Genomic DNA, 53,650 nt, shown 5'->3' with positions numbered 1-53,650 from the left:
GCTCGCGGTATCACCATCAACACCGCACACGTTGAGTACAACTCGAAGATCCGTCACTACGCTCACGTTGACTGCCCAGGTCACGCTGACTACGTGAAGAACATGATCACCGGTGCTGCTCAAATGGACGGCGCTATTCTGGTTTGCTCGGCCGCTGATGGTCCGATGCCACAAACCCGTGAGCACATCCTGCTGTCCCGTCAGGTAGGCGTTCCGTACATCGTGGTTTTCCTGAACAAGGCTGACCTGGTAGATGATGCTGAGCTGCTGGAACTGGTTGAGATGGAAGTTCGCGACCTGCTGTCCACCTACGACTTCCCGGGCGATGACACTCCAATCATCATCGGTTCGGCTCGTATGGCGCTGGAAGGCAAAGACGACAACGAAATGGGCACTACCGCTGTTAAGAAGCTGGTAGAGACTCTGGATGCCTACATTCCAGAGCCGGTTCGTATGATCGACAAGCCGTTCCTGATGCCAATCGAAGACGTGTTCTCGATCTCGGGTCGCGGTACTGTTGTGACTGGTCGTATCGAGCGCGGTATCGTTCGCGTTCAGGATCCGCTGGAAATCGTTGGTCTGCGTGACACCACCGTTACTACTTGCACCGGTGTTGAAATGTTCCGCAAGCTGCTCGACGAAGGTCGTGCTGGCGAGAACTGCGGCGTTCTGCTGCGTGGCACCAAGCGTGACGACGTTGAGCGTGGTCAGGTTCTGGTTAAGCCGGGTTCGGTTAAGCCGCACACCAAGTTCACTGCAGAAGTTTATGTTCTGAGCAAGGAAGAAGGCGGTCGTCACACTCCGTTCTTCAAGGGCTACCGTCCACAGTTCTACTTCCGTACGACTGACGTGACTGGTAACTGCGAGCTGCCAGAAGGCGTTGAAATGGTAATGCCAGGTGACAACATTCAGATGACTGTTACCCTGATCAAAACCATCGCGATGGAAGACGGTCTGCGTTTCGCTATCCGTGAAGGCGGTCGTACCGTCGGTGCTGGCGTCGTAGCTAAAATCATCGAATAAGCGGTTGTAATGTATTTTTCGGGCCGGCATAATGGTCGGCCTGATTTTGTTTTAGGTCAGTAGCTCAATTGGCAGAGCGACGGTCTCCAAAACCGTAGGTTGGGGGTTCGATTCCCTCCTGACCTGCCAGATTCACTCGGTGTATCTGGCTTTCTTTTCACAGGATCTTCATAGATGACTCCTAAGGCTGAAGCTCAAGGCTCTCGCTTCGATCTGCTCAAGTGGCTTGTAGTAGTTGCTTTGGTGGTTGTAGGCGTTGTTGGCAATCAGTATTACGCTGCTTCGCCGATCCTGTACCGTGTACTCGCTTTGCTCGTCATTGCTGCTGTAGCTGCCTTTGTGGGCCTGCAGACCGCAAAGGGCAAGTCGTTCTTTGTACTGGTTAAGGAAGCGCGCACCGAGATTCGTAAAGTCGTATGGCCAACTCGCCAAGAAACCACGCAGACCACTTTGATTGTTGTGGCTGTGGTACTGGTTATGGCGTTGCTGTTGTGGGGGCTTGATTCCCTGCTCGGCTGGCTTGTTTCCTTGATTGTCGGCTAAGGGTGTCCCGTGGCTAAGCGTTGGTACGTTGTGCATGCTTACTCGGGTTACGAGAAGCATGTCATGCGCTCGCTGATTGAGCGCGTAAAGCTGGCTGGCATGGAAGATGGCTTCGGCGAAATTCTGGTTCCCACTGAAGAAGTGGTTGAAATGCGTAATGGCCAGAAGCGCAAAAGCGAACGCAAGTTCTTCCCAGGTTATGTGCTGGTGCAGATGGATATGAACGAGGGTACTTGGCACTTGGTCAAGGATACTCCTCGGGTGATGGGCTTCATTGGCGGTACCGCCGACAAGCCTGCGCCAATCACCGATAAAGAGGCAGAAGCCATTCTGCGTCGCGTGGCTGATGGTAGCGATAAGCCTAAGCCGAAGACTTTGTTTGAGCCAGGTGAAGTGGTTCGTGTTACTGACGGCCCATTCGCTGACTTTAACGGCACTGTCGAAGAAGTTAACTACGAAAAGAGCCGTGTCCAGGTGGCAGTGCTTATTTTCGGTCGCTCTACTCCGGTAGAGTTGGAGTTCAGTCAGGTCGAAAAGGTCTAGCTGAACAAGCATCCCAACCCCGCAGCCCTAGGCTGTGGGGTTTTGTCGTCACTGGGATAAACGCGCAAGTAACCGGGGAGCCTTTCGAGGCGTTCGAACCCGTAATTGGAGTGCCTCATGGCCAAGAAGATTACCGCTTACATCAAGCTGCAAGTGAAGGCCGCTCAGGCTAACCCAAGCCCACCTGTTGGTCCTGCTCTGGGTCAGCACGGCGTGAATATCATGGAATTCTGCAAGGCTTTCAACGCCCGTACTCAGGGTCTTGAAGCAGGTCTGCCGACTCCAGTGATCATCACCGTCTACAGCGACCGTAGCTTCACTTTCGAAACCAAATCCACCCCTGCTTCGGTTCTGCTGAAGAAGGCGGCCGGTCTGACCAGCGGTTCCGCTCGTCCGAACACCGTTAAGGTTGGCACTGTTACCCGTGCTCAGCTGGAAGAAATCGCGAAAACCAAAAACGCGGATCTGACTGCAGCTGATATGGATGCAGCCGTGCGTACTATCGCCGGTTCTGCTCGTAGCATGGGCCTTAACGTGGAGGGTGTGTAATGGCTAAGCTGACCAAGCGTCAAAAGGCTATCGCCGGCAAAATCGAAGCAGGCAAGGCCTACAACATTGTAGACGCTGCTGCTCTGCTGGCTGAGCTGTCGACTGTCAAGTTCAGCGAGTCGTTCGACGTTGCTGTAAACCTGGGTGTAGACCCGCGTAAATCCGACCAGGTCGTTCGTAGCGCTACTGTGCTGCCACACGGCACTGGCAAGACCGTTCGCGTTGCTGTGTTCACCCAGGGTCCAGCTGCTGAGGCCGCTCTGGCTGCCGGCGCTGACCGTGTAGGTATGGACGACCTGGCTGCCGAAATGAAAGGCGGCGACCTGAACTATGACGTAGTGATCGCATCCCCGGATGCCATGCGCGTTGTAGGTCAACTGGGTCAGATCCTCGGTCCACGTGGCCTGATGCCTAACCCGAAAGTCGGCACCGTAACTCCAGACGTAGCCACCGCGGTCAAAAACGCCAAGGCTGGTCAGGTTCGTTATCGCACCGACAAAAACGGCATCATCCACACTTCCGTTGGCAAGATCGGCTTCGATGCCGTCAAGCTGAAGGAAAACGTTGAAGCCCTGATCGCTGATCTGAAGCGTATCAAGCCAGCTTCTTCGAAAGGTATCTATGTCAAGCGCGTTACCCTGAGCACCACTATGGGCCCAGGTCTGGTTATCGACCAGAGCTCGCTGGACGCGTAAGACAAAGGTTGGCGCGGTTGATCGCGCCAATTGAAAGATTGGGGTCCCTGCCTGGCGGGGGCTATCCAAGACCGTAGGCGACGCAAGTCTTAAACCATAAGCCTACGCAGATGGTGCTCCCGGTTCCTTACCGAATCAGACACCAAAACGACATTCGGTTTCGACCGAGTGAAACGGTAACAAGCAGGAGTTAAACCCGTGGCAATTAATCTCGAAGACAAGAAGGCCATCGTCGCTGAAGTCAACGAGGCTGCCAAAGTCGCTCTGTCCGCTGTCGTGGTTGATGCCCGTGGCGTAACAGTAGGCGCAATGACCGGACTCCGTAAAGAGGCTCGTGAAGCTGGCGTTTACGTACGTGTTGTACGTAACACCCTGCTCAAGCGCGCTGTTGCTGACACTCAATACAGTGTCCTCAACGACGTGTTCACCGGCCCGACCCTGATTGCATTCTCGAACGAACATCCGGGCGCTGCTGCCCGTATCTTCAAAGAGTTTGCCAAGGGTCAGGACAAGTTCGAGATCAAGGCAGCTGCGTTCGAGGGCAAGTTCCTCGCAGCTAATCAGATCGACGTACTGGCAACTCTGCCGACCCGTGACGAAGCAATTTCTCAGCTGATGAGCGTGATTCAAGGCGCTACCAGCAAATTGGCTCGTACTCTGGCGGCAATTCGCGACCAGAAAGAAGCTGCCGCAGCCTAAGGCTCGTCAACTTCTCGCGTTTTTTGTTTATTTCGATGGTCGCGTAGGCCGTCCCCCAATTCAGGAATTGAGTCATGTCTCTGACTAACGAACAAATCATCGAAGCAATCGGCCAGAAATCCGTAGTGGAAATCGTTGAGCTGATCAAAGCGATGGAAGAAACCTTCGGTGTTACCGCTGCTGCTGCTTCGGCTGGTCCAGCTGCTGCTGCCGCTGTTGTTGAAGAGCAAACCGAGTTCAACGTTGTTCTGCTGGAAGCTGGCGAGAAGAAGGTTAACGTGATCAAGGCAGTTCGTGAACTGACCGGTCTGGGCCTGAAAGAAGCCAAAGAGAAAGTAGACGGCGCTCCTCAGGTTGTAGCTGAAGGCGTTTCGAAAGAAGCTGCTGAAGACGCTAAGAAGAAGCTGGAAGAAGCAGGCGCTAAAGTCGAACTGAAATAAGTATCGACTTTGCTCCTCCAGCCCGAGCGTCAAGCGACAGGCTGATGGCTGGTGGCTCTTGCCACCGGCCTTTTTCCGTTATTGGCAGCCGACTGGGTCGGTGCTGATAAAGGCGCTGTAACCACCCGATGCGGTGGAGCAAACCATGGGGTTTGCACGATTTTCTGGCTGCTCCCGTCGGGAGGGGCCAAACAAGCAGGTGACCAAGCTGGGGAACGCTGATGGCTTACTCATATACTGAGAAAAAACGTATCCGCAAGGACTTTAGCAAGTTGCCGGACGTCATGGATGTGCCTTACCTCCTGGCCATCCAGCTGGATTCGTATCGTGAATTCTTGCAAGCGGGAGCGACTAAAGATCAGTTCCGCGACGTGGGCCTGCATGCGGCCTTCAAATCCGTTTTCCCGATCATCAGCTACTCCGGCAATGCTGCGCTGGAGTACGTCGGTTATCGCCTGGGCGAACCGGCATTTGATGTCAAAGAATGCGTATTGCGCGGTGTAACTTTCGCCGTACCTTTGCGGGTAAAAGTGCGCCTGATCATTTTCGACAAAGAATCGTCGAACAAAGCGATCAAGGACATCAAAGAGCAAGAAGTCTACATGGGCGAAATCCCATTGATGACTGAGAACGGTACCTTCGTAATCAACGGTACCGAGCGTGTTATCGTTTCCCAGCTGCACCGTTCCCCGGGCGTGTTCTTCGACCACGACCGCGGCAAGACGCACAGCTCCGGTAAACTGCTGTACTCCGCGCGCATCATTCCTTACCGCGGTTCGTGGTTGGACTTCGAGTTTGACCCGAAAGACTGCGTATTCGTGCGTATCGACCGTCGTCGCAAGCTACCGGCCTCGGTATTGCTACGTGCGCTCGGCTACACCACCGAAGAAGTGCTGGACGCGTTCTACACCACCAACGTATTCCACGTTAAAGGCGAAGGCCTGAGCCTGGAACTGGTGCCTCAGCGTCTGCGCGGTGAAGTAGCTGTTCTCGATATTCAGGACGATAAAGGCAAGGTGATTGTCGAGCAGGGCCGTCGTATTACTGCCCGCCACATCAATCAGCTGGAAAAAGCCGGGATCAAAGAGCTGGACGTGCCTCTGGACTACGTTCTGGGTCGCACCACCGCCAAGGTCATCGTGCATCCGGCTACCGGCGAAATCCTGGCAGAGTGCAACACCGAGCTGTCGACCGAAGTCCTGGCGAAAATCGCCAAGGCCGGCGTTGTTCGCATCGAAACTCTGTACACCAACGACATCGACTGCGGTCCGTTCATCTCCGACACGCTGAAGATCGACTCCACCAGCAACCAATTGGAAGCGCTGGTCGAGATCTATCGCATGATGCGTCCAGGCGAGCCGCCAACCAAAGACGCTGCCGAAACCCTGTTCAACAACCTGTTCTTCAGCCCTGAGCGCTATGACCTGTCTGCGGTCGGCCGGATGAAGTTCAACCGTCGTATCGGTCGTACCGAGATCGAAGGTTCGGGCGTGCTGTGCAAGGAAGACATCGTTGCGGTACTGAAGACTCTGGTCGACATCCGTAACGGTAAGGGCATCGTCGATGACATCGACCACCTGGGTAACCGTCGTGTTCGCTGCGTAGGCGAAATGGCCGAGAACCAGTTCCGCGTTGGCCTGGTACGTGTTGAGCGTGCGGTCAAAGAGCGTCTGTCGATGGCCGAAAGCGAAGGCCTGATGCCGCAAGACCTGATCAACGCCAAGCCAGTGGCTGCGGCGGTGAAAGAGTTCTTCGGTTCCAGCCAGCTCTCGCAGTTCATGGACCAGAACAACCCGCTGTCCGAGATCACTCACAAGCGTCGTGTCTCTGCACTCGGCCCTGGTGGTCTGACTCGTGAGCGCGCAGGCTTTGAAGTCCGTGACGTACACCCGACTCACTACGGTCGTGTATGCCCGATTGAAACGCCGGAAGGTCCGAACATCGGTCTGATCAACTCCTTGGCTGCTTACGCCCGCACCAACCAGTACGGCTTCCTGGAAAGCCCGTACCGTGTGGTGAAAGAGGGTGTGGTCACCGACGAGATCGTGTTCCTGTCCGCCATTGAAGAAGCCGATCACGTGATCGCGCAGGCTTCGGCAACCATGAACGAGCAGAAAGTTCTGATCGATGAACTGGTAGCCGTACGTCACCTGAACGAATTCACCGTCAAGGCGCCGGAAGACGTCACCCTGATGGACGTTTCGCCGAAGCAGGTAGTTTCGGTTGCAGCGTCGCTGATTCCGTTCCTCGAGCACGACGACGCCAACCGTGCGTTGATGGGTTCGAACATGCAGCGTCAAGCTGTACCAACCCTGCGCGCTGACAAGCCGCTGGTAGGTACCGGTATGGAACGTAACGTGGCTCGCGACTCCGGCGTTTGCGTCGTGGCTCGTCGTGGCGGCGTGATCGACTCCGTTGATGCCAGTCGTATCGTGGTTCGTGTTGCGGATGACGAAGTTGAAACCGGCGAAGCTGGTGTCGACATCTACAACCTGACCAAATACACCCGCTCGAACCAGAACACCTGCATCAACCAGCGTCCGCTGGTGAGCAAGGGTGATCGCGTTCAGCGTAGCGACATCATGGCCGACGGCCCGTCCACCGACATGGGTGAACTGGCGCTGGGTCAAAACATGCGCATCGCGTTCATGGCATGGAACGGCTTCAACTTCGAAGACTCCATCTGCCTGTCCGAGCGTGTGGTTCAGGAAGATCGCTTCACCACGATCCACATTCAGGAACTGACCTGTGTGGCCCGTGACACCAAGCTTGGCCCAGAGGAAATCACTGCAGACATCCCGAACGTGGGTGAAGCTGCACTGAACAAGCTGGACGAAGCCGGTATCGTTTACGTAGGTGCTGAGGTCGGCGCAGGCGACATCCTGGTGGGTAAGGTCACTCCGAAAGGCGAGACCCAACTGACTCCGGAAGAAAAACTGCTGCGTGCGATCTTCGGTGAAAAAGCCAGCGACGTTAAAGACACTTCCCTGCGCGTGCCAACCGGCACCAAAGGTACTGTCATCGACGTACAGGTCTTCACCCGCGACGGCGTTGAGCGTGACGCTCGTGCTCTGTCGATCGAGAAGTCCCAGCTGGACGAGATCCGCAAGGATCTGAACGAAGAGTTCCGTATCGTTGAAGGCGCGACCTTCGAACGTCTGCGCTCCGCTCTGGTAGGCCACAAGGCTGAAGGCGGCGCCGGTCTGAAGAAAGGTCAGGACATCACCGACGAAGTACTCGACGGTCTTGAGCATGGTCAGTGGTTCAAACTGCGCATGGCTGAAGATGCTCTGAATGAGCAGCTCGAGAAGGCTCAGGCCTACATCGTTGATCGCCGCCGTCTGCTGGACGACAAGTTCGAAGACAAGAAGCGCAAACTGCAGCAGGGCGATGACCTGGCTCCAGGCGTGCTGAAAATCGTCAAGGTTTACCTGGCAATCCGTCGTCGTATCCAGCCAGGCGACAAGATGGCCGGTCGTCACGGTAACAAAGGTGTGGTCTCCGTGATCATGCCAGTTGAAGACATGCCGCACGATGCCAATGGCACCCCGGTCGACGTCGTCCTCAACCCGTTGGGCGTACCTTCGCGTATGAACGTTGGTCAGATCCTTGAAACCCACCTGGGCCTCGCGGCCAAAGGTCTGGGCGAGAAGATCAACCGGATGGTCGAAGAGCAGCGTAAAGTCGCTGAACTGCGTACCTTCCTGGACGAGATCTACAACCAGATCGGCGGTCGTAACGAAGATCTGGACAGCTTCTCCGATCAGGAAATCCTGGATCTGGCGAAGAACCTGCGTGGCGGTGTTCCAATGGCCACTCCAGTGTTTGACGGTGCCAAGGAAAGCGAAATCAAGGCCATGCTGAAACTGGCAGACCTGCCGGAAAGCGGCCAGATGCAGCTGACTGACGGCCGTACCGGCAACAAGTTCGAGCGTCCAGTTACCGTTGGCTACATGTACATGCTGAAGCTGAACCACTTGGTAGACGACAAGATGCACGCGCGTTCTACCGGTTCGTACAGCCTGGTTACCCAGCAGCCGCTGGGTGGTAAGGCGCAGTTCGGTGGTCAGCGTTTCGGGGAGATGGAGGTCTGGGCACTGGAAGCATACGGTGCCGCTTACACTCTGCAAGAAATGCTCACAGTGAAGTCGGACGATGTGAACGGCCGTACCAAGATGTACAAAAACATCGTGGATGGCGATCACCGTATGGAGCCGGGCATGCCCGAGTCCTTCAACGTGTTGATCAAGGAAATTCGTTCCCTCGGCATCGATATCGATCTGGAAACCGAATAACACGTGACGCGATCGAGAGCGGGGCAGGACTGCCCGCTCTCTGCTCCGCCAGGAGGAAAGGCCTTGAAAGACCTACTGAATTTGCTGAAAAACCAGGGTCAAGTCGAAGAGTTCGACGCCATCCGTATCGGATTGGCTTCGCCTGAGATGATCCGCTCGTGGTCGTTCGGTGAAGTTAAAAAGCCGGAAACCATCAACTACCGTACGTTCAAACCTGAACGTGACGGTCTGTTCTGCGCCAAGATCTTTGGCCCGGTAAAGGATTACGAGTGCCTGTGCGGTAAGTACAAGCGCTTGAAGCATCGTGGTGTGATCTGCGAGAAGTGCGGCGTTGAAGTTGCACTGGCCAAGGTTCGTCGTGAGCGCATGGCGCACATCGAACTGGCTTCGCCGGTTGCCCACATCTGGTTCCTGAAATCGCTGCCGTCGCGTATCGGCTTGCTGATGGACATGACCCTGCGTGATATCGAACGCGTTCTCTACTTCGAGAGCTATGTCGTTATCGATCCAGGCATGACCACCCTTGAAAAAGGTCAGCTGCTGAACGACGAGCAGTACTTCGAAGCGCTGGAAGAGTTCGGTGACGATTTCGACGCCCGCATGGGTGCAGAAGCTGTCCGTGAACTGCTGCACGCTATCGACCTGGAGCACGAGATTGGCCGTCTGCGTGAAGAGATTCCGCAAACCAACTCCGAAACCAAGATCAAGAAGCTGTCCAAGCGTCTGAAGTTGATGGAAGCCTTCCAGGGTTCCGGCAACCTGCCAGAGTGGATGGTGCTGACCGTTCTGCCGGTTCTGCCGCCAGACCTGCGTCCGCTGGTCCCGCTGGATGGCGGTCGTTTCGCGACTTCCGACCTCAACGATCTGTATCGTCGAGTGATCAACCGTAACAACCGTTTGAAGCGCCTGCTGGATCTGTCCGCTCCGGACATCATCGTGCGCAACGAAAAGCGTATGTTGCAGGAAGCTGTCGATGCACTGCTCGACAACGGTCGTCGTGGCCGCGCTATCACCGGTTCGAACAAGCGTCCTCTGAAATCCCTGGCTGACATGATCAAGGGTAAGCAAGGTCGTTTCCGTCAGAACTTGCTCGGTAAGCGTGTTGACTACTCCGGTCGTTCGGTAATTACCGTAGGTCCGACCCTGCGTCTGCACCAGTGCGGTCTGCCGAAGAAGATGGCTCTCGAGCTGTTCAAACCGTTCATTTTCGGCAAGCTGGAAATGCGTGGTCTCGCGACCACCATCAAAGCGGCCAAGAAAATGGTCGAGCGCGAACTGCCAGAGGTTTGGGACGTTCTCGCTGAAGTGATTCGCGAACACCCGGTTCTTCTCAACCGTGCACCGACCCTTCACCGTCTGGGTATCCAGGCGTTTGAACCGGTACTGATCGAAGGTAAAGCTATTCAGCTGCACCCGCTGGTCTGCGCCGCGTACAACGCCGACTTCGACGGCGACCAAATGGCCGTGCACGTACCGCTGACGCTGGAAGCCCAGCTCGAAGCGCGTGCGTTGATGATGTCGACCAACAACATTCTGTCGCCAGCCAACGGTGAGCCAATCATCGTTCCGTCGCAGGACGTTGTATTGGGTCTGTACTACATGACTCGTGAAGCGATCAACGCCAAAGGCGAAGGTCGTGTATTCGCGGATCTGCAGGAAGTTGACCGTGTGTTCCGTGCCGGCGAAGCCGCACTGCACGCCAAGGTTAAAGTACGTATCAACGAAACCGTCAACGACCGTGACGGCAACAGCGTGAGCGGTACCCGTATCGTCGACACTACCGTCGGCCGTGCGCTGCTGTTCCAGGTTGTGCCAAAAGGTCTATCGTACGACGTCGTCAACTTGCCGATGAAGAAAAAGGCGATCTCCAAGCTGATCAACCAGTGCTACCGCGTGGTTGGTCTGAAAGAGACCGTGATCTTCGCTGACCAGTTGATGTACACCGGTTTCGCTTACTCGACAATCTCCGGCGTTTCCATCGGTGTTAACGACTTCGTTATCCCGGACGAAAAAGCCCGCATCATCGGTGCAGCCACCGACGAAGTGAAAGAGATCGAGAGCCAGTACGCCTCCGGCCTGGTAACCCAGGGCGAGAAGTACAACAAAGTGATCGACCTTTGGTCGAAGGCGAACGACGAAGTTTCCAAGGCGATGATGGCCAACCTCTCGAAAGAGAAAGTCATCGACCGTCACGGCGACGAAGTCGACCAAGAGTCCTTCAACTCGATGTACATGATGGCCGACTCGGGTGCGCGGGGTTCCGCAGCACAGATTCGTCAGCTGGCCGGTATGCGTGGCCTGATGGCCAAGCCGGACGGTTCCATCATTGAAACGCCGATTACCGCGAACTTCCGTGAAGGTCTGAGCGTACTCCAGTACTTCATCTCGACTCACGGTGCTCGTAAAGGTCTGGCGGATACCGCGTTGAAAACTGCGAACTCCGGTTACCTGACTCGTCGTCTGGTAGACGTGGCGCAGGATCTGGTTGTAACCGAGATCGATTGCGGCACCGAACACGGTCTGCTGATGACTCCGCACATTGAAGGCGGTGACGTTGTAGAACCGTTGGGTGAGCGCGTATTGGGTCGTGTTATCGCCCGTGACGTATTCAAGCCAGGCACCGAGGAAGTTATCGTTCCTGCCGGTACTCTGGTAGACGAGAAGTGGGTCGAGTTCATCGAGCTGAACAGCATCGACGAAGTGATCGTGCGTTCGCCGATCAGCTGCGAAACCCGCTATGGCATTTGCGCCAAGTGCTACGGCCGTGATCTGGCTCGCGGTCACCAGGTGAACATCGGTGAAGCGGTCGGCGTTATCGCTGCCCAGTCCATCGGTGAGCCGGGTACCCAGCTGACGATGCGTACGTTCCACATCGGTGGTGCGGCAAGCCGTACTTCCGCAGCCGACAGCGTTCAGGTGAAGAATGGCGGTACTGTCCGTCTGCACAACCTGAAGCACGTTGAGCGTGTGGATGGCCACCTGGTTGCTGTGTCTCGTTCCGGTGAGCTGGCAATCGCTGATGACTTCGGTCGTGAGCGTGAGCGTTACAAGCTGCCGTACGGTGCTGTGATTTCGGTTAAAGAAGGTGACAAGGTCGACGCTGGCGCAATCGTGGCCAAGTGGGATCCGCACACTCACCCGATCGTTACCGAAATGAAAGGTACCGTGACCTACGTGGGCATGGAAGAAGGCATCACGATCAAGCGTCAGACTGACGAATTGACCGGTATGACCAACATTGAAGTACTCGACGCGAAAGATCGTCCAGCTGCCGGCAAGGAAATTCGTCCTGCAGTGAAGATGGTCGACGACAACGGCAAGGATCTGTTGCTGCCAGGCACTGACGTTATCGCTCAGTACTTCCTGCCAGCCAACGCCCTGGTCGGTGTTGCGGACGGTGCGAAGATCGCGATCGGTGATGTTATCGCTCGTATCCCGCAAGAAACTTCGAAAACCCGCGACATCACCGGTGGTCTGCCGCGTGTTGCCGACTTGTTCGAAGCCCGTCGTCCGAAAGAAGCGTCGATTCTGGCTGAAGTCAGCGGCACCATCGCGTTCGGTAAAGAGACCAAGGGCAAGCGCCGTCTGGTCATTACCCCGAACGACGGTAGCGATCCGTACGAAGAGCTGATTCCGAAGTGGCGTCACCTGAACGTGTTCGAAGGCGAACAGGTAAACCGCGGCGAAGTTATCTCCGACGGCCCAAGCGATCCGCACGACATCCTGCGTCTGCTGGGTGTAAGCGCGCTGGCCAAGTACATCGTGAACGAGATCCAGGACGTTTACCGTCTGCAAGGCGTGAAGATCAACGACAAGCACATCGAGACCATTCTGCGTCAGATGCTGCGTAAAGTTGAGATCTCAGAGTCCGGCGATTCCAGCTTCATCAAGGGCGACCAGATGGAACTGACTCACGTTCTGGTAGAGAACGAGCGTCTGAGTGCAGAAGACAAGTTTGTCTCCAAGTTCACTCGCGTTCTGCTGGGTATCACCAAGGCGTCGTTGTCCACCGAATCGTTCATCTCGGCGGCTTCCTTCCAGGAAACCACCCGCGTACTGACCGAAGCGGCAGTCACCGGCAAGCGCGATTACCTGCGTGGCCTGAAAGAAAACGTGGTTGTGGGTCGTCTGATCCCGGCCGGTACCGGTCTGGCTTATCACAGCGAGCGCAAGCGTCGCCGTGATGCTGACAAACCGTTGCGCGTAAGCGCCAGTGAAGTGGAAGCTGCACTGACCGAAGCGCTGAACTCGAGCGGTAACTGAGTTCTGCGGTAAATGAGCTGAGGCCCTGATCGTTCCGTTCGTCGAATCGAGACAACTTGTCTAGGTTCGACGGGCGGGGAGGTCGGGGCCTTGCCTTGACTGGGGACAAGATCCTCTTTAGACTCTTGATCCCCTAAATTTGGCGGGAATCCGTTCCTGCCATTTTGCTTTTCTTGCAAGACAATAGCGTCGCAAGACAACAGTGGAGCTAGTAGATGGCAACTATCAACCAGCTGGTACGTCAGCCGCGTAAGCGTATCGTCGAGAAATCCGACGTACCTGCGCTGCAGAACTGCCCGCAACGTCGTGGCGTGTGCACCCGTGTGTACACCACTACGCCGAAAAAACCTAACTCGGCACTGCGTAAAGTATGCCGTGTGCGTCTGACCAACGGTTTCGAGGTTTCCTCGTACATCGGTGGTGAAGGCCACAACCTGCAAGAGCACAGCGTGGTACTGATCCGCGGCGGTCGTGTAAAAGACTTGCCAGGTGTTCGTTACCACACCGTTCGCGGCTCCTTGGATACTTCCGGCGTTAAAGGCCGTAACCAGGGTCGTTCGAAGTACGGTACCAAGCGTCCGAAGTAATCGGTCGTTTTGCAGATTTTCATTTTATTGAGTCGATAAGAGTAAGGTCGGGCACGCATCCACTGGATCTGTCCCGAGCTAACCTGAAGACCGCTTGAGGGCTTATCATGCCAAGACGTCGCGTAGCAGCAAAGCGTGAGATTCTGGACGATCCGAAATACGGAAGCCAGATCCTCGCCAAATTCATGAACCACGTTATGGAAAGCGGCAAGAAAGCCGTTGCCGAGCGTATCGTTTATGGTGCCCTGGAAACCGTTGCGACCCGTAAGGCTGGCACCGATCCCCTGGAACTCTTCGAAAAAGCACTCGACGCCATCGCTCCGCTGGTCGAAGTGAAGTCGCGCCGCGTTGGTGGTGCTACTTACCAGGTTCCGGTCGAGGTTCGTCCTTCCCGTCGTAACGCTCTGGCAATGCGCTGGTTGGTAGACTTCGCCCGTAAGCGTGGCGAGAAGTCTATGGCTCTGCGTTTGGCTGGCGAACTGCTGGATGCTGCTGAAGGTAAAGGTGCTGCTGTTAAGAAGCGTGAAGACGTGCACCGTATGGCTGAAGCCAACAAAGCTTTCTCGCACTACCGCTTCTAATTTTAGCTTCACTAATTTTGCGAGGGCTTTATGGCTCGTACTACTCCGATTAGTCGCTACCGTAACATCGGTATCGTCGCTCACGTGGATGCTGGTAAAACCACCACCACCGAGCGCGTCCTTTTTTACACCGGCAAAAGTCACAAAATGGGCGAGGTGCATGATGGCGCCGCGACCACAGACTGGATGGTGCAGGAGCAGGAGCGTGGTATTACCATTACTTCTGCTGCAATCACCGCCTTCTGGAAAGGTTCCGAGAAGCAGTACCCGCATGAGCACCGCTTCAACGTAATCGATACCCCGGGCCACGTAGACTTCACCATTGAAGTTGAGCGCTCCCTGCGCGTACTCGACGGCGCTGTCGTTGTGTTCTGTGGTACTTCGGGTGTTGAGCCGCAGTCGGAAACCGTATGGCGTCAAGCCAACAAATACGGCGTTCCACGTCTTGTTTACGTAAACAAGATGGACCGTGCTGGTGCCAACTTCCTGCGCGTGATCGGTCAGATCAAACAGCGTCTGGGTCACACTCCGGTGCCGATCCAGTTGGCTATCGGTTCCGAAGACAACTTCCAGGGTCAGATCGATCTGATCAACATGCAAGCTGTCTACTGGAACGACTCTGACAAAGGTATGGTCCCTGTTCGCAAGGACATTCCTGCCGAGCTCCAAGAGCTGGCTGAAGAGTGGCGCAACAACATGGTTGAGGCTGCTGCCGAAGCCAACGAAGAGCTGATGAACAAGTACCTGGAAGGCGAAGAGCTGTCGATCGAAGAGATCAAAGCTGCTTTGCGTCAGCGTACTATCGCCGGCGAAATCGTTCTGGCTGTTTGCGGTTCTTCGTTCAAGAACAAGGGCGTTCCCCTGGTTCTCGATGCCGTTATCGACTTCCTGCCTGCTCCTACCGACATTCCTGCTATCAAGGGTTCCAACCCTGATAACGAGGAAGAGGAAATGGAGCGTCATGCAAGTGATGACGAGCCGTTTGCTGCTCTGGCGTTCAAAATCGCTACCGACCCATTCGTGGGTACTTTGACCTTCGTCCGCGTTTACTCGGGCGTGTTGAACTCCGGCGACGGCGTGATCAACTCGGTTAAAGGCAAGAAAGAGCGCGTGGGTCGTATGGTGCAAATGCACGCAAACGCCCGTGAAGAGATCAAGGAAGTGCGCGCTGGCGACATCGCGGCCCTGATCGGCATGAAGGACGTCACCACTGGTGAAACCCTCTGCAACGCTGACAAGCCAATCATCCTGGTTCGTATGGACTTCCCGGAGCCGGTTATTTCGGTTGCCGTAGAGCCTAAGACCAAGGATGACCAGGAAAAAATGGGTATCGCTCTGGGCAAACTGGCTCAGGAAGACCCGTCTTTCCGCGTTAAGACTGATGAAGAGACTGGTCAAACGATCATCTCTGGCATGGGCGAGCTGCACCTGGACATCCTGGTTGACCGGATGCGTCGTGAGTTCAACGTCGAAGCCAACATCGGTAAGCCTCAGGTTTCCTATCGTGAGCGCATCACGAAGAACTGCGAAATCGAAGGCAAGTTCGTTCGTCAGTCCGGCGGTCGTGGCCAGTTCGGTCACTGCTGGATCCGTTTTGCTCCTGCTGACGAAGGTCAGGAAGGTCTGCAATTCGTGAACGAAGTTGTAGGTGGTGTGGTTCCTAAGGAATACATCCCGGCTATCCAGAAGGGTATCGAAGAGCAGATGAAGAACGGCGTTGTTGCCGGCTATCCGCTGATCGGCCTGAAGGCTACCGTGTTCGATGGTTCTTACCACGACGTCGACTCCAACGAGATGGCGTTTAAAGTGGCTGCCTCCATGGCGACCAAGCAACTGGCCCAGAAGGGCGGTGGTGAGTTGCTCGAGCCGATCATGGCGGTAGAGGTTGTTACGCCTGAAGACTATATGGGTGATGTGATGGGCGACCTTAACCGTCGTCGCGGCATGATCCAGGGTATGGAAGACACAGTGTCCGGCAAGGTTATCCGTGCCGAGGTTCCACTGGGTGAGATGTTCGGTTATGCGACCGACGTTCGTTCCATGTCCCAGGGTCGCGCAAGCTACTCTATGGAATTCAAAAAATACGATACGGCTCCGTCGCACATCGTCGAATCCGTAACCAAAAAACAAGGCTGATTCAGCCCCTTTAGGCTAGGAGTTAATTGTCGTGGCTAAAGAAAAATTTGATCGTTCCCTACCGCACGTCAACGTTGGCACCATCGGTCACGTTGACCACGGTAAAACCACTCTGACTGCTGCTCTGACTCGCGTCTGCTCCGAAGTTTTCGGTTCCGCAATCGTTGACTTCGACAAGATCGACAGCGCACCAGAAGAAAAGGCTCGCGGTATCACCATCAACACCGCACACGTTGAGTACAACTCGAAGATCCGTCACTACGCTCACGTTGACTGCCCAGGTCACGCTGACTACGTGAAGAACATGATCACCGGTGCTGCTCAAATGGACGGCGCTATTCTGGTTTGCTCGGCCGCTGATGGTCCGATGCCACAAACCCGTGAGCACATCCTGCTGTCCCGTCAGGTAGGCGTTCCGTACATCGTGGTTTTCCTGAACAAGGCTGACCTGGTAGACGACGCTGAGCTGCTGGAACTGGTTGAGATGGAAGTTCGCGACCTGCTGTCCACCTACGACTTCCCGGGCGATGACACTCCAATCATCATCGGTTCGGCTCGTATGGCGCTGGAAGGCAAAGACGACAACGAAATGGGCACTACCGCTGTTAAGAAGCTGGTAGAGACTCTGGATGCCTACATTCCAGAGCCAGTTCGTATGATCGACAAGCCGTTCCTGATGCCAATCGAAGACGTGTTCTCGATCTCGGGTCGCGGTACTGTTGTGACTGGTCGTATCGAGCGCGGTATCGTTCGCGTTCAGGATCCGCTGGAAATCGTTGGTCTGCGTGACACCACCGTTACTACTTGCACCGGTGTTGAAATGTTCCGCAAGCTGCTCGACGAAGGTCGTGCTGGCGAGAACTGCGGCGTTCTGCTGCGTGGCACCAAGCGTGACGACGTTGAGCGTGGCCAGGTTCTGGTTAAGCCGGGTTCTGTTAAGCCGCACACCAAGTTCACTGCAGAAGTTTATGTTCTGAGCAAGGAAGAAGGCGGTCGTCACACTCCGTTCTTCAAAGGCTACCGTCCACAGTTCTACTTCCGTACGACTGACGTGACTGGTAACTGCGAGCTGCCAGAAGGCGTTGAAATGGTAATGCCAGGTGACAACATTCAGATGACTGTTACCCTGATCAAAACCATCGCGATGGAAGACGGTCTGCGTTTCGCTATCCGTGAAGGCGGTCGTACCGTCGGCGCTGGCGTCGTAGCCAAAATCATCGAGTAATTCTCTTTTATAGAGTCTGCTTGATGAATTGAAAAAGCCCCCGCTTAGCGGGGGCTTTTTTATTGGGTTGACACCTATCTGGGGCGTCTATAGAATTGCGCCTCCTTTTAACGGGCGTATTGCGCCCGGTGGGAATAGCAGCCGGAGTCTGAAATCCAATGCAAAATCAGCAAATCCGTATCAGGTTGAAGGCTTTCGACCATCGCCTGATCGACCAATCAACCCAGGAAATCGTGGAAACCGCGAAACGTACTGGTGCTCAAGTGCGTGGTCCAATTCCACTGCCTACCCGTAAAGAGCGGTTCACCGTTCTGGTTTCCCCGCACGTCAACAAAGACGCGCGTGACCAGTACGAAATCCGCACTCATAAGCGCGTTCTGGACATCGTCCAGCCAACGGATAAAACCGTTGATGCTCTTATGAAGCTTGATCTTGCGGCCGGTGTGGAAGTGCAGATCAGCCTCGGCTAAGACTCGGTCTTGGTCGTGTAACGCTCTGAAATGGGCGGCCATAGCGGGTGAAAGCCCCGTACACTCATGAGGTTTACAACATGACTATTGGTGTAGTCGGTCGTAAATGCGGTATGACCCGTATTTTCACCGAAGAAGGTGTCTCCATTCCGGTCACGGTCATTGAGATCGAGCCGAATCGCGTCACCCAGTTCAAAACTGAAGAGACCGATGGCTATCGTGCAGTGCAAGTCACTGTCGGCGAGCGTCGTGCTTCGCGTGTAACAGCAGCTCAAGCTGGCCACTTCGCTAAAGCGAACGTTGCCGCTGGTCGCACTACCATGGAATTCCGTCTTGAAGAAGGCGAGTACCAGGCTGGCGATCTGATCAACGCTGAAATCTTCGCCGCTGGTCAACTGGTTGATGTAACCGGTCAGTCCAAGGGTAAAGGCTTCCAGGGTACGATCAAGCGTTGGAATTTCCGCGGGCAAGATAACACCCACGGTAACTCCGTATCCCACCGCGTCCCAGGCTCTATCGGCCAGTGCCAGACTCCTGGTCGTGTATTCAAGGGCAAAAAAATGTCCGGTCATATGGGCGCTGAGCGCGTGACCGTGCAGTCCCTGGAAGTAGTGCGCGTGGACGCTGAACGCAATCTGTTGTTGGTCAAGGGCGCTGTTCCTGGCGCTACTGGCGGCAACCTGGTTGTACGTCCAGCAGCCAAGGCTCGCGGTTAAGGGGAAGCTGACATGCAATTAAATGTAAATGACGCTCAAGCGATCGAAGTTTCCGAACTGACATTTGGCGGCGAGTTCAACGAGACGCTGGTTCACCAAGCAGTCGTGGCCTACATGGCCGGCGGCCGTCAAGGTAGCAAGCAGCAAAAGACCCGTTCCGACGTTCGTGGTGGTGGCAAGCGCCCATGGCGTCAGAAAGGTACTGGCCGTGCTCGTGCCGGTACTATCCGTAGCCCAATCTGGCGTGGCGGCGGTACCACTTTCGCAGCTCGTCCACAGGATCACTCCCAGAAGCTGAACAAGAAGATGTATCGCGCAGCAATGCGTTCCATCCTTGCTGAGCTGGTGCGTACTGATCGTCTGGTCGTGGTTCAGGATTTCGCTGTTGAAACTCCGAAAACCAAAGATCTGCTGGGCAAACTGAACAACATGAGCCTGACCGACGTTCTGATCGTGTCGGACGCTGTTGATCAGAACCTGTACCTGGCTGCTCGTAACCTGCCACACGTAGATGTACGTGACGTGCAAGGTTCCGATCCAGTTAGTCTGATCGCATACGACAAGGTGTTGATCACCGTGTCGGCCGTGAAGAAATTCGAGGAGCTGCTGGGATGAACCAGGAACGCGTATTTAAAGTTCTGCTTGGCCCGCACGTTTCCGAGAAGGCTACGGTTCTGGCAGACAAGAAAGGCCAGTTCGTTTTCAAGGTTGCTACTGATGCAACCAAGCTGGAAATCAAGAAGGCCGTCGAAAGCCTGTTCAGCGTGAAAGTAGAGCGCGTCACTACCCTGAACGTTCTGGGTAAGAGCAAGCGCACTGCTCGCGGTCTGGGCAAGCGTAATGACTGGAAGAAGGCAGTTATCTCCCTTCAGCCAGGCCAAGATCTCGATTTCAGCAGCAGTGCTGAGTAAGGAAGGGGTGCATCATGGCAATCGTTAAATGCAAACCGACTTCCCCTGGCCGCCGTTTTGTGGTCAAGGTGGTCAACCAGGAGCTGCATAAAGGCGCTCCTCACGCACCGCTGCTCGAGAAAAAATCGAAGACTGGTGGTCGTAACAACAATGGCCGTATTACCACTCGTCACATCGGTGGTGGTCATAAGCAGCATTACCGTATGGTCGATTTCCGTCGCAACGACAAAGATGGCATCGTCGCCACTGTCGAGCGTATCGAATACGATCCAAACCGTACTGCTCACATCGCACTGCTCTGCTACGCAGACGGCGAGCGCCGCTACATCATCGCCCCTAAAGGCGTGAGTGCTGGCGACCAGCTGATCGCAGGCGCTCTGGCTCCAATCAAGCCAGGCAACGCTCTGCAACTGCGCAACATTCCAGTCGGTTCTACCGTACACGGCATCGAATTGAAGCCAGGTAAAGGCGCACAGATCGCTCGTTCCGCTGGTGCTTCGGCTCAGTTGATCGCTCGTGAAGGCGTGTACGTTACCCTGCGTCTGCGTTCCGGTGAAATGCGTAAAGTCCTGGCTGAATGCCGTGCGACCCTGGGCGAAGTCTCGAACTCCGAGCACAGCCTGCGTTCGCTGGGTAAAGCTGGTGCCAAGCGCTGGCGTGGCGTTCGCCCAACCGTTCGTGGTGTTGCCATGAACCCGGTTGACCACCCACATGGTGGTGGTGAAGGTCGTACCTCTGGTGGTCGTCATCCGGTATCGCCATGGGGCTTCCCGACTAAGGGCGCGAAGACTCGTGGTAATAAGCGTACCGACAAAATGATCGTCCGTCGTCGCAAGTAAATAGAGGGATACGACAGTGCCACGTTCTCTGAAAAAAGGTCCTTTTATTGATCTTCACCTACTGAAGAAGATCGAAGTGGCGGCGGAAAAGAACGATCGCAAACCAATTAAGACTTGGTCGCGTCGTTCGATGATCCTGCCACAAATGGTCGGTCTGACCATCGCAGTACACAACGGCCGTCAGCACGTCCCAGTTCTCGTGAACGAAGACATGGTTGGCCATAAACTGGGCGAGTTCGCCGGTACCCGCACTTATCGTGGGCACGTGGCTGACAAGAAAGCCAAGCGTTAAGGGGTAAGGAAATGGAAGTAGCCGCTAAGTTGTCGGGCGCTCGAATCTCCGCCCAGAAAGCCCGCTTGGTCGCCGACCAGATCCGCGGGAAGAAGGTGGGCGAAGCGCTCAACCTGTTGGCTTTCAGCAGTAAGAAAGCCGCCGAGATCATGAAGAAAGTGCTGGAGTCGGCCGTAGCCAACGCCGAGCATAACGAAGGCGCAGACGTTGATGACCTGAAGGTCAGCACCGTTTTCGTCAACGAAGGGCGTTCGCTGAAGCGCATCATGCCACGTGCCAAAGGCCGTGCTGATCGCATCGTCAAGCGGTCTTGCCATATCACTGTCAAGGTTGCTGACAAGTAACGGAGTCGAAGAGATGGGTCAGAAAGTACATCCCATTGGCATTCGCCTGGGAATCGTCAAGGAGCACACCTCCGTCTGGTACGCAGACGGTCGGACTTATGCGGACTACTTGTTCGCAGATCTGAAAGTGCGTGAGTATCTCCAAGACAAACTAAAAAGCGCGTCCGTAAGCCGTATCGATATCCATCGTCCGGCCCAAACTGCACGCATCACCATCCACACCGCTCGTCCAGGTATCGTTATCGGGAAGAAAGGTGAAGATGTTGAGAAACTGCGTCAGGACCTGACCAAGCAAATGGGTGTGCCTGTGCACATCAATATCGAAGAGATCCGCAAGCCGGAGCTCGACGGTATGCTGGTTGCGCAGAGCGTAGCTCAGCAGCTGGAGCGTCGTGTAATGTTCCGTCGCGCTATGAAGCGCGCAGTACAGAACGCCATGCGCATTGGTGCCAAAGGCATCAAAATCCAAGTGAGCGGTCGTCTCGGCGGTGCTGAAATCGCACGTACTGAATGGTATCGCGAAGGTCGTGTGCCACTGCACACCCTGCGTGCCGACATCGACTATGCCAACTACGAAGCTCACACCACCTACGGTGTGATCGGTGTAAAGGTTTGGATCTTCAAAGGCGAAGTAATTGGTGGTCGCCAAGAAGAGCTGAAGCCACAAGCACCAGCGCCTCGTAAAAAAGCTGCTAAGTAAGGGGTACGCCAAATGTTGCAACCAAAGCGTACGAAGTTCCGCAAGCAGATGACCGGCCACAACCGTGGTCTGGCGCTGCGCGGTAGCAAAGTCAGCTTCGGCGAGTTCGCGCTGAAGTCTGTTGCTCGTGGTCGTCTCACCGCTCGTCAGATCGAGTCAGCGCGTCGTGCTCTGACCCGTCACGTAAAACGTGGCGGCAAGATCTGGATCCGTGTATTCCCGGACAAGCCGATCTCCAAAAAACCTCTCGAGGTTCGTATGGGTAAAGGTAAGGGTAACGTGGAGTACTGGGTTGCCCAGATTCAGCCAGGTAAAGTCCTGTATGAAATCGAGGGTGTTTCTGAAGAGCTGGCGCGTGAGGCTTTCGCCCTGGCTGCTGCAAAGCTGCCGCTCGCCACCTCCTTTGTTAAACGGACGGTGATGTGATGAAAGCGAATGAACTTCGTGAAAAATCCGCACAGCAGCTGAACGAGCAACTGCTCGGCTTGCTGCGCGACCAGTTCAATCTGCGTATGCAGAAAGCAACTGGCCAGTTGGGGCAGTCTCATCTGCTCTCGCAAGTTAAGCGTGACATCGCTCGCGTGAAGACTGTGCTCAACCAGCAGGCAGGTAAGTGATCATGGCTGAAGCCGAAAAAACTGTCCGTACGCTGACTGGCCGTGTTGTCAGCGACAAGATGGACAAAACCATCACCGTTCTGATCGAGCGTCGCGTTAAGCACCCGATCTACGGTAAATACGTTAAGCGTTCGACTAAGCTGCACGCGCACGACGAAACCAATCAGTGCCACATCGGCGACAAAGTCACTATTCGTGAAACTCGTCCGATGGCCAAGACCAAGTCTTGGGCGCTGGTTGATGTTCTCGAACGCGCTGTGGAAGTCTAAGGGCTAGGGGTCGGAGAAATTATATGATTCAGACTCAATCCATGCTCGATGTGGCCGATAACAGCGGCGCTCGCCGTGTTATGTGCATCAAGGTGCTGGGTGGCTCCCATCGTCGTTACGCTGGTATCGGTGACATCATCAAAGTTACCGTGAAGGAAGCAATTCCTCGCGGTAAAGTGAAAAAAGGCCAAGTGATGACTGCTGTTGTAGTCCGCACTCGTCACGGCGTACGTCGTGCTGATGGCTCCATTATCCGCTTTGATGGCAACGCTGCTGTTCTTCTGAACAACAAGCAAGAGCCGATCGGCACCCGTATCTTTGGGCCAGTGACCCGTGAACTTCGTACTGAGAAGTTCATGAAGATCGTCTCGCTCGCCCCAGAAGTGCTGTAAGGAGATCCGACATGCAAAAGATTCGTCGTGACGACGAGATCATCGTGATCGCCGGCAAAGACAAAGGTAAGCGCGGTAAGGTGCTGAAGGTTCTTGCTGACAACCGTCTGGTTGTTGGTGGTCTGAACCTGGTCAAGCGTCATACCAAGCCTAACCCGATGTCGGGCGTACAGGGCGGTATCGTCGAGAAAGAAGCGCCATTGCACGCTTCCAACGTCGCCATCTTCAATGGCGAAACCAACAAGGCTGACCGCGTTGGTTTCAAAGTAGAAGACGGTAAGAAAATTCGTGTCTTCAAGTCGACCCAAAAAGCGGTTGATGCTTGAACACTGCTAGGTAGAAGACCATGGCACGACTAAAAGAGATTTACCGGAAGGAAATCGCTCCGAAACTTAAGGAAGAACTTAAGCTTTCGAACGTGATGGAAGTTCCGCGCGTTACCAAAATCACCCTGAACATGGGTCTGGGCGAAGCGATCGGCGACAAAAAAGTCATCGAGCACGCTGTTGCTGACCTGGAAAAGATCACCGGCCAAAAAGTCGTTGTGACCTACGCTCGTAAATCCATCGCTGGCTTTAAAGTCCGTGAAGGATGGCCGATCGGCGTCAAAGTGACTCTGCGCCGTGAGCGTATGTACGAGTTCCTGGATCGTCTGCTGTCGATCTCCCTGCCTCGGGTTCGCGACTTCCGCGGCCTGAATGCCAAGTCCTTCGATGGTCGTGGTAACTACAGCATGGGCGTGAAAGAGCAGATCATTTTCCCGGAAATCGACTACGACAAGATCGATGCTCTCCGCGGTCTGGACATTACCCTGACCACCACTGCCAAGAACGATGACGAAGGCCGCGCTCTGCTGCGTGCTTTCAAATTCCCGTTCCGCAACTGATTGGAGTAGGAAAATGGCCAAGAAGAGCATGAAAAACCGTGAGCTGAAGCGTCAGCTCACTGTTGCCAAGTACGCCACCAAGCGTGCAGCGCTGAAAGCTATCATCGTTGATCTGAACGCAAGTCCAGAAGCGCGTTGGGAAGCTACCGTAGCTCTGCAGAAGCAACCACGTGACGCAAGCGCTTCGCGCATGCGTAACCGTTGCCGCCTGACTGGTCGTCCGCACGGCGTTTACCGCAAGTTCGGCCTTGGCCGTAACAAACTGCGTGAAGCGGCAATGCGTGGTGACGTTCCAGGTCTGGTTAAAGCCAGCTGGTAATCGCTGTCAAAGCCTTGATGCTCAGGTTTGCAAGAACCTGACCATCGGTGGCCTTGAATCTGAATCAAGCCCCTTTTGGGGCTTGATTCATTTCTGGGGTGTGTCTAGAATGACCGGCTCGCCTGAGCCCGTGTTTTTCATGCCCGGAGTTTCTCGGCGACAAGTAGTAGCCGCAAGGCTAATTTTTCTGTATTAGGAGCGTCTAGCCCATGAGTATGCAGGACCCGTTAGCGGACATGCTAACTCGAATCCGTAATGCCCAGATGGCTGAAAAGTCTGTCGTAAGCATGCCGTCTTCCACGCTGAAGGTGGCTGTAGCAAAAGTCCTGAAGGACGAAGGTTACATCGCGGATTTTCAGATCACCACCGACGCTAAGCCGTCGTTGTCCATCTCGCTGAAGTACTTCGAAGGCCGTCCGGTCATCGAGGAAGTGAAGCGCGTTAGTCGTCCAGGCCTGCGTCAGTACAAGTCCGTTGAAGATCTGCCGAAAGTTCGTGGCGGTCTCGGCGTGTCTATCGTCTCCACCAACAAAGGTGTGATGACGGATCGTGCTGCGCGCGCTGCCGGTGTCGGCGGCGAAGTTCTTTGCACTGTGTTCTAAGGGGGGATAAGCATGTCTCGCGTCGCTAAGAACCCCGTTAAGCTGCCAGCCGGTGTCGAAGTCAAATTCGCAGGCCAACAGCTTTCGGTGAAGGGTGCCAAGGGTACTCTTGAACTGAACATCCATTCGTCCGTTGAGATCGTTGAAGAAGCTGGTGAGCTGCGTTTCGCTGCTCGCAATGGCGATCAACAAACTCGCGCAATGGCCGGTACCACGCGTGCGTTGGTAAACAACATGGTCCAGGGCGTAAGCCAAGGCTTCGAGCGCAAGCTCCAGCTGGTCGGTGTTGGTTACAAGGCGCAAGCAAAAGGTCAGGTGCTGAACCTGGCTCTTGGCTTCTCGCACCCAGTGGATTACGAACTGCCGCAAGGCATCACCGCTGAGACTCCTAGCCAGACCGATATCCTGATCAAGGGCATCGATAAACAGCTGGTAGGTCAAGTGGCCGCTGAGATCCGCGACTTCCGTCCACCAGAGCCGTACAAAGGCAAAGGTGTGCGCTACGCGGACGAAGTCGTCCGTCGTAAAGAAGCCAAGAAGAAGTAGGGCATAGCAAATGACCGACAAAAAAGTTACTCGACTGCGTCGCGCTCGCAAAGCACGCCTGAAAATGCACGAACTCGAAGTCGTGCGTCTCTGCGTGTTCCGCTCGTCGCAGCACATCTACGCCCAGGTCATCTCGGCCGACGGCAACAAAGTCCTGGCAAGCGCCTCGACTTTGGATAAAGAACTGCGTGATGGCGCCACTGGCAACATCGACGCGGCCACAAAGGTTGGCCAGCTGGTCGCTACGCGTGCTAAGGCCGCTGGCGTCTCGCAAGTGGCTTTCGACCGCTCTGGCTTCAAGTACCATGGCCGCGTTAAAGCGCTGGCTGATGCTGCTCGTGAAGCTGGGCTGGAGTTCTAAGTTATGTCAAATAACGACCAAAAGCGCGACGAAGGCTACATTGAGAAGCTGGTTCAAGTTAACCGCGTAGCCAAAACCGTTAAAGGCGGCCGTATCTTCACTTTCACCGCGTTGACCGTGGTTGGTGATGGTAAAGGGCGTGTTGGCTTCGGCCGTGGCAAGTCGCGTGAAGTGCCTGCTGCGATCCAGAAGGCAATGGAAGCTGCTCGCCGCAACATGATTCAAGTTGACCTGAACGGCACCACTCTGCAGTACGCAATGAAGTCCGCTCACGGCGCTTCGAAGGTGTACATGCAGCCTGCTTCTGAAGGTACCGGTATCATCGCTGGCGGCGCTATGCGTGCTGTCCTCGAAGTTGCTGGCGTTCAGAACGTTCTGGCCAAGTGCTACGGCTCGACTAACCCTGTAAACGTGGTTCACGCCACTTTCAAGGGTCTGAAAGCCATGCAATCTCCTGAGTCCATTGCTGCCAAGCGTGGCCTGACTGTCAAGGAGATCTTCTGATCATGGCTACCGTTAAAGTTACGCTGATCAAAAGCATGACCGGCCGCATCCCTAACCACAAACTGTGCGTTAAGGGTCTGGGTCTGCGTCGCATCGGTCACACTGTAGAAGTCCAGGATACTCCCGAGAATCGCGGGATGATCAACAAGGCTTACTACATGCTGCGTGTCGAGGGTTAATCGATGAAACTCAATGATCTGAGTCCAGCGCCGGGTTCCCGTCGCGAAAAGCATCGTCCGGGCCGTGGTATCGGTAGCGGTTTGGGTAAGACTGGTGGCCGTGGTCACAAAGGTCAAACCTCCCGTTCCGGTGGCACCATTGCTCCAGGCTTTGAAGGCGGCCAACAGCCGCTGCATCGTCGCCTGCCGAAGTTCGGTTTCGTTTCCCTGAAAGCCATGGATCGCGCAGAAGTGCGTCTGTCCGAGCTGGCTAAAGTGGAAGGCGACATCGTCACCGTGCAGTCCCTGAAAGATGCCAACGTGATCAACGTCAACGTGCAGCGTGTGAAAATCATGCTGTCCGGTGAAGTGACTCGCGCTGTCACTATCGGCAAGGGAATCGGCGCCACCAAAGGTGCGCGTGCGGCTATCGAAGCAGCTGGCGGCAAGTTCGAGGAATAAATGGCTAAGCAAGGTGCTCTCTCTGCGCTCGGCAAAGGCGGTATGTCTGAACTCTGGGCTCGTCTGCGTTTTCTGTTCCTGGCGATTATCGTCTACCGAATAGGCGCACACATCCCGGTTCCAGGTATCAACCCGGACCGACTCGCAGACCTGTTTCGACAGAATGAGGGGACCATTCTTAGCTTGTTCAACATGTTCTCCGGCGGCGCGCTGGAACGGATGAGCATCTTTGCACTGGGGATCATGCCGTACATTTCGGCATCGATCATCATGCAACTGATGACCGCCGTCAGCCCGCAGCTGGAGCAGTTGAAGAAGGAAGGTGAAGCTGGCCGTCGCAAGATCAGCCAGTACACCCGCTACGGCACCGTCGTCCTCGCTCTCGTTCAGGCTATTGGCATGTCCATTGGCCTGGCGGGGCAGGGCGTTGCGTTCACTGGTGACTTTGGCTTCCATTTCGTCGCGGTATCCACATTTGTGGCTGGTGCGATGTTCATGATGTGGCTGGGTGAGCAGATTACTGAGCGTGGTGTAGGCAACGGTATCTCGATGTTGATTTTTTCGGGTATCGTCGCCGGTCTTCCGAGAGCAATCGGGCAGTCTTTCGAGTCTGCGCGTCAGGGCGATATCAATATCTTCGCCTTGGTTGCCATCGGTTTGCTGGCAGTAGCGATTATCGGTTTCGTGGTGTTCATTGAGCGTGGTCAGCGTCGTATTGCTGTTCACTACGCCAAGCGTCAGCAGGGCCGTAAGGTTTTTGCTGCGCAGACAAGCCACTTGCCGCTGAAGGTGAACATGGCCGGTGTTATTCCGGCTATTTTCGCGAGCAGCATTTTGCTGTTCCCGGCTTCGTTGGGTGCCTGGTTTGGTCAGTCTGAAGGTATGGGCTGGTTGCAGGACATCTCGCAGTCGATCGCTCCTGGTCAGCCGTTGAATATTCTGCTGTTTAGTGCAGGGATTATTTTCTTCTGCTTCTTCTATACGGCGTTGATGTTCAATCCGAAAGACGTAGCGGAAAACCTGAAGAAGTCCGGTGCCTTTATTCCGGGCATCCGTCCAGGTGAGCAGTCTGCGCGCTATATTGATGGCGTTCTGACTCGCTTGACCATGTTCGGTGCTCTTTACATGACGGCCGTGTGCCTGTTGCCCCAGTTCCTGGTGGTTGCAGCAAACGTTCCGTTCTACCTTGGCGGGACCTCGTTGCTGATCGTGGTCGTGGTTGTGATGGACTTCATGTCCCAAGTACAATCGCACCTCGTTTCGCACCAGTACGAATCCCTGATGAAGAAAGCCAACCTGAAGGGTTACGGCAGCGGCATGTTGCGCTGAGTACCCATAAGGTTCGAGGAGTTGGTGATGAAAGTTCGTGCATCGGTGAAAAAGCTGTGCCGTAACTGCAAGATTATTCGCCGCGAAGGTGTTGTTCGAGTAATTTGCAGCGCGGAACCGCGTCACAAACAGCGCCAAGGCTGAGTGTGATTGTGCTTCAAGCCCGGCAGCTAGTGCGCTGCCGGGTTGATTATTTGTTATTACAGCGATATTATCTCGCGCCCTATTTCTTGGCTTCCGGGGCGTAGGTAGCTGTCAATTGGAGTCCCACTGAATGGCCCGTATTGCAGGCGTTAACATTCCAGATAACAAGCATACTGTTATCTCGCTGACCTACATCTATGGTGTTGGTCGCACTACTGCACAGAAAATCTGTGCAGATACTGGGGTAAACCCAGCGGCAAAGATCAAAGATCTGAGCGACGAGCAAATTGAACAGCTGCGTGGCGAAGTGGCGAAGTTCACCACTGAAGGTGACCTGCGTCGCGAAATCAACATGAAAATCAAGCGCTTGATGGACCTCGGTTGCTATCGCGGTCTGCGTCATCGTCGCGGTCTTCCAGTACGCGGTCAGCGTACCAAGACCAACGCGCGTACCCGTAAAGGTCCGCGTAAGCCGATCCGCAAGTAATCGCCCCAGCGAATCGACAGGAATTTAATCATGGCAAAACCTGCTGCTCGTCCTCGTAAAAAAGTTAAAAAGACAGTGGTTGATGGCATCGCCCACATCCATGCTTCTTTTAACAACACCATCGTGACCATTACCGACCGTCAAGGTAACGCTCTTTCCTGGGCTACCTCCGGTGGTTCGGGTTTCCGCGGTTCCCGCAAGTCCACCCCGTTCGCTGCTCAAGTAGCTGCTGAACGTGCTGGTCAAGCTGCGCTGGAATACGGCCTGAAAAACCTCGACGTCAACGTCAAGGGTCCAGGTCCAGGTCGTGAATCCGCAGTCCGCGCTTTGAACGGCTGTGGCTACAAGATCGCCAGCATCACCGACGTGACGCCAATCCCGCACAACGGGTGCCGTCCGCCGAAGAAGCGCCGCGTGTAATCCAGGAGATTGTAAAGAATGGCTCGTTACATTGGTCCAAAATGCAAACTCGCTCGTCGCGAAGGCACCGATCTCTTCCTGAAGAGCGGCGTGCGCGCGATCGAATCGAAGTGCAACATTGAAGCAGCACCTGGTATCCACGGCCAACGCCGCGGTCGCCAGTCCGACTACGGCACCCAACTGCGTGAAAAGCAGAAGGTCCGTCGTATCTACGGCGTTCTCGAGCGTCAGTTCAGCGGCTACTACAAAGAAGCTGCTGGCAAGAAAGGTGCAACCGGTGAAAACCTGCTGCAACTGCTCGAATGCCGTCTGGACAACGTTGTATACCGTATGGGCTTTGGTTCGACTCGTGCCGAATCCCGTCAGCTGGTATCGCACAAGTCGATCAGCGTTAACGGTCAGACCGTAAACGTTCCGTCGTATCAGGTTCGTGCTGGTGACGTGGTCGCAGTTCGCGAGAAAGCAAAAAACCAACTTCGCATTGTCCAAGCTCTCGATCTGTGTGCCCAACGTGGCCGCGTAGAATGGGTAGAAGTAGACACTGAGAAGAAGTCGGGCGTTTTCAAGAACGTTCCTGCTCGCAGTGATCTGTCCGCCGACATCAACGAAAGCCTGATTGTCGAGCTCTACTCCAAGTAAGGGCTAGAAAATAGGTGCATCCATGCAGATTTCGGTAAATGAGTTCCTGACACCCCGCCATATTGATGTGCAGGTTGTCAGTCCAACCCGCGCCAAGATCACTCTCGAGCCTCTCGAGCGTGGTTTTGGCCACACCCTGGGCAACGCGCTGCGCCGCATCCTGTTGTCCTCAATGCCCGGCTGCGCAGTAGTCGAGGCCGAGATTGACGGTGTGCTCCACGAGTACAGCGCCATCGAAGGTGTACAGGAAGACGTAATTGAAATCCTGTTGAACCTTAAAGGTCTGGCCATCAAGCTGCACGGTCGTGACGAAGTTACGCTGACCTTGTCGAAGAAGGGTTCGGGGGTGGTTACCGCTGCCGATATTCAGCTGGATCATGATGTCGAGATCGTTAATCCCGATCACGTAATCGCTAACCTGGCGTCTAACGGCGCCCTGAACATGAAGCTCACCGTAGCTCGTGGTCGTGGTTATGAACCAGCCGACTCGCGTCAGAGCGATGAAGACGAAAGCCGCAGCATCGGTCGCTTGCAGCTCGACTCTTCGTTCAGCCCGGTTCGCCGTATCGCATACGTGGTGGAAAACGCCCGTGTCGAGCAGCGTACTAACCTGGACAAGCTGGTTATTGATCTGGAAACCAACGGTACTCTGGATCCTGAAGAGGCTATCCGCCGCGCTGCAACCATTCTGCAACAGCAGTTGGCTGCGTTCGTCGACCTCAAAGGTGACAGTGAGCCAGTGGTTGTCGAGCAGGAAGACGAGATCGATCCGATCCTGCTTCGCCCGGTTGACGATCTGGAACTGACTGTACGTTCGGCTAACTGCCTTAAGGCGGAAAACATCTACTACATCGGCGACCTGATTCAGCGTACCGAAGTAGAGCTGTTGAAGACTCCGAACCTGGGCAAGAAATCCTTGACTGAAATCAAGGACGTTCTGGCCTCCCGCGGTCTGTCCCTCGGCATGCGCCTCGACAACTGGCCGCCTGCAAGTCTTAAGAAGGACGACAAGGCGACTGCCTGATCGTCGTAATCACCGAACGTAGTGTTTGGTAAGGAATGAACCATGCGTCATCGTAAAAGTGGGCGTCACCTGAGCCGCACCAGCTCGCACCGCAAGGCCATGTTCCAGAACATGGCGGTGTCGCTGTTCGAGCACGAGCTGATCAAAACTACTCTGCCAAAAGCCAAAGAACTGCGCCGCGTTGCCGAGCCGCTGATCACTCTGGCCAAGACAGACAGCCTGGCTAACCGCCGTCTGGCTTTCGACCGTACTCGTTCGAAAGCTATCGTTGGTAAGCTCTTCAACGACCTGGGCAAGCGTTACGCTACCCGTGAGGGTGGCTACCTGCGCATCCTCAAGTGCGGTTTCCGCGCTGGCGACAACGCTCCTATGGCGTACGTCGAGTTGGTTGATCGTGCTACTGCTGGCGAAGCTGTATCCGCCGAGTAAGACGTCAGTCTGAAACGAAGAACCGGGCCTAGTGCCCGGTTTTTTGTGTCTGCAAGAAAATGCGCTGTTCGTACAAGCTTCTGACATCTTTCTGTTGGCACTATGTGCAGGGTATTTCCGTTAGTAATTTTCTATCGATGACTACAAGTTAATGAATTTGTAGGTGTCACATCGATGATCAATACTTCCCAGCAAGCCGATTAGCCGGCAGTTTCAAGACTGACAGAGGAAGAAGACCGTATGAGCCAGATCAAAACGCTTACGACCGCCAGTGGCGCACCTGTCGCTGATAACCAGAATTCTCGCTCCGCCGGCCCACGTGGCCCGCTGCTGCTCGACGATTTTCATCTGATCGAAAAGCTTGCCCACTTCAACCGTGAGAACATTCCTGAGCGTCGCGTGCACGCCAAGGGCTCGGGTGCTTACGGTACGTTCACCGTGACTCGTGACATCACCGAGTACACCAGCGCCAAGTTGTTCGAGTCTGTCGGCAAGCAAACCCCAACGTTCCTGCGATTCTCCACTGTAGGTGGCGAGCGCGGTTCGGCCGACACCGAGCGTGATCCGCGTGGTTTCGCCCTGAAGTTCTACACCGAGGAAGGCAACTGGGACATCGTTGGCAACAACACCCCTGTGTTCTTCATTCGTGATCCACTGAAGTTTCCCGACTTTATCCACACCCAGAAACGCCTGCCGCAGAGCAACCTGAAAAGCGCCCAGATGATGTGGGACTTCTGGTCGCATTCGCCCGAAGCGCTGCACCAGGTGACCATTCTGTTCTCGGATCGCGGCATTCCCGATGGCTACCGTCACATGCACGGCTTCGGCAGCCACACCTACAGCCTGATCAATGCCAAAGGTGAGCGCCACTGGGTGAAGTGGCACTACAAGACTAAACAAGGGATCAAGAACCTGGCGCCGGCCGAGGCTGCGCGCCTGGCGGGCACCGATCCGGATTACGCCCAGCGTGATCTGTTCGAGGCGATCGAGCGTGGCGACTTCCCGAAATGGCGTGTGTGCATCCAGATCATGACCGAGGCGCAAGCCGCAGCACATTACGAGAACCCGTTCGACGTGACCAAGACCTGGTCGCAGAAGGAGTTTCCGCTGATCGAAGTCGGCGAGTTGGAATTGAATCGCAACCCGCTGAACTACTTCGCTGAAGTCGAGCAAGCTGCATTCGGTCCGAGCAACATGGTGCCAGGTGTCGGTCTGTCGCCGGATCGCATGCTGCAAGGCCGCGTGTTCGCCTACGCTGATGCGCACCGCTACCGCGTGGGTACCAATCACCAGCAATTGCCGGTAAACGCACCGCGCAGCCCGGTGAACACCTACCAGCGTGACGGCTCGATGGCGTTCGGCAGCAATGGTGGAGCAGCGCCTAACTATGAGCCTAACAGCTACGTGGAATCACCGAAGCAAGCCCCGCGTTATGCCGAGCCTGCGCTGGCCTTGAACGGTCCGGCTGACCGTTACGATCATCGTGAGGACAGCGATTACTACAGCCACGCGGGAGCGTTGTTCCGACTGATGAGTGACGAGCAGAAGGCCTTGCTGGTCAGCAATATCGCCGGTGCCATGAGCGGCGTTTCGCCTGATGTGGTTGACCGTCAGTTGCAGCATTTCTTTAAAGCCGATCCGGCGTATGGAGAAGCAATCGCAAGGCTGCTCGACGTACAGCTTAACGAAGTCTAAACGAGAAGCAGAACCGCCCTCATTAGGGCGGTTTTTGCGTTATTTAGGCTGCTTTTCTCAGAATATCTTCGCTTTTATTGCGCGAAACGGGGTGACCTTCCGGTCAGCTTGGTTCAAACTACAGGCTTTCAAGCAGGGAGATGTAGGGCGATGCAAGGCCACCCAGACGTTATCGATTACCTCAACACGTTGCTGACCGGCGAACTGGCCGCGCGTGACCAATATTTTGTTCACTCGCGGATGTATGAGGACTGGGGTTTCACCAAGCTCTACGAACGAATCAACCACGAGATGGAAGAAGAGGCCGGCCACGCCGATGCGCTTATGCGTCGGATCCTGATGCTCGAAGGCACGCCGCGCATGCGTCCGGACGATCTTGATGTCGGTACCACCGTACCGGAGATGCTCGAAGCCGATCTGCGTCTCGAGTACAAAGTCCGCGCCGCACTGTGCAAAGGCATCGAGCTGTGCGAACAGCACAAGGACTACGTCAGTCGCGAGATCCTGCGCATTCAGCTCAACGACACCGAAGAAGATCACACCTACTGGCTGGAAAAGCAGTTGGGCCTGATCAAGCTGATCGGTCTCGAGAATTACCTGCAATCCCACACCTGATTGCCAGATACAAAAAAGCCCCTGTCACGGTGTAAGTGACAGGGGCTTTTTCATGCCCGGTGATCAGGCTCGGTCGCGAATCAACAGCGGCTTGAGGTAATGACCGGTGTGAGATTGCTTCATCTCGGCCACTTCCTCCGGGGTACCAGTGGCGATGATCTGCCCACCTTTGGAGCCGCCCTCCGGCCCCAGGTCCACCAGCCAGTCGGCGGTCTTGATCACGTCCAGGTTGTGTTCGATCACCACGACGGTGTTGCCGTGGTCGCGCAAGCGATGCAGCACATCGAGCAATTGCTGGATATCCGCGAAGTGCAGGCCGGTGGTCGGCTCATCGAGGATGTACAGGGTCTTGCCGGTGTCACGCTTGGACAGCTCGCGCGACAGCTTGACCCGCTGCGCCTCGCCGCCAGACAGCGTGGTCGCCGACTGCCCGAGCTTGATGTACGACAGGCCCACATCCATCAATGTCTGCAGCTTGCGCGCCAGTGCCGGCACCGCGTCGAAGAACTCCCGGGCTTCCTCGATGGTCATCTCGAGGGTTTCGTGGATGCTCTTGCCCTTGTATTTGATCTCAAGGGTTTCGCGGTTGTAGCGCTTGCTCTTGCATACGTCGCACGGCACGTAGATGTCCGGCAGGAAGTGCATTTCGACTTTGATCAGACCGTCGCCCTGACACGCCTCACAGCGACCACCCTTGACGTTGAACGAGAAACGTCCCGGACCGTAGCCACGGGAGCGCGACTCGGGCACGCCGGCAAACAGTTCGCGGATCGGGGTGAACAGCCCGGTGTAAGTCGCCGGGTTGGAGCGCGGTGTACGGCCGATCGGGCTTTGGTCGATATCGACGACCTTGTCGAGATGCTCCAGGCCCTTGATGCTGTCGTGCGCAGCGGCTTCCAGCGTGGTCGCACCGTTGAGGGCTGTAGCGCTCAACGGGAACAGGGTGTTGTTGATCAGCGTCGATTTGCCTGAGCCGGAAACGCCGGTCACGCAGGTCAGCAGGCCGATCGGAATTTCCAGATCGACGTTGCGCAAGTTGTTGCCGCGCGCGCCCTTGAGCGACAGCGTCAGCTTTTTATTGCGTGGTGTGCGTTTGGCCGGCACTTCGATCTTCACCCGGCCCGACAGGTATTTGCCGGTCAGGGAATCCGGATGCGCCATGACTTCTGCTGGCGTGCCCTCGGCAACGATCTGCCCGCCATGCACGCCGGCGCCCGGGCCGATATCCACTACATAGTCAGCCAGACGAATCGCGTCTTCATCATGCTCGACCACGATCACGGTGTTGCCGATATCGCGCAGGTGTTTGAGGGTGCCGAGCAGCCGGTCGTTATCGCGCTGGTGTAGACCGATGGACGGTTCGTCGAGGATATACAGCACTCCAACCAGGCCGGCACCGATCTGGCTGGCCAGACGAATCCGCTGTGCCTCGCCGCCGGACAAGGTGTCGGCGCTGCGATCCAGCGACAGATAGTCGAGGCCGACGTTGACCAGGAATTGCAGGCGTTCGCGGATTTCCTTGAGGATCTTGTCGGCGATCTCGCCACGTCGCCCGGTCATCTTCAGCTCGCCGAAGTACTCGCAGGCATCGCCGATCGGCAGGTTGGTTACCGCCGGCAGGGTTTTCTCGCCCACCCACACGTGCCGCGCTTCACGGCGCAGACGGGTGCCACGGCAATCCGGGCAGGCCTGGGTGCTGAGGAACTTGGCCAGTTCTTCACGCACGCTGGCCGATTCGGTTTCGCGGTAGCGACGTTCCAGATTCGGCACGATGCCTTCGAACGGGTGCGAGCGTTTGACGATGTCGCCACGGTCGTTCAGGTACTTGAAGTCGACGTTCTGCGAGCCGCTGCCATGCAGGATGTACTTCTGTTGATCGGCCGGCAGTTGGTTGAACGGCTTCTCGAGGCTAAAGCCGTAATGCGCGGCCAGTGAACCGAGCATCTGGAAGTAATAGACGTTGCGCCTGTCCCAGCCGCGAATCGCGCCTTCGGCCAGGGTCAGCTCACCGTTGACCAGGCGTTTGATGTCGAAGAACTGCTTCACGCCCAGGCCATCGCAGGTAGGGCAGGCGCCGGCCGGGTTGTTGAAGGAGAACAGCTTCGGCTCCAGTTCGCTGATGGCGTGGCCGCAGATCGGGCAGGCGAAGCGCGCGGAGAAGATCATTTCTTCGCCCGGCTCATCGTCCATCGGTGCGACCAGGGCAATGCCGTCCGCCAGTTTCAGCGCGGTCTCGAACGATTCGGCCAGACGTTGCTGCAGATCGGCGCGAACCTTGAAGCGGTCGACGATGACATCGATCGAGTGCTTCTTCTGCTTGTCCAGTTTCGGCAGCTCATCGAGCTCGCAGATGCGGCCGTTGACCCGCGCGCGGACGAAGCCTTGGGCGCGCAGTTCTTCGAACACCGACAAATGCTCGCCCTTGCGCTCGCGGATCACCGGCGCCAGCAACATCAGTTTGCTGCCCTCCGGCTGAGCCAGCACCAGGTCGACCATCTGGCTGACGGTCTGCGCTTCCAGCGGAATGTCGTGATCCGGGCAGCGCGGCGTACCGACGCGTGCATAAAGCAGGCGCAGGTAGTCGTAGATCTCGGTGATGGTGCCGACCGTGGAGCGTGGGTTGTGCGAGGTCGACTTCTGTTCGATGGAGATCGCCGGCGACAAACCTTCGATGGTGTCGACGTCGGGTTTTTCCATCATCGACAGGAACTGTCGGGCGTAGGCCGACAGGGACTCGACATAGCGGCGCTGACCTTCGGCGTACAGCGTGTCGAAGGCCAGGGACGACTTGCCGGATCCGGACAGGCCGGTGATGACGATCAGTTTGTCCCGTGGCAGGGTCAGGTCGATGTTCTTCAGGTTGTGGGTACGGGCCCCACGTATCAGGATCTTGTCCAAAGTGGCCTCGCTCGGCGGGCGTCGAAAACGTAGGAGTATACGGGCAAATACTGGATGGATGCACACTATCAAGCGAAGGGTTTTTTACCTTACATGAAGAGAGTTTCATCTATACGCGTCATAGCGTCGCGATATACCCCGTCTTTCGATGGGACTGGTAGAATCGCCGCCGGTTCACACGAGGTTTTTCCATGCACGATCCCCACAGCGAACGCATGAGTGGCAGCGAGACTCGCGCGGCGAGCGGTCTGGCTCTGGTGTTCGCCTTCCGTATGCTTGGCATGTTCATGGTGTTGCCGGTACTGGCGACCTACGGCATGGATCTGGCGGGAGCGACTCCGGCCCTGATCGGCCTGGCCATCGGCGCCTACGGCCTGACCCAGGCGATATTTCAGATTCCGTTCGGGATCATTTCCGACCGCATCGGCCGGCGTCCGGTGATTTATCTCGGCCTGATCGTGTTCGCCCTCGGCAGTGTCCTGGCCTCGCAGGCCGATTCGATCTGGGGCGTGATCGCCGGCCGCATCCTGCAGGGCGCCGGGGCGATTTCCGCCGCGGTCATGGCATTGCTCTCGGACCTGACCCGCGAACAGCATCGCACCAAAGCCATGGCCATGATCGGCATGACCATCGGCCTGTCGTTCGCCGTGGCCATGGTGGTCGGGCCGTTGCTGACCCGCGCCTTCGGCCTCTCGGGATTGTTCCTCGCCACCGGTGCCATGGCGCTGGTCGGCATCGCCATCATCATGTTCATGGTGCCGCGTTCGACCGGGCCGTTGCAGCATCGCGAGTCTGGCGTGGCGCGTCAGGCCTTGATGCCGACGCTCAAACATCCGGATCTGCTGCGCCTGGACCTGGGCATCTTTGTGTTACATGCCATGTTGATGTCGAGCTTCGTTGCCTTGCCGCTGGCGTTGGTGGAAAAAGCCGGGCTGCCCAAGGAGCAGCACTGGTGGGTCTACCTGACCGCGCTGCTGATTTCTTTCTTCGCCATGATCCCGTTCATCATCTACGGCGAGAAGAAACGCAAAATGAAACGAATTTTGCTCGGTGCCGTCCTGACGTTGATGCTGACTGAGCTATTCTTCTGGCAGTTCGGTGACAGCTTGCGGGCGCTGGTGATCGGCACGGTGGTGTTCTTCACCGCGTTCAATCTGCTGGAAGCTTCGTTGCCGTCGCTGATCAGCAAGGTTTCACCGGCAGGCGGGAAGGGCACGGCGATGGGCGTGTATTCCACCAGCCAGTTCCTCGGTTCGGCACTCGGCGGGATACTCGGCGGCTGGCTGTTTCAGCATGGCGGTCTGTCGGTTGTATTCCTCGGATGTGCCGGTCTGGCTGCCATCTGGCTGGCCTTTGCTGTTACCATGCGCGAACCTCCCTACGTGACGAGCCTGCGCTTGCCGTTGTCGCCCGAGGCGATCCGCGAAGCGGGTCTGGTCGAGCGCCTCAAGGCCCTCGTAGGGGTAACAGATGCAGTGATAGTTGCTGATGAAGCGGCTGTTTACATCAAACTGGACAAAGAATTAGTGGATCGCGACACCCTCGAACGCCTGGTGAACAACCCGGCCGAGGCTGCTTGCGAAGCCTAGGAGAACGTTATGGCCCGTGGGGTTAACAAAGTCATATTGGTCGGCACTTGCGGCCAGGATCCCGAAGTTCGCTACCTGCCTAACGGTAACGCCGTGACCAACCTGAGTCTGGCAACCAGCGAACAGTGGACCGACAAGCAAACCGGTCAGAAGGTCGAGAAGACCGAATGGCACCGTGTTTCGATGTTCGGCAAGGTTGCCGAAATCGCCGGCGAATACCTGCGTAAAGGTTCGCAGGTCTACATCGAAGGCAAGCTGCAGACCCGCGAGTGGGAAAAAGACGGTATCAAGCGTTACACCACCGAAATCGTGGTCGACATGCAAGGCACCATGCAACTGCTCGGCGGCCGTCCACAACAGGGCGACCAACAAGGCGGTGGCAACAACTACCAGCAGCAGGCACCACGTCAGCAGGCCCCACGCCCGCAGCAGTCGGCTCCGCAACAGCGTCCGGCCCCGGCTCCACAGCAGGCTGCGCCGCAACCGGCTCCGGATTTCGACAGCTTTGATGACGATATCCCGTTCTAAGCTATCGCTGCATCCGCTCTAAATAAAAAGGCCCGTCGCATCAAGCGACGGGCCTTTTTTGTGACGCGCAAAATTTACGGCCTCCCCAATTACTTGTAGGCGCTACGGCACGCTGCGATCTTTTTATCTTTGAAATCAAGATCAAAATATCGCAGCCTTCTGCAGCTCCTACAGGGGGATTTGTTTCAGTCGAGGATCAGGTGAGGCAGAAACCGGCTGGAGTCCTTGGTGATCAGGCTGTTGTCTTCCCGCACACCAATCCCTGCCGCCTGATCGCCGATCACCCATGAGCCAATCAGCGTGTAGCTGTCGTCGAACTTCGGCAACGGCGCGAATTCCTGCAGGATGAACGGCGCGTCGGTGTAGGGCCCGTCTTCCTTGATGATCAGACCTTCCGCCGTTTGCAGCTCGATGTTGGCGCCTTCGCGGGAGAAGTACGGTTTACGTACCCAGCCCTTGGGCACGGTGCTGGCCGGATTCGGATCAAGGTGCGCCGCGAGCAGGTTCGGGTGTCCCTTGTGCAGCTCCCACAGCAGCGGCAGTGCGCCTTTGTTCGACAGAATCGACTTCCACGCCGGTTCGAAAAACTGCGTATCGCACTCGGCAATCGCTGCGCCGAAGGGTTCGTGGAAGATGAATTCCCAGGCATGCAGTTTGAACAGATGCGGGATCCAGCGGTCCTCGAGGTCGACGAAGCGGCCCTCGGCGGTCAGGCCGATGTCCTCGATGTCGATGTGCCGGGATTCGATGCCGACCTTTTCCGCGATCAGGCGCAGATAGTCAGTGGTGCCGCGGTCTTCGACCGAGTCTTTCATCGAGGCAAAGTAGAACGGCCGCTTGAGCTGCAATTCGGTAAACGCCTGATGCAGCTTGGTATCGATGCTGTTGAACTGGTCGGCATGACGCGGCAGCCTCCCGCGCTCGATGCATTGTTCCAGCCAGCCCCACTGAAACGCGGAGGCCTCATAAAGACTGGTCGGCGTGTCGTAGTTGAGCTCCAGCAGCTTGGCTGGGCCATTGCCGCTGTAGGAAAAATCCATGCGCCCGTACAGATGCGGATGACCTTCCAGCCAGGACGTTCGGATCATGTCGTAGTACGGCGCGGGGATGCTCAGGCGATCCAGCAGCTCTTCGCTGTGCACCACGCGATCGACCAGGTCCATGCACATCTCGTGCAGTTCCGTGGTTGGATCCTCCAGATCGTTTTCGATCTGTGCGAGCGTGAACTGGTAGTAGGCGCTTTCGTCCCAGTACGGCTCGTTGTCGATGGTGTGGAACAGAAAGCCGAGGCTTTCGGCGGTCTGTTTCCAGTCGGGGCGTTCGGCGCAGTGGATCTTCTTCATGGTCAGCTGCTCGAACTGCCCCAGCCGCCCCAACCGCTACGGGCGGAAGACTGGCTGCCGAAACCGCCGCGGGACGTCGACGAAGCGACGTTGACCGGTTTGCTTCGGGAGCTGTCGTAGCGGGTGTCGGTGCGGGTAGCCGGCGCCGATTCGATTTTGCGGTACTGCGTCGAGGTGTTGTAGGTCTGACGCGTGTCGCGGTCGCGGTAAACGGTACGGTCGGCGTTGTTGCTCATCGCATTGCCGATCAGCCAGCCCGAGAGCCAACCGTTGCCGCCACCACCACCGCCGGAGGAATGGGAAGTGCTTTGCGCGTTCTGTGTGGCGGCTGCTTCACCGGCAGGCATCTGCGCGTTGGCGATCGCATTCAGGTCCTGCGGCGCCTCAACGTTCTGTGGCACCTTGAACCCGCCGAGCTTCGGCACGAAGCGGCCGTCGGCGTTTTTCTGGCACCAGTCGGCAGCAAAGTCCGCGTCGCACTTGGCCTTGTCGTCGTAGGCCGGCGCGATGCGTCGGTGCTCGGTCAATGCCGCGACGTAGGCGTTGGAGCAGACATCGGCGGCCACTTCGGCGTCGACGCACTGCTCGACAGATTGAAAACGTTGCTGATCCTGCGCGGCAACCTCGCCGGAAATCGCCAGCGCCACCGAAGCGGCGAGAGACAGTTGAACGTACTTGCTGCGTTTCATCGAAGGCTTCCTGCCGATCAGTTGGACGGGGTCATGCACGCGGCGTTGAGCATGCCGACGCTGATGGCCACCGCGGCCACGTAGATACCCGAGGCGATTTCACCGTTGGCGATACGCTTGGAGGTGCCTTTGAGGACCAGGCCGGTGGCGAGGAACGCGAGCAATTGCACCACGGCGGCAATTACTGCCCACAGCACGAAATCGAGGACGTTGACCGAAAACGCGATGACATTGCTGGCCGGAATCGCAAAGCCGATGATCGCGCCGGACAGGGCGATGGCGGCGGCGATGTTGCCGGAGCGGATCAGCTCGAACTCTTTGTGTGGCGTGATGCGGGTGTAGACGAACTGAAACAGCATGAACAGCAGGACGGCGCCGATCAGGTAGACGACGAAACCGACCAGCGCGGTCTTGTTCAGGGAAACGGCCAGCACTTCCAGCATGGAAAACTTCCTTTTTAAATGGTGCTCAGATCAGTCGTGTACAGCGAAATGCCCAGCGAGGTGCTCAGGCTGACGGTGCCTTCCTCGTCCTGCTCGACGGAGAACAGCAGCAATTCACGGCGATCGGTCAGGCCGGTCTCGCGCGCGTAAAGCATGGAGTGATGTTCGATGGTGTAGCTCTCGTCCGGGTTGACCACGTGTTCGGTCATTGGCACCAGTTCGGTCTGGCCCTGCTCCGTGCCCCATTCGCGGCTGTACTGGACGCCGTCGTGGGTGTAGGTCGGCAGGCCGATCAGGCTGTCGGGGCCAGCCAGGCGCTGCAGCTCGGCGTCACTGTTGACGGTCACGTAGCTGAGGTAGTTGAACAGGGTAACCGACTCGATCTGGTCGTCACCGGTGACGTGGATCTGCAGCCAGAATTCCTCGTTGTTGAGGTAGTAGCGATGCAGTTTGTTGGATTGGCCGAGGTCGATCCAGCCGGCGCTCCAGATTGCTTCTGCCGCCGGAACCTGCACCGAAGTGCTGCCATCGAGCAGCAATGCCAGGGTCGAATCGAACCGCACGCCTTTGCCTTGTGCCATTCCGAGTGGGCCGCCGGCTACTGGAGCGGGCGCGGCAGGCTGCCAGTTGCTGGTGCCCAGCAAATCTTTGAACCATCCCATGGGTACATTCCTTGAGGCGGGTGGAGGTGTTCGTCGTAAAAAAGCGCCGCTAGTGTACCGGGCATGGCGCCGAACGAGCAGAGGCATTTGCACAGCATAAAAAATGTAGGAGTGAGCCTGCTCGCGATGGCGGCGGTCCAGACAACACTGAGGTTGAATGTTCCGGCCTCATCGCGAGCAGGCTCACTCCTACAAGGGCTTGCGATGCTGCTTACTGAGCGGACTTCTGCTTCAGACGCTCAAGAATCGCATTGGCGCTGCCTTCGTTCGGCGTGATGCCGGCGTCACGCAGTTTGCGTTCCAGATCGTTGCCGGTCGAAGCGTCGGCCAGCTCATCGGCGGCGCTCAGTTCGGCGGCACGTTGCTGCTGCTTGGCCTGCAGACGGTTCAGGGTGCCGACCGCGGTTTCCAGTTTGCCGTTGGCGCCGCCGCTGGCGATGGACGCGCTGACCTGCGCCTTCTGCACGCTTTCGCGGGCCTTGGCCATGTCCACCTGCTGGCGCAGGCTCTTGATCCGCGACTCGGCCTTGGTGATGTCCTTGCGCATGTTTTCGGCGTAGGTGCCGAACTCGTCGCTCTGGGCCTTTTCAGCGGTCAGGTCGTTGGTCAGGGTCGAAATCGCTTCGGCCACTTCCATGGCCAGGTCTTCACGGCCGGCGTTCAGCGCGGAAACCGCCTTGGCTTCCAGGTCCTTGATCTTGGCGTCGTACTCGCTCACGCGGTCGGCAGCCAGTTTGTGCTTGGCCATGATGGTGACCAGCTCGCGACGGGCGTTGGACAGCGCGGTGTCGGCGTCGCGGATTTCCTGGTCGAGGATGCGCAGGGCCTGTTGGTCGACGATCGCTTCGCCGACTTCATTGGCGCCGCCGCGCAGAGCGGTGAACAACTTGCTCCAGATGGACTGAGTCATTGGATATTCCCTGTTGATTACTTGAAGAAGTGTTCGAAGGCTTCGCTCGCGCGCTGCACGTTGTCGACCAGGGTTTTCACCTCGGTGACGACGTTGGTCAGGCTCGAGTCGGCGCTGAGCGCGCCAAACATGTTGTAGACGGTCTGGCCGTTGGGCATCGACTCGATACCGATCGACGACAGCGGGAACATTTCCCGGCTGCGCAGCACGGCGTCGTTGAAGGCGCGCACGTCAGTGATCGAATCGATGTCCACCAGCACGGTGTCGACGATGATCTGTGCACCGGCCACGGCGATATGAATCGGCAGACCGCCGAATTCGTTCATTTCCAGCTTGATGCTGGGTTCGGAGCTCTGGATCAGAGACAGTGTGATCTCCTGCGAAGCCACCTCATCCAGTGCCTTGAGGGCGTTGAAGAGGCTATCGATGTTCCAGTTGTTGCCTGCGCTCATGTAATTCTCCGACATGAATGAGCCAGCCAGAATCGGTTGGCGTAGCTGTTGCTCCATTTGCTTGAGCAAGCTTCGGTTTTCCGGAAGCACCCAAGTTTCGTGTTTCACATAACCGGCGGCAGCCAGGCCCGCGCGCATCTGCTTCATGTAGAAGCTCGACGGCTTTTTCGCGGACGGTTTCGAGCGCTCTCCCTTTGGGCTCTCTGACGCAACAGTGGGGGAGCGGCTTTTCATGGCGATGACTCCGTTATGAACATCTCACGCGTGAGCCACACTACAACCAATTCAAAGTGCCATCAATGGCTCACGCGTGAGATTTTTATGACAGGCGAAAAAACGCCCGCAACGTGGCGGGCGCATGTTTTGCCAAGTATGTCCTGATCGGTCAACGACGCAGGAACTCGTCGGCCGACACCACGCTGGCGTAGGCGAAACCCAGCGCCGACATGAACGCAGCGTGAACCTGGGCGGCGGGCACCGTGAGGCCGTTGAACTCAAGGTCGCGGCTGGCGCAGGCGTCGTGAATCACCGTGACACCGTAGCCCAGATCCGCGGCGGCGCGGGTGATGCCGTCGATGCACATGTGGCTCATGCTGCCGACGATCACCAGATCCTTGATGCCTTGTTCATCGAGGATCGATTGCAGATTGGTCTCCCGGAATGAATTGACGAAGTGCTTGAGCACCACCGGTTCGTCCGGGCGATTGAGTACTTTGGAATGCAGTTTTGCGCCGTCCGAACCGGGGGTGAAAAACGGTGCGTCCGCCGAGGCGAATTCGTGGCGGATGTGCACCACCGGATCATCGGTCTCGCGAAAGGCCGCGATCAGCCGTGCGGCGTTGTCGGCGGCGGCTTCAGCCCCCACCAGCGGCCATTTGCCTTGGGGGAAGTAGTCGTTCTGGATATCGACTACGATGAGCGCTTGCCTGGTCATGGGTGTGTCCTCGATGCATGGGCTGAAAGTGGATTCAGTATTGGCGCTGGCCGGCGTTTCGAAGATTGGCCGTACCGACAATAAGCAGGGGAAAACTGACATGGGCGCAGAAACAGCCGCTACGGTGGAACTGGGCGTACTGATTTACCCGGGCGCGCAGCTGGCGGCGGTGCATGGTCTGACCGACCTGTTCGCGGTCGCCAACCGGATAGCTGCCGAGCATCAGGCTGCGCAGTTGCCCGTGCTGCGCGTCAGTCATTGGCAAGCCGACGCGAAGCAGACGCCGCAGCGGGTTTATGACAGTCATCCAGACGCTGACAATGGTTTGCTGGCGGTGCTGATTCCACCGTCCCTCGGCGGGTTTTCTGCGTCCGGGGTTTCAACGGCGTTGCTGCAATGGCTGCGTGATCAGCATGCTCTCGGCGCCACCCTCGGCGGTGTCTGCGTGGGTTCATTGCTGCTGGCCGAAAGCGGCCTGCTCGACGGTCGCAGCGCGACCACGCACTGGACTTCAACCAAGACGTTTGCCGAGCGTTATCCGAACATCCGGCTCAAGGCGGATACACCGATTGTCGATGACGGCGACCTGATCACCACCGCCGGGCTGATGGCCTGGTCGGAGCTGGGCTTGCGTCTGGTCGATCGCCTGCTCGGGCCGAGCATCGCCAGCGGCACCGCACGGTTTCTGGTGATGGAACACAGTGACAGCGCCAGTGCCTGCGGCAGCAATTTTGCGCCGATCCTGGGCCATGGCGATGCGTCGATTCTGAAGGTCCAGCATTGGCTGCAAAGCACCGGGGCGACCGACGTTTCGCTGACCTCGATGGCCGAGCGGGCGGGGCTGGAGGAGCGCACGTTCTTGCGTCGCTTTCGCGCGGCGACCGGGTTGAAACCCACCGAATACTGCCAGCATCTGCGGGTTGGCAAGGCACGAGAGCTGCTGGAGTTCACCAACGGCACTATCGACCACATTGCCTGGACGGTGGGCTATCAGGACCCGGGAGCGTTTCGCGCGATCTTCAAGAAAGTCACCGGGCTGGCGCCGAGTGATTATCGGGCGCGGTTTGGGGTGACCCCGCCCGTGAAAACACCGACCACCTGATGCAGGAGTGAGCCTGCTCGCGATTGCAATCTGTCAGCTGGAAACCAAGCGACTGATCCTCCGCTATCGCGAGCCGGCTCATGCCTACAGGGGGGGGCATTGCGAGATCGTGCAAATTGCCGGGAATTTATCGGCCGTCGTGCAGATTGAAACAGGCGCGATGCCAGCACCTTTTCGCCAAGTTTCTGATTAGCCGAGCATTTCCCTGAATCCACCGTTGGCCTGATCTCTGCACCGTTCATCACTACATTCACCAAACCGTTGCAAGGGGAACGCATGACCCCGACGCCGAGCAGGAAAATGATCGTCGCGCACTCGGTGCGCACTGGCGCGCCGCAACATGAAGTTCAGACCAACAAGGCGCTGGCCCGTTGGCTGGCGCAAATTCTCGGGCTCGAATTCGCCGGCACCTACGACCCGGAAAAACACCGTGGTCGCGACCTGTACTGGTTGCCGACGCAAACCATTGTCGGTGCCAGCCAGGCGCAGACATTGGGCATCAATAGCGCGGATGACTTGTGGGGCGGATTCGTCGAACACGATTTCATCTGCACCAAGGCGATCAGTCACGGCCTGCGCAGTCATCTGGCCCACGCGCCCCAAGGCTGGGCGCCGCTGTTCTCCGAGCGCGTGCGCGATGTGGTACTCGATGGCCTGACCGTGTTTGCCCTGGAAGATGCGCGGCCCGCCGCCGAGCATCTGCTGTACAGCGGGCCGATCCGTCTGAAGCCGATTCACGCCTGCGCCGGTCGCGGCCAGGAAGTGATCAACAGCCTCGACGCCTTCGATGAAGTGCTCGCCCGTGCGGACGCCCCTCAACTGTTTCGTGAAGGCGTGGTGCTGGAGCAGGACTTGAGCAAGGTCTTCACCCACAGCGTCGGCCAGTCATTCATCGGCGGCAAGGTGCTGAGTTACTGCGGTGATCAATACTTGACCCAGGATGCCCGTGGCGAAGACGTCTACGGCGGCTCGAATCTGCTGGTGGTGCAGGGCGGTTACGAGCAGTTGCTGGCGCTGGAGCTGCCGGAGGAAGTGCGTCTGGCCATCGGACAGGCGCAGATTTTCGACCGGGCGGCGGATGAGGCCTATCCAGGTTTCTACGCCTCACGCCGCAACTACGACATTGCCCAAGGCCTGGACAGCAATGGCAAACCCCGCAGCGGTGTGCTCGAACAATCCTGGCGCATGGGCGGTGCCAGCAGCGCTGAACTGGCCGCGCTGCAAGGCTTCGTCAACGATCCGCAGATGCCGGCGATCCGCGTGTCGACGGTGGAAACTTACAGCGATCAAACCCTGCCGGCGGACGCCATCGAAATCTATCGCGGGCCGGCCGAGAACAGCGACTTCCTCCTCAAATACGTAACGGTCAAATCCTATGACGGCTAGAAGCGAAAGCATTCAAATCGACATTGATGACGAACAGATGAGCGGGACGTTTCTCAGTCCCAAATCGAAAGTCCCCGGCGTGTTGTTTGTCCACGGCTGGGGCGGTAGCCAGGAGCGCGACCTTGAGCGCGCCAAGGGCATCGCCGGGCTTGGCTGTGTGTGCCTGACCTTCGACCTGCGCGGCCACACCGGTGGCACCGGCATTCCGCTGACCCGGGTGACCCGCGAAGACAATCTGCGCGACCTGCTCGCGGCCTACGACCGATTGCTCGCGCACCCGGCGCTCGACACCTCGGCGATTGCGGTGGTCGGCACCAGTTACGGCGGCTACCTGGCGTCGATTCTCACCTCGTTGCGCCCGGTGCGCTGGCTGGCGCTGCGGGTGCCGGCGCTGTATCGCGACGATCAATGGCACACGCCCAAGCGTGATCTGGACAAGGCTGACCTGCGTGACTATCGCGGCACCCTGGTGCGCGCCGACAGCAATCGCGCCTTGCACGCCTGTTCGCAGTTCACCGGGGATGTGTTGCTGGTGGAATCGGAAACCGACGACTACGTGCCGCACTCAACGATCATGAGTTACCGCGCTGCGTGTCAGCAGACGCATTCGCTGACGCACCGGATCATCGACGGGGCTGACCACGCCTTGAGCGAGCCGGTTTCGCAGCAGGCCTACACCTCGATTCTGGTGGACTGGATTACCGAGATGGTGGTCGGTGAGCGGTTGAGCATTATTCAGTCAAGTTGAGCTGTGTCGTTGTTTCGGACGCTATCGCGAGCAGGCTCACTCCTACATTTTGGAATGCATTCCCCTGTAGGAGTGAGCCTGCTCGCGATAGCCATTTCACGTTCAACAAAAGACTCAGGACGGTTTCTTCTCAATCCGCAACGCCTTCGCCTTGGCCTCCACCAGCAGATACATCACCACCGTGATCAACAGCGGCAGCAGAAAATAAATCGCCCGGTACGCCAGCAGCCCCGCCACCAGACTGCCGCGTGAAGCCTCGTGTTGCAGCAGCGCGACAAACACCGCTTCCAGCACCCCGAGCCCTGCGGGAATGTGCGTGATGACCCCGGCAATCGCACTGATCAACAGCACGCCGAGCACCAGCGGGTAATCCAGCTTGCCCGGCAGCAGCGTGAAAATCACCGCCGCCATCAGCGACCAGTTCAGCGCACCGAGGAGCAATTGCAGGACGGCCATGCGCAGTGACGGCAGGTTGATTTCCACCCCGCGAATCGACCACTCGCGGCGCGTCGAAAACTGGCACGCAGCGAGGTAACCGGCACTCAACAGCAACAACAGCACGCCGATGCCCTGCAACGCGTCGCTGCTGACTTTCCAGCCCGGTGGCATGCTCACCAGGCCACTGCTGAACACCACGCCGGCAATTGTCATGTAGCCGAACCAGTTGGTCGCCAGGCTCAGGCCGAGGATTTTGGCGATGTTGCCTTTGCTCACCCCCAGGCGCGAATACAGCCGATAGCGCATGGCGATGCCACCGACCCAGGCGCTGAGATTGAGGTTGAAGGCATAGCTGATGATCCCCACCGGCAGGATCTGTTTCCAGGTCAGGTCCTGGCGAATGTAGGTGCGCCCGATCAGGTCGAAACTGGCGTACACCAGAAAGCTCAGCAGGGTCAGGCTGGCGGCGATGATCAGTGTGCGGACCTTGAAGTCGGCCAGGGTCTGCAGCACCTCCGCCCATTCGATGCGCGTGGCGAACAGCGTCAGCAACACGATCAGCGCGAGGAAGAACAGCAAGGTCAGCGGACGTTTCCAACGACTCCAGCGGGAGTGTGTGGCTGGCGCCGATTGCACGTGGGAGTGGCTCATGACGTGCCACCTCGAAACGGCTTGAGCCGCGGTTTGTGCGCCGGCAACCAACCCGCCATCGCGGGGAAATGCCGCAGGAAGTGGAACACCAGAAACCCCACGGTCATGTGCCAGATCCGACCGCGCGGCGACTTGCTCGGGTCCATGGCCTTGCAATGGTTCTGGCTCAGGTCTTCGAGGCGCTGGAACAACTCCGCGTTGAACGCACGATCACGGATCAACACGTTGGCTTCCAGGTTCAGCGACAGGCTCAGCGGGTCGAGATTGCTCGAACCGACCGTGCTCCATTCCTCGTCCACCAGCGCGACTTTGCCGTGCAGCGGCCGCTGGCAATATTCGTGAATCTGCACGCCGGCCCTGAGCAGGTAGTCGTAGGTCATGCGCGCCGCCAGTTTTGCCACCAGCATGTCCGGCTGGCCTTGCAGGATCAGCCGCACCTCGACGCCCCGGCGCGCGGCATTGCGGATCTCGCGCAGCAGGCGATAGCCGGGGAAGAAGTAGGCGTTGGCGATCACCACCCGGCGTTTCGCCCGGCGCATTACCTGCAAGTACACGTCTTCGATATCAGTTTGGTGCTGATTGTTGTCGCGAAAGACCAGGCGTACCTGACCGTCGTGATCGCTGAAGGCCATTTCTGCGCGACGCTGGCGCCGACGCAGCCACCAGAACCGTGCGCGTCCCGGGCGACCGCTTTGCAGCAGGGCGAAGTGATGGATGTCGGCGACCGCCGGCCCCTGAACCTGCACCGCATAATCCTGTTTCGCTTCGGGGCCGAAATCGGCCAGGTGATCGCCGGAAAAGTTGATCCCGCCAATGAACGCAATCAGTCCGTCGACCACCACGATCTTGCGGTGCAGACGGCGGAACCAATTGGTGCGAATGCCCAGTCGTTTTGGCGCCGGATCGAAGATTTGCAGGTGCACGCCCGCGTCGCTCAATGCCGAGAGATAACCGGTGGTCAACTCGCCACAACCGAAGCCGTCGAGGCTGACGGTGGTGCGCACGCCGCGTTGTGCGGCGTCGATCAGGATCTGCTGCAACTCTGCGCCGACCTTGTCTTCAAAAACGATGAAAGTCTCCAGCAGAATTTCACTCTTCGCCGCACGCATGGCGTCGAACACCCGGGGGAAATATGACTCGCCGTTTTCCAGCAACTCGACGCGGTTGTTGCCTTGCCAGCCGTACTCGACATCGACATGGCCGGGCTCGCGTACCGGCGAGGTGATGCTGACCGGTTCCACGGCGGATTTCTCCAGCGGTGCGCTGCTCATAATTCAATCTCCACCGATAACGGGGCGTGGTCGGAAAGGTGGGACCAGGGCCGGTTTGCCAGGACTTTCGGCTGGCTGGCCTTGAGGTTGCGCACGTAAATACGGTCCAGGCGCAGGGTCGGCAGACGCGCGGGAAAGCTGCGCGCCGGTTTGCCGTGATGCTCGGCGAACACTTCGCGCAAACCGCAAGGCTTGAGTAGCGCATCGGCGCGCTGGCGCCAGTCGTTGAAGTCCCCGGCGACGATCACCGGCGCATCTTTCGGCAGCTCCGCCAGGCGCTGACCGAGCAATTGCAGTTGCGCGTTGCGATGGCTTTCGCGCAGGCCCAGGTGCACGCAGATCGCATGCACCTCGACACCGTCGCCCGGCAGGCGCAGCACGCAATGCAACAGACCGCGGTTCTCATGGCCGCTGATCGAGACGTCGAGGTTGTCGTGGCGGATGATCTGGAATTTCGACAGCAACGCATTGCCGTGATCACCTTCCGGGTACACCGCGTTGCGCCCGTAGGCGAATTGAGGCCAGAGGCTGTCGGCGAGGAACTCGTACTGCGGCATCGTCGGCCAGTTGCTGTAGCGCTTGGGATGGTGCTCGTGGGTGCCGTGGACTTCCTGCAGAAACACCACGTCAGCCGCCACGCTGCGCACCGCTTCGCGTAATTCCGGGAGGATGAAGCGTCGATTGAGCGCGGTGAACCCCTTGTGCGTGTTGACCGTCAGCACGGTAAAACTGCGCACCGACGGCGCGACGACCGAGCCTTCATCGGTGAAGCCCACCGGCTCTGGAATACTCATGCGAGCACCCCTTCGCCAGCGGGCTCGCCGGGGGTGGTTGCCAGGTGTTTGTCGAGGTCGAAACGCTGGAGAAGATTGCGAGCGTCGTAAGGGGCACGGACTTTGATGTCGTTGTCGAAGTAGCAGAACACTTCGCGGGTTTTTCGCGCCCGAGGCTTGAGGCGCGGCGCGATCAGGTGCGCATCGGCGGGCTGCTTGCCGTGATGCCAGGCATCAATGCGTTCGGCCCAGTTTTTCAGCGCGCAGTCGCTGTAGCCGCTGGCGTAAAGCTCTTCGGCCCCGTGCAGGCGCAGGTAGACGAAATCGCTGGTGAGGTCTTCGCGGTACGGCCATTTGCCGGCGGTGTCGGCGATCACCAGGGCGGTGTTGTAGCGTTTCAACAAGCGGATGAAGTCGGGATCGATGAACGTTTCGTTGCGCACTTCCACGGCATGGTGCAGCGGTTTTTTGCGCCAGACGTTGAGGCTGGCATGGCCGTGCAGGTGGGCATCGTGCTGGCGGGCGAGGGCGGCTGCCGCCTCGGTGTCGTGGGGCAGCAGAGCGAGAAAGTGTTCGAAGCGCTCGGGGTCGAATTTGAAGTTTGGCGGAAACTGCCACAGGATCGGCCCGAGCTTTTGCTTGAGCTCCAGCACCCCGGAAGCGAAGAAGTTCGCCAGCGGCTTTTCGATCTCGCGCAAGCGGCGGATATGGGTGATGAAACGCGGCGCCTTGACGCTGAACACGAAGTCATCGGGTGTTTCGGCGTACCACTGGGCGTAACGTTCGGGCCGTTGCAGGGCGTAGAACGATCCATTGATTTCGATGCTGTTGACCGCCCGTGAAGCGAACTGCAATTCGCGTTTCTGGGTCAGTCCTTTCGGGTAGAAATCCCCGCGCCACGGAGCGTAGCGCCAGCCGGAAATACCGATGTGAATCGTTGCCATGCCGCCCTCCCGTTGTCAGTCCTCGTACAGCCTGTATTTGGTGATGACTGTGGGCGGTTCGGGAAAGTTTCGGTGGTGTTACGGACGGTAGTCTGGAGAACTCATTAACCCTGTAGGAGCTGCCGAAGGCTGCGATCTTTTGATCTTTAAAATCAAAAGATCGCAGCCTTCGGCGGCTCCTACAGGGGAATCTGGGTTTTATCAGTGACCGATGACGATGCGCGAAGAACTCTCGGCATAGGTCGGGCCGAGGCGGTCGAGGCGACCGCTCCACGCGGTCAGCGCCAACGCTACCAGCACCACCACCCCACCGATCCACGCCGTGTGAATCAGGCCAAGGTGCTCGACGATCAGTCCGCCGCCCCACGCTCCGCCCGCAATCCCCAGGTTGAACGCAGCAATGTTCAGCCCCGATGCCACGTCCACCGCCTGCGGCGTGTGATGTTCAGCCTGACGCACCACATACACCTGCAGACCCGGCACGTTGCCGAACGCCACCGCACCCCACACCAGCACCGTGGCCAGCGCCAGCCATGGATTGCCGGCGGTGAAGGTCAGCACGAACAGCACCGCCGCCAGCAGAGCGAAGATGATTTTCAGGGCGCTGATCGGCCCGCGTTTGTCCGCCAGTTTGCCGCCCCAGATGTTGCCGACCGCCACCGACACGCCGTACACCAGCAGCACCAGGCTGACGGTGCCGGCGCTGAAGCCGGAGATGTCCTGAAGGATCGGCGCGAGGAAGGTGAAGGCGATGAACGAGCCGCCGTAACCGATCGCGGTCATGGCGTACACCAGCAGCAGGCGCGGTTGTTTCAGCACTTGCAGTTGCTGCAGCAAGGACGCCGGTTTGCTGTGGGCAATGTTGTTCGGCACATACAGCAGGCTGCCGATGAAGGCGATCACACCCAGCGCCGAGACGGCGAGGAAGGTTTCACGCCAGCCGAAATGCTGGCCGATGAACGTGCCCAGCGGCACGCCGGTGACCAGGGCCACGGTGAGCCCGGTGAACATGATCGCAATCGCGCTGGCGGCTTTTTCCTTGGGCACCAGGCTGGTGGCGATGGTTGAGCCGATGGAGAAGAACACCCCGTGCGCCAGGCCCGTGACGATCCGCGCCAGCACCAGCGATTCATAACTCGGCGCCAGCCAGGCCAGCAGGTTGCCGAGGGTGAACAGCACCATCAGCGACAGCAGCAACAGTTTGCGCGGGACTTTGCCGGTGAGGGCGGTCAGCACCGGCGCGCCAATGGCGACGCCCAGCGCATACAGACTGACCAGCAGCCCGGCGGATGGCAGGCTGACGCCGAGATCGGCGCCGATGGTGGGTAACAGACCAACGATGACGAACTCGGTCGTCCCGATGGCGAATGCGCTGAGGGTCAGCGCGAGCAAGGCAATGGGCATGACAGCACTCCGGTAGAGGTTTGAATGGAGCGCAGTGTCGGGGTTTGGGTTGTGCGGAAAAATAGAGGGAGAGGCATTTGATATTTGCCTTTGGCGCAAAGATCCCGCTGTGCCGAGTACCTGTGGGGAGGGAGCTTAATGTGGCGAGCTGGCTTGCTGTGGAGAAAGGGCTTGCTGTGGAGAGAGGGCTTGCTGTGGCGAGGGGGCTTGCCCCCGTTCGACTGCGAAGCAGTCGTGAATACAGGCACCTCGGTCGTATCCGTAAACACAGTGGCGCCTGATCCGGGGCTGCTTCGCAGCCCAGCGGGGGCAAGCCCCCTCGCCACAGGGGTGTGTTTATTCGTAGGCATGGCGAGAGGATTCATTCAGGGCAAAAACCGAACTTGTCCGCCATTCACCGATCAGTTCCTTACAGGTTCAGCCAAGGGAGAACGGAGTTTTGATCAAGTTCAGGATCGCCATTGTGCTGGGAGTGCTGCTGTTTCTCGGCGCCAGTGAACTGGAGGCCGCGGCGTTGCCCGGTGTACCGGCCGCCACCACCCAGGCCGCCGAGGCCGAGCCGATTGTGCAGGGCGGTTTGCTCGGCGCGATCAGTTCGAGCATCGACGATGTGCAGGACAAACTCGATCTCAACGAACATCTGGTCGATGCCTGGCGCCTGCGTGCCGACCGTGCGGCGGACGAGGTCGACAAACTGGTCAACCAGTCGTCGGATCGTTCGGGCTGGAGCGTCGCC

At 57.5% G+C, this 53,650-nt stretch carries 62 protein-coding genes and 1 tRNA gene (1 of these 63 running past the window's edge); 50 read left to right on the top strand and 13 right to left on the bottom strand.

Translation table 11 applies throughout. From position 1 onward, the window contains the following. From tuf (KKQ10_RS22015) to bfr, 44 genes are all read left to right on the top strand, one after another. Positions 1–1,023: elongation factor Tu (gene tuf, locus KKQ10_RS22015; RefSeq protein WP_215502259.1), on the top strand; the 1,023-nt coding region annotated here is incomplete at its 5' end. A gap of 53 nt (positions 1,024–1,076) precedes the next feature. Next, a tRNA-Trp gene (locus tag KKQ10_RS22010) sits at positions 1,077–1,152 on the top strand. Between the two features lie 45 nt (positions 1,153–1,197). Beyond that, positions 1,198–1,566, top strand: a complete 369-nt coding sequence (gene secE, locus KKQ10_RS22005) for a preprotein translocase subunit SecE (protein ID WP_064589465.1) — start codon at positions 1,198–1,200, stop codon at positions 1,564–1,566. A gap of 9 nt (positions 1,567–1,575) precedes the next feature. Then, a complete protein-coding gene (gene nusG / locus KKQ10_RS22000; RefSeq protein WP_025113545.1) occupies positions 1,576–2,109 on the top strand; it encodes a transcription termination/antitermination protein NusG in 534 nt (177 codons plus the stop codon). Between the two features lie 117 nt (positions 2,110–2,226). Beyond that, entirely contained in the window at positions 2,227–2,658 is a 432-nt protein-coding gene (gene rplK, locus KKQ10_RS21995; protein WP_003228756.1) for a 50S ribosomal protein L11, read from the top strand. Then, entirely contained in the window at positions 2,658–3,353 is a 696-nt protein-coding gene (gene rplA, locus KKQ10_RS21990) for a 50S ribosomal protein L1 (RefSeq protein WP_003228754.1), read from the top strand. The genes rplK and rplA overlap by 1 nt, the downstream gene beginning before the upstream one ends. Positions 3,354–3,551: 198 nt before the next feature. Then, on the top strand, positions 3,552–4,052 hold the full coding sequence (rplJ, locus tag KKQ10_RS21985; protein WP_008081912.1) for a 50S ribosomal protein L10: 501 nt from the start codon (positions 3,552–3,554) through the stop codon (positions 4,050–4,052). Between the two features lie 74 nt (positions 4,053–4,126). Beyond that, positions 4,127–4,492, top strand: a complete 366-nt coding sequence (gene rplL / locus KKQ10_RS21980) for a 50S ribosomal protein L7/L12 (protein WP_003228750.1) — start codon at positions 4,127–4,129, stop codon at positions 4,490–4,492. Between the two features lie 221 nt (positions 4,493–4,713). After that, positions 4,714–8,787, top strand: a complete 4,074-nt coding sequence (gene rpoB, locus KKQ10_RS21975) for a DNA-directed RNA polymerase subunit beta (protein WP_027614262.1) — start codon at positions 4,714–4,716, stop codon at positions 8,785–8,787. A 63-nt stretch (positions 8,788–8,850) separates the two neighbouring features. Continuing rightward, entirely contained in the window at positions 8,851–13,050 is a 4,200-nt protein-coding gene (rpoC, locus tag KKQ10_RS21970; protein ID WP_127651272.1) for a DNA-directed RNA polymerase subunit beta', read from the top strand. Positions 13,051–13,265: 215 nt separating this feature from the next. Continuing rightward, positions 13,266–13,637 (top strand): 30S ribosomal protein S12, encoded by a 372-nt coding sequence (rpsL, locus tag KKQ10_RS21965; protein WP_003186084.1) that lies wholly within the window; start codon positions 13,266–13,268, stop codon positions 13,635–13,637. A gap of 107 nt (positions 13,638–13,744) precedes the next feature. Continuing rightward, positions 13,745–14,218: a 30S ribosomal protein S7 gene (rpsG, locus tag KKQ10_RS21960; RefSeq protein ID WP_007916467.1), complete on the top strand. Its 474-nt coding sequence runs from the start codon at positions 13,745–13,747 to the stop codon at positions 14,216–14,218. A gap of 30 nt (positions 14,219–14,248) precedes the next feature. Then, on the top strand, positions 14,249–16,354 hold the full coding sequence (fusA, locus tag KKQ10_RS21955) for an elongation factor G (protein ID WP_064589462.1): 2,106 nt from the start codon (positions 14,249–14,251) through the stop codon (positions 16,352–16,354). 31 nt (positions 16,355–16,385) lie between these two features. Next, positions 16,386–17,579 carry an elongation factor Tu gene (gene tuf / locus KKQ10_RS21950; RefSeq protein ID WP_064361246.1) on the top strand — a complete coding sequence of 398 codons (1,194 nt, stop codon included), beginning with the start codon at positions 16,386–16,388 and terminating at the stop codon, positions 17,577–17,579. Positions 17,580–17,737: 158 nt separating this feature from the next. Continuing rightward, positions 17,738–18,049, top strand: a complete 312-nt coding sequence (gene rpsJ, locus KKQ10_RS21945; RefSeq protein WP_003186070.1) for a 30S ribosomal protein S10 — start codon at positions 17,738–17,740, stop codon at positions 18,047–18,049. Positions 18,050–18,129: 80 nt separating this feature from the next. Then, the gene (gene rplC / locus KKQ10_RS21940) at positions 18,130–18,765 is read left to right on the top strand and encodes a 50S ribosomal protein L3 (protein WP_003228738.1); all 636 of its coding nucleotides are present in this window, start codon (positions 18,130–18,132) and stop codon (positions 18,763–18,765) included. A gap of 12 nt (positions 18,766–18,777) precedes the next feature. Continuing rightward, positions 18,778–19,380: a 50S ribosomal protein L4 gene (gene rplD / locus KKQ10_RS21935; protein ID WP_003228735.1), complete on the top strand. Its 603-nt coding sequence runs from the start codon at positions 18,778–18,780 to the stop codon at positions 19,378–19,380. Continuing rightward, complete coding sequence (gene rplW / locus KKQ10_RS21930) at positions 19,377–19,676, top strand: 50S ribosomal protein L23 (RefSeq protein ID WP_002555488.1); 300 nt, start codon at positions 19,377–19,379, stop codon at positions 19,674–19,676. The genes rplD and rplW overlap by 4 nt, the downstream gene beginning before the upstream one ends. Positions 19,677–19,690: 14 nt before the next feature. Then, positions 19,691–20,515 carry a 50S ribosomal protein L2 gene (gene rplB, locus KKQ10_RS21925; RefSeq protein WP_003228734.1) on the top strand — a complete coding sequence of 275 codons (825 nt, stop codon included), beginning with the start codon at positions 19,691–19,693 and terminating at the stop codon, positions 20,513–20,515. A gap of 16 nt (positions 20,516–20,531) precedes the next feature. After that, positions 20,532–20,807, top strand: coding sequence for a 30S ribosomal protein S19 (gene rpsS, locus KKQ10_RS21920; protein ID WP_003228731.1), 276 nt, complete (start codon positions 20,532–20,534; stop codon positions 20,805–20,807). A gap of 11 nt (positions 20,808–20,818) precedes the next feature. Further along, positions 20,819–21,151 (top strand): 50S ribosomal protein L22, encoded by a 333-nt coding sequence (gene rplV / locus KKQ10_RS21915; RefSeq protein WP_003103908.1) that lies wholly within the window; start codon positions 20,819–20,821, stop codon positions 21,149–21,151. 13 nt (positions 21,152–21,164) lie between these two features. After that, positions 21,165–21,851 (top strand): 30S ribosomal protein S3, encoded by a 687-nt coding sequence (rpsC, locus tag KKQ10_RS21910; protein ID WP_003176422.1) that lies wholly within the window; start codon positions 21,165–21,167, stop codon positions 21,849–21,851. Between the two features lie 12 nt (positions 21,852–21,863). Next, the gene (gene rplP, locus KKQ10_RS21905; protein WP_003228729.1) at positions 21,864–22,277 is read left to right on the top strand and encodes a 50S ribosomal protein L16; all 414 of its coding nucleotides are present in this window, start codon (positions 21,864–21,866) and stop codon (positions 22,275–22,277) included. Beyond that, positions 22,277–22,468: a 50S ribosomal protein L29 gene (gene rpmC, locus KKQ10_RS21900; RefSeq protein ID WP_002555481.1), complete on the top strand. Its 192-nt coding sequence runs from the start codon at positions 22,277–22,279 to the stop codon at positions 22,466–22,468. The genes rplP and rpmC overlap by 1 nt, the downstream gene beginning before the upstream one ends. Before the next feature lie 2 nt (positions 22,469–22,470). Beyond that, positions 22,471–22,737: a 30S ribosomal protein S17 gene (rpsQ, locus tag KKQ10_RS21895; RefSeq protein ID WP_003194644.1), complete on the top strand. Its 267-nt coding sequence runs from the start codon at positions 22,471–22,473 to the stop codon at positions 22,735–22,737. Positions 22,738–22,760: 23 nt separating this feature from the next. Then, positions 22,761–23,129, top strand: coding sequence for a 50S ribosomal protein L14 (gene rplN, locus KKQ10_RS21890; protein ID WP_002555479.1), 369 nt, complete (start codon positions 22,761–22,763; stop codon positions 23,127–23,129). A gap of 11 nt (positions 23,130–23,140) precedes the next feature. After that, on the top strand, positions 23,141–23,455 hold the full coding sequence (gene rplX, locus KKQ10_RS21885) for a 50S ribosomal protein L24 (RefSeq protein WP_003186046.1): 315 nt from the start codon (positions 23,141–23,143) through the stop codon (positions 23,453–23,455). Positions 23,456–23,475: 20 nt separating this feature from the next. After that, positions 23,476–24,015, top strand: a complete 540-nt coding sequence (gene rplE, locus KKQ10_RS21880) for a 50S ribosomal protein L5 (protein WP_003210069.1) — start codon at positions 23,476–23,478, stop codon at positions 24,013–24,015. Positions 24,016–24,028: 13 nt separating this feature from the next. After that, complete coding sequence (rpsN, locus tag KKQ10_RS21875) at positions 24,029–24,334, top strand: 30S ribosomal protein S14 (protein WP_003228726.1); 306 nt, start codon at positions 24,029–24,031, stop codon at positions 24,332–24,334. 209 nt (positions 24,335–24,543) lie between these two features. Next, positions 24,544–24,936, top strand: coding sequence for a 30S ribosomal protein S8 (gene rpsH, locus KKQ10_RS21870; protein WP_007966178.1), 393 nt, complete (start codon positions 24,544–24,546; stop codon positions 24,934–24,936). Between the two features lie 12 nt (positions 24,937–24,948). After that, positions 24,949–25,482 (top strand): 50S ribosomal protein L6, encoded by a 534-nt coding sequence (rplF, locus tag KKQ10_RS21865; RefSeq protein WP_007966176.1) that lies wholly within the window; start codon positions 24,949–24,951, stop codon positions 25,480–25,482. Positions 25,483–25,492: 10 nt separating this feature from the next. Then, on the top strand, positions 25,493–25,843 hold the full coding sequence (gene rplR / locus KKQ10_RS21860; protein WP_003186037.1) for a 50S ribosomal protein L18: 351 nt from the start codon (positions 25,493–25,495) through the stop codon (positions 25,841–25,843). 3 nt (positions 25,844–25,846) lie between these two features. After that, on the top strand, positions 25,847–26,347 hold the full coding sequence (rpsE, locus tag KKQ10_RS21855) for a 30S ribosomal protein S5 (RefSeq protein ID WP_003176409.1): 501 nt from the start codon (positions 25,847–25,849) through the stop codon (positions 26,345–26,347). 2 nt (positions 26,348–26,349) lie between these two features. Beyond that, a complete protein-coding gene (rpmD, locus tag KKQ10_RS21850; protein ID WP_003176408.1) occupies positions 26,350–26,526 on the top strand; it encodes a 50S ribosomal protein L30 in 177 nt (58 codons plus the stop codon). 3 nt (positions 26,527–26,529) lie between these two features. Then, the gene (gene rplO, locus KKQ10_RS21845; RefSeq protein WP_003228720.1) at positions 26,530–26,967 is read left to right on the top strand and encodes a 50S ribosomal protein L15; all 438 of its coding nucleotides are present in this window, start codon (positions 26,530–26,532) and stop codon (positions 26,965–26,967) included. Then, on the top strand, positions 26,968–28,296 hold the full coding sequence (secY, locus tag KKQ10_RS21840; RefSeq protein WP_003228718.1) for a preprotein translocase subunit SecY: 1,329 nt from the start codon (positions 26,968–26,970) through the stop codon (positions 28,294–28,296). A 27-nt stretch (positions 28,297–28,323) separates the two neighbouring features. Continuing rightward, complete coding sequence (rpmJ, locus tag KKQ10_RS21835; protein ID WP_002555468.1) at positions 28,324–28,440, top strand: 50S ribosomal protein L36; 117 nt, start codon at positions 28,324–28,326, stop codon at positions 28,438–28,440. A 130-nt stretch (positions 28,441–28,570) separates the two neighbouring features. After that, the gene (gene rpsM / locus KKQ10_RS21830; RefSeq protein ID WP_008374135.1) at positions 28,571–28,927 is read left to right on the top strand and encodes a 30S ribosomal protein S13; all 357 of its coding nucleotides are present in this window, start codon (positions 28,571–28,573) and stop codon (positions 28,925–28,927) included. A gap of 30 nt (positions 28,928–28,957) precedes the next feature. After that, positions 28,958–29,347: a 30S ribosomal protein S11 gene (rpsK, locus tag KKQ10_RS21825; RefSeq protein WP_002555466.1), complete on the top strand. Its 390-nt coding sequence runs from the start codon at positions 28,958–28,960 to the stop codon at positions 29,345–29,347. Positions 29,348–29,365: 18 nt separating this feature from the next. Next, positions 29,366–29,986: a 30S ribosomal protein S4 gene (gene rpsD, locus KKQ10_RS21820; RefSeq protein WP_003176404.1), complete on the top strand. Its 621-nt coding sequence runs from the start codon at positions 29,366–29,368 to the stop codon at positions 29,984–29,986. 22 nt (positions 29,987–30,008) lie between these two features. Further along, positions 30,009–31,010, top strand: coding sequence for a DNA-directed RNA polymerase subunit alpha (locus KKQ10_RS21815; RefSeq protein WP_003186012.1), 1,002 nt, complete (start codon positions 30,009–30,011; stop codon positions 31,008–31,010). Positions 31,011–31,052: 42 nt separating this feature from the next. Beyond that, positions 31,053–31,439, top strand: a complete 387-nt coding sequence (rplQ, locus tag KKQ10_RS21810) for a 50S ribosomal protein L17 (RefSeq protein ID WP_003176402.1) — start codon at positions 31,053–31,055, stop codon at positions 31,437–31,439. Positions 31,440–31,679: 240 nt separating this feature from the next. Further along, positions 31,680–33,134: a catalase gene (locus KKQ10_RS21805; RefSeq protein ID WP_127651271.1), complete on the top strand. Its 1,455-nt coding sequence runs from the start codon at positions 31,680–31,682 to the stop codon at positions 33,132–33,134. Positions 33,135–33,284: 150 nt separating this feature from the next. Further along, positions 33,285–33,749 (top strand): bacterioferritin, encoded by a 465-nt coding sequence (bfr, locus tag KKQ10_RS21800; RefSeq protein WP_025109504.1) that lies wholly within the window; start codon positions 33,285–33,287, stop codon positions 33,747–33,749. Between the two features lie 63 nt (positions 33,750–33,812). Here bfr and uvrA read toward each other — a convergent pair whose 3' ends face one another. Continuing rightward, positions 33,813–36,647, bottom strand: a complete 2,835-nt coding sequence (uvrA, locus tag KKQ10_RS21795) for an excinuclease ABC subunit UvrA (RefSeq protein WP_127651269.1) — start codon at positions 36,645–36,647, stop codon at positions 33,813–33,815. A gap of 191 nt (positions 36,648–36,838) precedes the next feature. On the opposite strand from uvrA, the gene KKQ10_RS21790 reads away from it, so the two are divergent. Both KKQ10_RS21790 and KKQ10_RS21785 read left to right on the top strand, forming a co-directional pair. Further along, on the top strand, positions 36,839–38,236 hold the full coding sequence (locus tag KKQ10_RS21790) for an MFS transporter (RefSeq protein ID WP_127651268.1): 1,398 nt from the start codon (positions 36,839–36,841) through the stop codon (positions 38,234–38,236). A 9-nt stretch (positions 38,237–38,245) separates the two neighbouring features. Further along, complete coding sequence (locus tag KKQ10_RS21785) at positions 38,246–38,764, top strand: single-stranded DNA-binding protein (RefSeq protein WP_007966163.1); 519 nt, start codon at positions 38,246–38,248, stop codon at positions 38,762–38,764. Positions 38,765–38,949: 185 nt separating this feature from the next. On the opposite strand, the gene KKQ10_RS21780 is transcribed toward KKQ10_RS21785, so the two are convergent. The 7 genes from KKQ10_RS21780 to KKQ10_RS21750 all read right to left on the bottom strand — a co-directional run bounded on the left by KKQ10_RS21780 (position 38,950) and on the right by KKQ10_RS21750 (position 44,197). After that, positions 38,950–40,107: a glutathionylspermidine synthase family protein gene (locus tag KKQ10_RS21780; protein ID WP_215502258.1), complete on the bottom strand. Its 1,158-nt coding sequence runs from the start codon at positions 40,105–40,107 to the stop codon at positions 38,950–38,952. Positions 40,108–40,109: 2 nt separating this feature from the next. Next, a complete protein-coding gene (locus KKQ10_RS21775; protein WP_127651266.1) occupies positions 40,110–40,796 on the bottom strand; it encodes a DUF1190 domain-containing protein in 687 nt (228 codons plus the stop codon). 17 nt (positions 40,797–40,813) lie between these two features. Continuing rightward, positions 40,814–41,239, bottom strand: coding sequence for a DUF350 domain-containing protein (locus tag KKQ10_RS21770; RefSeq protein ID WP_041074455.1), 426 nt, complete (start codon positions 41,237–41,239; stop codon positions 40,814–40,816). Between the two features lie 14 nt (positions 41,240–41,253). After that, the gene (locus tag KKQ10_RS21765; RefSeq protein ID WP_215502257.1) at positions 41,254–41,901 is read right to left on the bottom strand and encodes a DUF2491 family protein; all 648 of its coding nucleotides are present in this window, start codon (positions 41,899–41,901) and stop codon (positions 41,254–41,256) included. Between the two features lie 211 nt (positions 41,902–42,112). Beyond that, positions 42,113–42,811: a PspA/IM30 family protein gene (locus KKQ10_RS21760; protein WP_097089407.1), complete on the bottom strand. Its 699-nt coding sequence runs from the start codon at positions 42,809–42,811 to the stop codon at positions 42,113–42,115. Between the two features lie 17 nt (positions 42,812–42,828). Then, positions 42,829–43,497 (bottom strand): YjfI family protein, encoded by a 669-nt coding sequence (locus tag KKQ10_RS21755; RefSeq protein ID WP_127651263.1) that lies wholly within the window; start codon positions 43,495–43,497, stop codon positions 42,829–42,831. A 151-nt stretch (positions 43,498–43,648) separates the two neighbouring features. Next, positions 43,649–44,197: a cysteine hydrolase family protein gene (locus KKQ10_RS21750; RefSeq protein WP_215502256.1), complete on the bottom strand. Its 549-nt coding sequence runs from the start codon at positions 44,195–44,197 to the stop codon at positions 43,649–43,651. A gap of 100 nt (positions 44,198–44,297) precedes the next feature. Here KKQ10_RS21750 and KKQ10_RS21745 point away from each other — a divergent pair, with 100 nt between their 5' ends. The 3 genes from KKQ10_RS21745 (at position 44,298) to KKQ10_RS21735 (ending at position 47,433) form a co-directional block, all read left to right on the top strand. Continuing rightward, positions 44,298–45,299 (top strand): GlxA family transcriptional regulator, encoded by a 1,002-nt coding sequence (locus KKQ10_RS21745; protein ID WP_215502255.1) that lies wholly within the window; start codon positions 44,298–44,300, stop codon positions 45,297–45,299. A gap of 276 nt (positions 45,300–45,575) precedes the next feature. Beyond that, a complete protein-coding gene (locus tag KKQ10_RS21740) occupies positions 45,576–46,685 on the top strand; it encodes a DUF3182 family protein (RefSeq protein ID WP_215502254.1) in 1,110 nt (369 codons plus the stop codon). Then, positions 46,675–47,433 (top strand): alpha/beta hydrolase family protein, encoded by a 759-nt coding sequence (locus KKQ10_RS21735; RefSeq protein WP_127651259.1) that lies wholly within the window; start codon positions 46,675–46,677, stop codon positions 47,431–47,433. Before KKQ10_RS21740 ends, KKQ10_RS21735 begins: the two co-directional genes overlap by 11 nt. Positions 47,434–47,547: 114 nt before the next feature. Here KKQ10_RS21735 and KKQ10_RS21730 read toward each other — a convergent pair whose 3' ends face one another. From KKQ10_RS21730 to KKQ10_RS21710, 5 genes are all read right to left on the bottom strand, one after another. Beyond that, positions 47,548–48,522 (bottom strand): lysylphosphatidylglycerol synthase domain-containing protein, encoded by a 975-nt coding sequence (locus tag KKQ10_RS21730; RefSeq protein WP_215502253.1) that lies wholly within the window; start codon positions 48,520–48,522, stop codon positions 47,548–47,550. Continuing rightward, positions 48,519–49,793: a cardiolipin synthase ClsB gene (gene clsB, locus KKQ10_RS21725; protein ID WP_215502252.1), complete on the bottom strand. Its 1,275-nt coding sequence runs from the start codon at positions 49,791–49,793 to the stop codon at positions 48,519–48,521. The genes KKQ10_RS21730 and clsB overlap by 4 nt, the downstream gene beginning before the upstream one ends. Then, positions 49,790–50,587, bottom strand: a complete 798-nt coding sequence (locus tag KKQ10_RS21720; RefSeq protein ID WP_215502251.1) for an endonuclease/exonuclease/phosphatase family protein — start codon at positions 50,585–50,587, stop codon at positions 49,790–49,792. The genes clsB and KKQ10_RS21720 overlap by 4 nt, the downstream gene beginning before the upstream one ends. Beyond that, positions 50,584–51,510, bottom strand: coding sequence for a DUF72 domain-containing protein (locus KKQ10_RS21715; RefSeq protein WP_215502250.1), 927 nt, complete (start codon positions 51,508–51,510; stop codon positions 50,584–50,586). The genes KKQ10_RS21720 and KKQ10_RS21715 overlap by 4 nt, the downstream gene beginning before the upstream one ends. A 201-nt stretch (positions 51,511–51,711) precedes the next feature. After that, positions 51,712–52,914, bottom strand: coding sequence for an MFS transporter (locus KKQ10_RS21710; protein ID WP_215502249.1), 1,203 nt, complete (start codon positions 52,912–52,914; stop codon positions 51,712–51,714). Between the two features lie 439 nt (positions 52,915–53,353). Here KKQ10_RS21710 and KKQ10_RS21705 point away from each other — a divergent pair, with 439 nt between their 5' ends. After that, positions 53,354–53,650, top strand: the beginning of a protein-coding gene (locus tag KKQ10_RS21705) for a mechanosensitive ion channel family protein (RefSeq protein ID WP_215502248.1). The gene runs 1,803 nt beyond the window's last position; only the first 297 of its 2,100 coding nucleotides appear in the window; it begins with the start codon at positions 53,354–53,356; its stop codon lies beyond the right edge, outside the window.

It is taken from the genome of Pseudomonas sp. MG-9 (assembly GCF_018729515.1).
GTDB lineage: Bacteria > Pseudomonadota > Gammaproteobacteria > Pseudomonadales > Pseudomonadaceae > Aquipseudomonas > Aquipseudomonas serboccidentalis.
This window is presented reverse-complemented; position numbering and strand designations above follow the sequence as displayed.

Bases quoted from the DNA above. Each gene is read 5' to 3' on its own strand.
- secE (WP_064589465.1), top strand. From the start codon at position 1,198: ATGACTCCTAAGGCTGAAGCTCAAGGCTCTCGCTTCGATCTGCTCAAG.
- rplK (WP_003228756.1), top strand. From the start codon at position 2,227: ATGGCCAAGAAGATTACCGCTTACATCAAGCTGCAAGTGAAGGCCGCT.
- rplA (WP_003228754.1), top strand. From the start codon at position 2,658: ATGGCTAAGCTGACCAAGCGTCAAAAGGCTATCGCCGGCAAAATCGAA.
- rplL (WP_003228750.1), top strand. From the start codon at position 4,127: ATGTCTCTGACTAACGAACAAATCATCGAAGCAATCGGCCAGAAATCC.
- rpoB (WP_027614262.1), top strand. From the start codon at position 4,714: ATGGCTTACTCATATACTGAGAAAAAACGTATCCGCAAGGACTTTAGC.
- rpsL (WP_003186084.1), top strand. From the start codon at position 13,266: ATGGCAACTATCAACCAGCTGGTACGTCAGCCGCGTAAGCGTATCGTC.
- rpsG (WP_007916467.1), top strand. From the start codon at position 13,745: ATGCCAAGACGTCGCGTAGCAGCAAAGCGTGAGATTCTGGACGATCCG.
- fusA (WP_064589462.1), top strand. From the start codon at position 14,249: ATGGCTCGTACTACTCCGATTAGTCGCTACCGTAACATCGGTATCGTC.
- rpsJ (WP_003186070.1), top strand. From the start codon at position 17,738: ATGCAAAATCAGCAAATCCGTATCAGGTTGAAGGCTTTCGACCATCGC.
- rplC (WP_003228738.1), top strand. From the start codon at position 18,130: ATGACTATTGGTGTAGTCGGTCGTAAATGCGGTATGACCCGTATTTTC.
- rplD (WP_003228735.1), top strand. From the start codon at position 18,778: ATGCAATTAAATGTAAATGACGCTCAAGCGATCGAAGTTTCCGAACTG.
- rplW (WP_002555488.1), top strand. From the start codon at position 19,377: ATGAACCAGGAACGCGTATTTAAAGTTCTGCTTGGCCCGCACGTTTCC.
- rplB (WP_003228734.1), top strand. From the start codon at position 19,691: ATGGCAATCGTTAAATGCAAACCGACTTCCCCTGGCCGCCGTTTTGTG.
- rplV (WP_003103908.1), top strand. From the start codon at position 20,819: ATGGAAGTAGCCGCTAAGTTGTCGGGCGCTCGAATCTCCGCCCAGAAA.
- rpsC (WP_003176422.1), top strand. From the start codon at position 21,165: ATGGGTCAGAAAGTACATCCCATTGGCATTCGCCTGGGAATCGTCAAG.
- rplP (WP_003228729.1), top strand. From the start codon at position 21,864: ATGTTGCAACCAAAGCGTACGAAGTTCCGCAAGCAGATGACCGGCCAC.
- rpmC (WP_002555481.1), top strand. From the start codon at position 22,277: ATGAAAGCGAATGAACTTCGTGAAAAATCCGCACAGCAGCTGAACGAG.
- rpsQ (WP_003194644.1), top strand. From the start codon at position 22,471: ATGGCTGAAGCCGAAAAAACTGTCCGTACGCTGACTGGCCGTGTTGTC.
- rplN (WP_002555479.1), top strand. From the start codon at position 22,761: ATGATTCAGACTCAATCCATGCTCGATGTGGCCGATAACAGCGGCGCT.
- rplX (WP_003186046.1), top strand. From the start codon at position 23,141: ATGCAAAAGATTCGTCGTGACGACGAGATCATCGTGATCGCCGGCAAA.
- rplE (WP_003210069.1), top strand. From the start codon at position 23,476: ATGGCACGACTAAAAGAGATTTACCGGAAGGAAATCGCTCCGAAACTT.
- rpsN (WP_003228726.1), top strand. From the start codon at position 24,029: ATGGCCAAGAAGAGCATGAAAAACCGTGAGCTGAAGCGTCAGCTCACT.
- rpsH (WP_007966178.1), top strand. From the start codon at position 24,544: ATGAGTATGCAGGACCCGTTAGCGGACATGCTAACTCGAATCCGTAAT.
- rplF (WP_007966176.1), top strand. From the start codon at position 24,949: ATGTCTCGCGTCGCTAAGAACCCCGTTAAGCTGCCAGCCGGTGTCGAA.
- rplR (WP_003186037.1), top strand. From the start codon at position 25,493: ATGACCGACAAAAAAGTTACTCGACTGCGTCGCGCTCGCAAAGCACGC.
- rpsE (WP_003176409.1), top strand. From the start codon at position 25,847: ATGTCAAATAACGACCAAAAGCGCGACGAAGGCTACATTGAGAAGCTG.
- rpmD (WP_003176408.1), top strand. From the start codon at position 26,350: ATGGCTACCGTTAAAGTTACGCTGATCAAAAGCATGACCGGCCGCATC.
- rplO (WP_003228720.1), top strand. From the start codon at position 26,530: ATGAAACTCAATGATCTGAGTCCAGCGCCGGGTTCCCGTCGCGAAAAG.
- secY (WP_003228718.1), top strand. From the start codon at position 26,968: ATGGCTAAGCAAGGTGCTCTCTCTGCGCTCGGCAAAGGCGGTATGTCT.
- rpmJ (WP_002555468.1), top strand. From the start codon at position 28,324: ATGAAAGTTCGTGCATCGGTGAAAAAGCTGTGCCGTAACTGCAAGATT.
- rpsM (WP_008374135.1), top strand. From the start codon at position 28,571: ATGGCCCGTATTGCAGGCGTTAACATTCCAGATAACAAGCATACTGTT.
- rpsK (WP_002555466.1), top strand. From the start codon at position 28,958: ATGGCAAAACCTGCTGCTCGTCCTCGTAAAAAAGTTAAAAAGACAGTG.
- rpsD (WP_003176404.1), top strand. From the start codon at position 29,366: ATGGCTCGTTACATTGGTCCAAAATGCAAACTCGCTCGTCGCGAAGGC.
- KKQ10_RS21815 (WP_003186012.1), top strand. From the start codon at position 30,009: ATGCAGATTTCGGTAAATGAGTTCCTGACACCCCGCCATATTGATGTG.
- rplQ (WP_003176402.1), top strand. From the start codon at position 31,053: ATGCGTCATCGTAAAAGTGGGCGTCACCTGAGCCGCACCAGCTCGCAC.
- KKQ10_RS21805 (WP_127651271.1), top strand. From the start codon at position 31,680: ATGAGCCAGATCAAAACGCTTACGACCGCCAGTGGCGCACCTGTCGCT.
- bfr (WP_025109504.1), top strand. From the start codon at position 33,285: ATGCAAGGCCACCCAGACGTTATCGATTACCTCAACACGTTGCTGACC.
- KKQ10_RS21790 (WP_127651268.1), top strand. From the start codon at position 36,839: ATGCACGATCCCCACAGCGAACGCATGAGTGGCAGCGAGACTCGCGCG.
- KKQ10_RS21785 (WP_007966163.1), top strand. From the start codon at position 38,246: ATGGCCCGTGGGGTTAACAAAGTCATATTGGTCGGCACTTGCGGCCAG.
- KKQ10_RS21780 (WP_215502258.1), bottom strand. From the start codon at position 40,107: ATGAAGAAGATCCACTGCGCCGAACGCCCCGACTGGAAACAGACCGCC.
- KKQ10_RS21775 (WP_127651266.1), bottom strand. From the start codon at position 40,796: ATGAAACGCAGCAAGTACGTTCAACTGTCTCTCGCCGCTTCGGTGGCG.
- KKQ10_RS21770 (WP_041074455.1), bottom strand. From the start codon at position 41,239: ATGCTGGAAGTGCTGGCCGTTTCCCTGAACAAGACCGCGCTGGTCGGT.
- KKQ10_RS21765 (WP_215502257.1), bottom strand. From the start codon at position 41,901: ATGGGATGGTTCAAAGATTTGCTGGGCACCAGCAACTGGCAGCCTGCC.
- KKQ10_RS21760 (WP_097089407.1), bottom strand. From the start codon at position 42,811: ATGACTCAGTCCATCTGGAGCAAGTTGTTCACCGCTCTGCGCGGCGGC.
- KKQ10_RS21755 (WP_127651263.1), bottom strand. From the start codon at position 43,497: ATGAAAAGCCGCTCCCCCACTGTTGCGTCAGAGAGCCCAAAGGGAGAG.
- KKQ10_RS21750 (WP_215502256.1), bottom strand. From the start codon at position 44,197: ATGACCAGGCAAGCGCTCATCGTAGTCGATATCCAGAACGACTACTTC.
- KKQ10_RS21745 (WP_215502255.1), top strand. From the start codon at position 44,298: ATGGGCGCAGAAACAGCCGCTACGGTGGAACTGGGCGTACTGATTTAC.
- KKQ10_RS21740 (WP_215502254.1), top strand. From the start codon at position 45,576: ATGACCCCGACGCCGAGCAGGAAAATGATCGTCGCGCACTCGGTGCGC.
- KKQ10_RS21735 (WP_127651259.1), top strand. From the start codon at position 46,675: ATGACGGCTAGAAGCGAAAGCATTCAAATCGACATTGATGACGAACAG.
- KKQ10_RS21730 (WP_215502253.1), bottom strand. From the start codon at position 48,522: ATGAGCCACTCCCACGTGCAATCGGCGCCAGCCACACACTCCCGCTGG.
- clsB (WP_215502252.1), bottom strand. From the start codon at position 49,793: ATGAGCAGCGCACCGCTGGAGAAATCCGCCGTGGAACCGGTCAGCATC.
- KKQ10_RS21720 (WP_215502251.1), bottom strand. From the start codon at position 50,587: ATGAGTATTCCAGAGCCGGTGGGCTTCACCGATGAAGGCTCGGTCGTC.
- KKQ10_RS21715 (WP_215502250.1), bottom strand. From the start codon at position 51,510: ATGGCAACGATTCACATCGGTATTTCCGGCTGGCGCTACGCTCCGTGG.
- KKQ10_RS21710 (WP_215502249.1), bottom strand. From the start codon at position 52,914: ATGCCCATTGCCTTGCTCGCGCTGACCCTCAGCGCATTCGCCATCGGG.